This window comes from Paractinoplanes tereljensis, assembly GCF_016862435.1.
Classification (GTDB): Bacteria; Actinomycetota; Actinomycetes; order Mycobacteriales; family Micromonosporaceae; genus Actinoplanes; species Actinoplanes tereljensis.
In genome coordinates, this window is sequence record NZ_BOMY01000023.1 from 57,672 (window position 1) to 115,342 (window position 57,671).

Genomic DNA, 57,671 nt, shown 5'->3' on the forward strand with positions numbered 1-57,671 from the left:
AAACCGCACCGCCTCGAGGAAAACCTCGCCGCCACCGACATCACCCTCACCCCAGCCGAACTCACCCGGCTGGACGGCCTGTCGGCCCAATTCGAGATCAAAGGCGGCCGGTACCCGGACTTCCTAGAATCCCAAACCAACCTCTGAGTACGGCGGCCTCAGAGCTGGTTGATCGTCAACGCGAGCAGGCCCTGATCGAGGCCGACCACGAGATGGTCGTGGATCCAACGGCATGTCCGGGCGCGGTGGTGCACGTGGATGGTGCGCAACGGGCGGCCGGTGCGAGGGTCCCACAGCCGGACAGTCCGGTCGGCACTCGCCGACGCGAGCACCGGGCGGTCACCGACCCGGCCCGCGTCGACCGCGGTGACCTCGCCGGTGTGGCCGGAGAACACCCGGCCGGGCCGGCCGTCGTCCGGATCCCAGAGCCGGATCGTCCGGTCGGCTCCGGCGGAGACCAGCCGAAGCCGGCCCTCGACGGTGACCACCCCCAGTCCGTTCACCGCGCCCTGGTGGCCGACCCGCTCCCAGCGCAGCGCACCGCCGTCGGCGGACCACAGCCGGATCACCCCGTTCTTGTCGGCCGAGGCCAGTGCCTCGCCGACCACGGCCAGGGAGGTGACCCAGGCCCGGTGGCCGATGAGGCGGTCGCGTACCTCGGCGCTGTGCGGACGCCACAACCGTACGGTCTCGTCGTCACCGGCCGAGGCCACCACCGGGCCGCGTGCCGTGCGCAGGACGGCGACCGCGTTGACCGGTTCCTGGTGTTCGCGGAAGTCCTGGACCGGTACCTGATCGCCGATCTCCCAGACCTGCACGACCGAGTCCGCGCCGGCTGCGGCGAGCAGCACCGGTTCCTCGTCCTCGACGACGCAGATCGCGTTGACGGGGCTGGCATTGGCACGCAGTTCGGAGCGGGCCCGGCCGGTGGCCAGTTCCCACAGGCGTACCGCACCATCGCTGCCGCCGGTCGCGACCAGCGGCCCGGACTCCGACGGGACAGCGCAGACGGTGCCCACCGAGCCGGGCAAGACGCTCTCGGCGAACGCCTGCGGTCGCTCCCCCGCCGGATCCCAGAGGCGTACGGTGCCGTCGTCTCCGGCGGTGGCCAGCATGTGCCGGTCGGGCAGCGGCAGCTCGCACACGGCCCGGATCCAGCTGGCCTGGCCCCGCAGCACCTGCCGCTCGGCGCCGGTCGCGGTGTCCCACAGGTGAATCGTGCCGTCCTCGCCCGTCGATGCCAGCATCTCGCCGTCGGCCGTCCGGATCGTGCACAGGTCGGTAATTGGGCCGCCGCCGGTGTCCAGGCAGCTGACCGCCTCGCCGGTGGCCGGATCCCACAGCCGTACGGTGCCGTCGTAGCCGCCGGAGGCGAGCAGAACCCGGTCGCCGGAGCGCATCGCGTACAGGGTGGTGACCCACCCTGAGTGGCCACGCAGCACCCCCTGCCGAGTGCCGGCGACCGGATCCCACAGCCGTACGTATCCGTCGAAGCCGGTCGAAGCGACCAGCCCGTACGGCTCGATCGGGACGTGGGTGACCGCGGTGACCCAGCCGGAATGGCCGGCGAGTGTGTGCAGCAGCGTGCCACCGGCGACGTCCCAGATCCGTACGGTCCGATCGTCGCCGGCCGACGCGAGCAACTCGTCGCCGGGGCCGATCGGGACAGCGCAGATGTTGCGCACCCAGTCGCCATGGCCGGTGAAGCTGTGCAGCCGCAGGCCGGATCGCGGATCCCAGATGCCGATGGTGCCGTCGTGGCTGGCCGTGGCGAGCAATGAACGGCCACCGGCGAGCACCGCGCAGACGCTGCGGACGCAGTCGTCGTGGCAGCTGAACACCCGTACGGTCTGGTTCGTGAGTGGATCCCAGAGCCGCACCGTGCCGTCCTCGCCGGCTGAGGCGAGCAGGTTGCGCCCGTCGACGGCGATCGGACAGACGTCGAAGACCCCGAGCGCGTGGCCTTCGAGGACGGTGCGTTCAAGCCGTGGCGGAGTGTGTGCCCACCGCGCCCGGAACGGCGCCGACGCGGCGTCGACCCCGGCCCCCAGGTCGTCGATCAGGTCGACCACCGAGAAGAGGGCGGCCCGCTCGGCCGGGGCGGCGCCGACCGCGCGGGTGGTGCGCTGCAGCAGCAGTTTGCGGGCGCGGCCGGTCTTGGTCCGGGCCGCCTCGGCAACCGGCAGGAGCCGGTCGAGGTGGGCGTGCAACAGGTAGCCGTCGTCGTTGAGCAGGTCGTCGACCGCGCCGACCCGGGCAGCGTGCTGTGGCAACGAGCGCAGCAGGTAGTCGGGCGCCGCCGCCCAGCCGATGCTGCGGCCGTGGTGGCTCCAGACCGAGACGAGCACTCGCTCGTCCGCCTCGCGGCGGCCGATCTCCTGCCGGAATGCCAGCAGGGCGTCGTTGAGCGCCTGGTGGAAGAGGCGGTACGTCGGATTGGCCGGATCACCGGTCTCCACCAGGAAGTTCGCGGCTGAGGAACGAGCGAACTGGTCGAGCTGATCGCCGCTGACCGGAGACCCGAAGGCGAGCACCGCGGCCCGCCAGAGTGGGATGGACAGGCCGGGTGTTTCGGCGTAGGCGAGGGCGGTGAGCACCAGCCGTGCGGGCGCGTCCCCGGCGTGTGGCAGGTGTTCCAGATAGTCGCCGAGGGCGTCGCCGATGGTGGGCGTGAACGAGACAAGCCGGGGATCGATCGGATGCAGGTCGCGCAGGGCCCGGACCCGGGCGACCAGGCCCGCGATCAGGAAGTTCTGCCCGGCGAGGGCGGCGATGCTCGCGGCCACCGGCGCGGCCCGGGCCGGATCCGCGTACGCCTCGCCGAGTTGGAGTGTCGCCTGCGCGTAGTCGGCCAGGTCTTCCGGCGAGAAGAACTCCGGTGCGTCCAGGTCGATCGTGTCGGCGTCCGAGCCGAAGGTGCCGAGCAGATCGCCCAGGTCATCGGCGCGGCGGGTGCCGACGACGACCTGCACGCCGAGCGCGGCACAGGTGCGGGCGAGTGGGACGAGGACGTCGTCTATCAGGGCGCGGGTCTGCTCTGGTCCAGCGGCCTCATCCAGCGCATCGACCACCAGGTTGAACCGGGCCGGCCGGAGTTGCAGCCGGTCTCGCAGCGCGGGCATCAGGTCGACGGTGGCCTTGGGCAGGCCAACCCCGGCGCCGCGGGCGATCTCGGTGGCCACCTCGAGCGCGGTCTTTCCCTTGACGTGTACGGCACAGGCAACCGAGCCGACGGTGGCCCGCTCGGCGATGTCGTCCGAGTTCAGCGACGCGCTGATCTCCGGGTCGGCGGTGGTCACGATCCGGCCCAGCACCGCCGACTTGCCGACGCCCGGCGAGCCGGTGACGATCATCGGACGACCGGTCGGTTCGGCCTGGTCGAGGAATCGCCGGAGCCGGCGCAGCGCGGCCACCCGGCCCCGGAATCGGGAGCCGGTCTCGGTGCTGGAGGCGACCCCGCGGGCGCGGGGCAGCCAGTGCCGGCGAGCCTCACCGTCGGTGGTGAGGGTCCAGCCCCAGGCAGCCTGAGTCAGTTCGTCAGTGTCGCCCACCCGCCAGGTGTCGAGGGTGGAGAGCTTCATTTCGGGCAGGTGCTCGTCGGCGTACGCCAGGGTGAGGGCGTTTCCCGAACCGGTATCCGGTTCGGCCGAGATGATGATCCCGACCACCGCGTCATAGTCGGGTGACCAGAGCGCGGCCCCACTGAAGCCCTGGGTGACTCCGTCGCGGACCTCGGCGGCCAGCCGGACCCGGCCATAGCCGCCCTCGCCGCCGACGATCCCGGCGGCCGCGCGGCCGCCGTCGCTGCGCTGCGGGAACCCGTAAGCACGCCAGGGCAGGCCGTTCAGATCACCGCCGGCGGGGCGCCGGAGGCGGGCCGGCGTCACGCCACGTGGCACGGCCTCGGCCATTTCCAGCAGAACCAGGTCGAGTTTCCGTTCGGCACGGCCGTTCGAGCGGCAGACCCGCACCCGGCGGCGCTCGCCCGGTGGCACATCGAAGGCCCGAGGAAAGGCAACCCAGAGCTCCCGCAGGCGGCCGTTATGGAAGGCCACGTGCTCACAGGCCAGCACGAGGGTGTCGGCGACGATCACGCCCGCACCCAGGGGCTGCTCGTCGTCGGGGCCGGCGTGCAGGGCGACGGCCCAGGAATCCGGCGATGCGACGTTCACGCCGGCGGCGGTGCGATGTCCGGCTGCCAGGTCAAGGTGATCTCGAAGTTCGCCTCGGCGGCGGATTTGGCCACGATCCAGTTGGCACTGCCGGTGACCTTGAGCCCGAACTTTACCTGAACGCTATCGGGGGCCAGCCGCTTCACATCGTCGAGGACAGCGCGGGCGGCCTCGATCGATGGCGCGGCGGCGTCGCGCACCCAGCCGGCGACGTCATCACCGATGCCGGCCGGCCGGAAGCCGGGCGGCGGATCGAACTCGAACGTCGCCACGGTCTTCTCGTCCACCTGGTAGCGCACGACCTCGGACGGCACCGTCATCAACCCCCATCGAGCCCGGTCCCACCAGGGACGCACGCCGGACATGTTTCCGGGCAGTCGGGTGATTCGCAATGGCCCATCGGCTGATCAATTCGAGACAGCCGGCGCGTCCTCGATTGGATGCAATCCGACCTGCGTTTTCGAAGATCAGGACTACGCTTTGTCGGATTTTTGCGCGAACTCACCCACCCTTGCGCCCCTCCGGCAGCCTCGGCAGAATCGGGCCGGGTATCTGCAGTTCAATGATCAAATCTCGGAAAGAGGCACCGCCATGGCACTCACCGTCGCGCAGCGTGCGACACTGCTGGCCCTGATGATCAAGGCTGGCCCGGTGCCGCTGGCGTTCCTGACCAATACCGTGAAGATCAGTCTGGACAAGCCCAAGCGCGAAGATCTGGTCGGCCAGAAACTGATCACGGTGACCGGAAAGCCGATGGTTCTCGAACTCACCGATAAGGGCTGGGCCACCGCCATCCAGGAGTTCGAGGCCGAACTGCCGCCACGGGCCGGCGCCCTCGGCGGCACCCTTTATCTACTGCTCGGTTTCCTTAATGAATACCTCGAAAATAACCAGTTGTCGGCCGGTCAGTTCTTCGCTTCGATAGCCCCGAAATACCCCATTCCAGCCACCGACCTGGAAGATCAAATTCGGAAGGCGTACGACGAGTTGGTCGCCGTTCCCGGGGCCTACCTGATGCTGGAGGACCTGCGCGGCGCGCTTCCCGGCGCCGATCGCGCAAGTGTGGACGCCGCCCTGCTGCGGCTCGACCGCGCCAAGGCGATCATCCTGATCCCCGAGTCCAACCAGAAGGTCCTGACTGCCGGCCAGAGCGCCGCGGCGGTCCGGATCGGTAACCAGGCCATGCATCTGATCGCCGTCACGTCCGGATGAACGACGACGAACGGCGCGCCCTCGCCGCGCTGCGCTTCAACTGGGCACCCACGCCGGACGACGTCTGGCGGCCGGCCCCGTTCCACGTGCCCGGACTGCACCACACCGTGGTGCGGACCGTGCTCGACGGAGTCCGGGACGCGAAGGACAGCACCGACTCCAGCCCGATCGGGGTGGCCATCCTCGGCCAGCGTGGCACCGGCAAGACCCATCTGCTCGGTGCGGTCCGCGAGCAGGTGCAGGCCGAGGACGGTTACTTCTTCCTGGTCAGCCTGCTGGAGACAAGCGCCTTCTGGCGCAGCACGGCACTGTCCGTCCTGGATGGCCTGGCCCGGCCGTCCACCGGCGGCGGCACTCAGCTCACCACCTTCCTGCGCCGGCTCGGCGACCTGGTCAAGGCACCCCGGACAGTACGGCGGGCGATCGCCGGCGAGAGCGAGTTGACCCGCCCCGCGATCGACGCGTTCATCGACCTGATCCGCAAGCACGACCGGCAGGTCGGCACCGAGTCGCAGGACACCGCACGGGCCCTCGCCCTGTACGCCGCCGACCAGCCACGAATCCAGGACATCGGGTACCAGTTCCTCTGCTCCAACGATGAGGAGGAGCCCGGCGACCGGGCCGCCTGGGGCATGCGCCGCGGCAAGCGGTCCGCTCAGGAGGTGGTTCGGGACATCTCCCGGCTGCTCGCCCTGACCGGTCCCACGCTGATCGCCGTCGATCAGATCGACCTGCTGATCGCGCAGTCGGCCAAGGCCTCCGATCGCCGGGGCGCGGAGACCGACTGGCAGCAGGCGCTGTTGCTGGAGCAGATCGCCGGCGGGCTCATGGCGTTGCGGGAGACCACCCGCCGGGCGCTGTCGGTGGTGACCTGCCTGCCGAAGACGTGGACGGACATCTCCACCGAGGCGACCGACACGGTGCCCGACCGGTTCACCACCGCGGAGCATCTGCGCCGTTTACCCTCGGCCGCGATCGGCCGGGAACTGGTCGAGCGCCGGTTCGCATCGCTGTTCGCGGACGATTTCACACCGCCCTACCCGAGCTGGCCGGTCCGGCCGGCGGCGTTCGAGCAGGCGGTCAACTTCACCCCCCGCGAATTACTCCGGGTCATCGACAACCACGTGCGGGCCTGTCTGGCCGCCGACCGCGTCACCGAACTCTCGCATCTGGACCCGGAGTCGGTCCGGCCGGCCGGGCCGGCGGCGGGCCGCCCGGGCGCGGCCGACGAGAAACTCCGGGAGATCGACGACCGGCACGCCGCGCTGCTGCGCGACGCCAACCCGGCCACCGCGCTCGACAACGGGCGGGAGGACACCGAGGTGCCCGGGCTGCTCACCGCCGGGCTCACCGCATGGATCGCCGAGCAGGACGCCGCCGGCGAGGCATTTAGTATCGATCCGCAGGCGGGCGGGAAACCCGCGCTGCACGCCCGGCTGCGGCGCAGCCTGGGCTCCGAGGACGCCGATGACGTACGCGGTGAGGACGAGGAGCACTGGGCGTTCCGGGCGATCGGTGCCGCCCACCACATCGCCGTACTGAACCGCATCCGCAACGCGGTGACCACCGCCGGTCTGACCAAAGGCATCGCGAAGCGACGGCTGTTCCTGCTCCGCGACGTCAAGACCAATCCGTGGTCCAAGGGCACCCGCACCCAGGAGGTGATCCGCGACTTCACCGACGCGGGCGGCGAGACCCTGTCCTTCACCGACAACGACATCCGGCAGCTGACCGCTCTGGCCGGGCTCATTTCCGCGTACGGCACGGAACCGCTGCTCGAATGGTTCCGATCCCGGCGCCCGGCCGCCTCGATCGAACTCCTGCAGTACGCGCTGCGTGGCGCCGCAACGACTCAGCCGACGGCAACGACGCCGCCGCCGGCCGATGCCACGGTGCCGCTCGGGACCGCGTTCGACGGCAGCGGCACGGTGACCATCGAGCTGGAGGCGTTGCGGCGGCACACCGCGATCTTCGCCGGTTCGGGGTCCGGCAAGACCGTACTCATCCGGCGCCTGGTCGAGGAGTGCGCATTGCGTGGCGTCTCCGCCATCGTCCTCGACCCCAACAACGACCTGGCCCGGCTCGGCGACCCCTGGCCGGAAACACCGGAAGCCTGGGTCGGCGACGACGCGGCCCGGGCCGCCGAATACCTGCGCACGACCGAGGTCGTCGTCTGGACGCCCAACCGGGACAGCGGCCGGCCGCTGAGTTTCCAGCCGATCCCCGACTTCGCCGCGATCCTCGACGACCCGGACGCCTTCACTGCCGGCATCGACGCCGCGGTGGCGGCTCTGGCTCCCCACGCCAAGGCCGACGGCAAGACCGACAAGGCCGTACTCGGCCGCGCGGTCCTGCGGGAGGCGATGCTCAGCTTCGCCCGGGCCGGTGGCAACGATCTTCGCGGCTTCGTCAACCTGCTCAACGCACTGCCCGAGGGCGTCAGCCGGCTCGACGACGCCACCAAACTCGCGACCAGCATGGCTCAGCTGCTGAAGGCCGCCATGGTCAACGATCCGATGTTCGGGGGCAACGGCGCCCCGGTCGATCCGGGCGAGCTGCTCACCCCGGCACCCGGCTACCGGGCGCGGGTGTCGGTGATCAGTTTCGTCGGCCTGCCCGATGACCAGCAGCGGCAGAACTTCGTCAACCAGGTGCAGATCGCGCTGTTCGCCTGGATCAAACGAAACCCGGCCGGTGATAGGCCGCTCGGCGGACTGTTCGTGATGGACGAGGCACAGACGCTCGCCCCGTCCGGCGCGATGACCGCGTGCACGCACAGCACGCTCGCGCTCGCCTCACAGGCCCGGAAGTACGGTCTTGGCCTGGTCTTCGCCACCCAGGCGCCGAAAGGCTTGCACAACCGGATCCCGGGCAACGCCGCCACCCAGATGTTCGGCTTGCTGAACGTGCCGGTTCAGATCGCCGCGGCGCAGGAGATGGCGCGGGCCAAGGGCAGCGGGATCGAAGACGTGGGCCGGCTTCGCACCGGTCAGTTCTACGCGACAGTCGAGGGCGGACCATTCGTAAAGCTGCAAGCCCCGCTCTGCCTGACCCATCACCCACGAAGCCCGCTGTCCACCGAGGAAGTGCTGGAACGGGCCGCACGCCAGAGCGAACACCTCTGACGTGCGGCCACGGTGATCAGCTGTTCCAGACCTGAAAGGCGGAGACCTGGCCGGCCGGCCAGCCCCGCCGCACCAGGCAGTCGCTCGACCTCAGGAGTAGAAGCCCGTCCAGTACGACTCATGGCTGACGGTGAAATCGTCCGGCTGGTTCTCGCGTAGCCACCGGTAGCGCTCGGCAAACTCTTCGAGGGCCGGAGGGATGCCACATCCACGGGCGCTTCGGATGACCTGCAAACCAGGGATAATCCGATGTTGGACGATGTGCTCGTCGACCTCAGGCCAAGCCTCCACCCTGACAATCGTGCCAGAACACCCGGCACCAGTTCCGTGCGGCATACGCGAACCAGATGGTCAGAAGGCGTAGAAGCTGTAGTGATAGGGGCGGCCTCGGTCGTAGATGACACGCAATCGAGGCTGCCTGACCTCGGGTAACCGGGCCAGGACGCTCAGGAAGATCTGTCCGTCCGGCTCGAAGCGGTGGCCCGGCAGCAACGCCGGCAGGGCCTCCGCCGGGATCGGGACCGACCGGCCGACCGGCTTCGGGAGCCGATGGAACGCGAGGTGCCGCCACACGTCCCAGGCCAGCGGGACAGGTTGCAACGGCGAAGCCATCGGCCACGGCTCACCGGTCTGCGGATGTTCCGGGATGAGGGCGAAGTCGCCGGCGGCATCCGCGAGGCCGGGCCCCGCCAGGACCAGGGTGCGCTCCGCGACGGTGCCGACGAGGCGGTCGAGAACAGGCTGGAAGACTTCGGCGACCTGGCGATCCGGGATCATCACCGGCTCACCGCCCGAAGCGGCCAGCAGGTGCGCCAGCGCCGAGGCCACGGCGGCCGCCCACATCGGGTGCCAGCCGCCACCCGGTTCGGACGGCGGGACATCGGGCCGCTGGTCGATCAGATCTGTCCAGTCGAGCACCGGGTGCGGGCCCGGGCCGTCGTCGATCACGCGTGTGCTTCGCGGGTCAAGCCAGGTCGCCTGCCGCAGGCCACAGTCGTCGATCCGGGTGGCCACCGGCGTGCCGCAGGTAACGCAGACCATGTTGGGCTCACCACCGCCCAGGCCACAGCAGGCGGCTTCGCCGACCAGCGCCGGGTCGATGACAGCGCCGCGTACGTCCCCGGGGGTGAGTAGCACCCGGCCGACCGGCCCGACGGAAACGCTGAACCTGGGCGCATACCAGCCGAGCGCCTCGATCGCAGCGGCGTCGAGTTCCTCCCACCGGCGCCATGGCGAACCGGACGGCAGCGGATCCACTGCGAAGGTGCCAGGCTCCAAAGCCGGAGGCAGCGAACCCGGCCCGTTCCCGTACTTCTGGTCCGCATGGATAGGCAGCGCCACCCTGGAAACCGGAACCGTCAGAGTGGCTTCGCAGCCCCGGCAGCCGAAGACCGTCATGCATCCCCCGACCGTCGACTGAGGCAAATCCAGTTCATTACCGTAGGCCGAGCTGCGAGGCGCTCGCGCGGAATTTCTGTACTGGTAGCGCTGGACGCCCGCCTTTGCCGCAGCGAGCGCAAGGCCAGGGTGCGAAGCGCAATGCCCGCGCGGTGCGTGATGCCGCGGGCAGCGCTCGGGGTGCCGATCAATACTCGGTGCGTCCCGGCGATTAAGGCTGCCGGCGGTCTTGGTCGTTGCCGCGCTCGAGGTGGATGTAGCCCGGGGGAATCATTTTGAGAGCTGCGGCGCAGCCTGCGACGAACAGGACCGGGACCGCGGACCAGAGCAGGATGAAGTTTTCCCGCCCGTCGTTGGCCAGGGCCAGGCCTAGGGTGACGGCGGCGAGGATCAGGCCCGCGGACCAAGAGGCGTAGAAGCTCCGGGCGTACGGCCGAGGGGTTGGCTTGTCGGTGGTGGTGACGCCGGGGTTCAGGTTCATCCATTGCTGGGCGACCGTGATCGGCAGGTTGGGGATGCGCAGGTTGCCGTGCTGGTCCCGGCTCGGGGTCTGCGGAGGCAGTTGACCGCCGAGGGATGGCCGGGACAACACTCCGATGGGAACGAAGACGGCGACCATGGCCGCGTCACTGATGGTGTGTCCGGACCGGTCGTCGACGACCGCCAGGACGAGAAATATGACCAGGCTGATCGGTAGCCGCCAGGGCGCGAGTTGCACGTAGCGGCGAGCCCGGCGCGCGCTTCGCGGGTCCAGCGGAAGGCGCTGCGCGGGACGGCGCAGGAATGCCCACCCACTGATGGGCACGTCGACCCACGCGTTGTCTGGTTGCCCGGTCGTGATGGCCAGGGCCGGTATCCGCAGGCCGGCGACGAGATGCGCTGGAACGACGAGATCGATTCGTCCCATGATCGCGTGTCTCGCCTCTCCCGTCGAAGTTGATCAACAACGTATGCTGGCGCGCGTCGCGGACACATCGGCCATGCGCCCGACAACCAATGGCCGTTCGGATCCGCTCACAGCACCGCGTGGGGTCGCCACCTTCATGATCGACTTGTCGGCGCAGGAACTAAACTCCCTGCGTGGCAGGTGAACGGAAACCGCACGTCGCACCTTGGCGCCCGGTCGCCGGGCTGGCGGTGGGACTCGGGATGGTTGTCGGCTGGTGGTTCTTCGAGCCGGATGACGTCGGCTGGAAGTTCGTGGTCTCGATCCTCCTTCTGATGGCCGGGACAGGACTCGTCGTCGACAGCCTTCGTCATCTGCGACGACCACGAGAACACGTCGAACATTAGGGTGCGAGCGCCTCGTCCAAGGCTGTTGGTCAGGGATACCGACCTCCTCGCCTACATCGTCAAACAGCTAACCCAGGCGTTCCGGTGAGCAGGAGATTCTGGTGGACATTTGCGCAGGTCGTCGTGTTGTCTGCGGCCGCGTTGCTGCTCAGGAACTGGTGGAGCGTGATCTTCGCCGGCCTGGCCGGCGGCGCGATCGTCAGAGCCACCTGTCCCTCCCCGGTCTCGCAGGTGGTCAAGGATGCCGAACGGCTCGAACCCATCGGCTTCCAGCCCGGCGAGGGCCAATGGCAGGTCCGGCTGCACGAGCGCGGCCCGGCAGTCTTCATGCTGGTGCTCAGCCGTTCCTTCGGCATCGAAAAGCTGGAAGCCCTCCGCATGACCGGAGATCTGCCCGCCGTGCTGGTCAGCGACGCGACGCAGGAGCACGCTGAGGAACTCGTCGACCGTCTCCGGCAGATCGGGGCGATTGCTGAGCCGGTGCCACCGAGCGCTTGGACATAGGCGCGCAAGGTCGAGAGCGTGACAGTGTCCAGCTCACCGCGTAGCCCACGCATCTCCCATGGCAGCAGCATCCCGGACGTCACCGCCGCCAGAGAGCCGATAGCTGAATCGGGGCGGCGGGACCGCACTCATTCGCCGCCGATGAAGCGCGGAGAACCGCGCTCAGGATCGCGCTGTGGCCTGCGCGGTCAGCGTTCTTCCGGGCTTGGGTCCTGCTGTTGGTTCAGCAGCAGGAAGACGTCGTTCAAGAGCTGCGTCAGGTCAGGCCGGCGATTTCCTCTGCGGATGGCCATGGTTTCTGGCGACGGCATGGGCGGGTCGGGTAGCCGGGGCGCAATTGGCAGTTTGAGGTGTTCGCCAGCTAGGTCGATGAGGGCCTGGAGGTCGTCGCGAGCCTGCCGTCTTGGTGGCGTGTCGGTGTTGCTGGCGAAGCCGGGATGGTCGCGGGTTCCCGAGACGCGGAGCTTCCCGCGATGGCGGCGGAACCTGGTGGGTGCTTCGTGTTCAGGGTGGCCGAAGGTGAAGTGCATGCGGAACTCGAGGGCGTCGAGGCCGCTGCCGCGCCACCACGCCCGCCACTGCTCGGATCTGCCGGCCAGCTCGGCCAGGTCGACCTGAGTGATGTAGTACTCGTCGTCCGCGTCGGTCTGCGGCCGCAGACCCTCGATGTCGCTGAGCCCGACCTCCAGCCAGACCGGCTCCCGGTCGGCGTAGGTTCGCACGACAACGGCGGGTATGCGGTCCGTCGGGGCAACTTCTGCACGGTCGTTCTCGGCAACGGGTTCGCCACGAGTTGCCGGGTCGTCCAGATCGACGGCGAGCAGGCCCTGACTGTCACGCCAGATCTCGTGCTTGCCGACGCCTGCGGAGAGCCCCTCGTACGGCACCATCTCCACCCGGCGTTTGCCGCGCCAGCGCAGCGTACGTGCACTGCGGGCGAACCCGGCCGAAGTGCTGAAAGCCAGCGCCGGCACAGACACTACGACGAGATCGCCGTCGTCACGGCGCCGGACGTGGATGGTGGCCCGGCCGTAGCCGTCGTCGTGCAGCACGAAGACCGGGTGCGCGGTAAGCGTACGGTCCGGGCTGATCTTCGCCGGGCCTTCCCACCGGAACCGTAACCGGCGGTCGAGGACGTGCCGCCGGGCGCCGTCGAGCGCGCCCTGGTCCCAGCCGCGCTCGATGCCCAGCCGGCTTGCGGCGGCGTGCACGATTTCCAGGGCCAGTGCGGCCCGCGCGAGTTCCGGGAGGGCGGCTATTCCGGGCGGCAGGGTGATCGTCCCGGCCTCGAATCCCGCTGCGACGTCGGTGTCCATTTCCAGAAGTACGTCGTCACGGTCGTCCTCGTGCCAGCAGAACAGGCGTAGCTCCGAATGCCGCGCGGGAAGGCCGGCGTCCCGGACTGCCTCCGTGTACAGCTCGCACACGCTGCGGCTACTGCGAACGAACGCGTCTTCGTCGGGGTGGTCGAGCCACGGCTGATCCGGGTGGCCGGTCGAGGGCCAGACGTTGATCCAGCTCAGCCTCGACACCATCTCGTCCCCTCCGCGGCAGCTGGCTTGATCGCAAAGGCCACAGGTGTCGCCAATGAAGCGAGCCGAGCGGTTAGCCGAGCAACTCGTTGAAATTGATGACCGTTGAGGCCGGAGGGGCTTTCAGGTCGGCGAAGGCCGCCCCGAAGTCACTGAAGGTGAGACTGCCGGCGGCCTCGGTCGGGCCTTGGAGCCGAAGCGGGTACGCCGGGCCGTCCACGGCGACGTACAGCGTGCTGTGCCGGGAGTCGACCTGGCTGACCATCAGGGCCCGGTTGGCGCCGACCTTCGTGACGTATTGCTTGATCCAGCCTCCGCTACCGTCCAACAACTTGTTGACGTCGGCGACGCCGAGCATTCCGGCGAAGTTCTTGTCCGTTGGCGACACTTGAATCCAACGGCCTTTGACCTTCGCAACAGAGGCCTTCGCCAGGCTCGCATCGCCGAGGCTCGCCTTCCAGAATGCATAGTCGGGGCGGATGTAGGCGTTCTTGCCGACCGTCAGCATCTCGACTTTCGTCTTGTTCCTCGTCAGGATGCCTCGTACGTCGGAGCCTCGAACCTCGAGGTCCATACCGGTCACCGTGCCGTCCGCGGTGACGAAACCCTTGAGTCGAAACGTCTTGGCCTCCGTCAACGCCGCCTTCGCCCGGTCGAAGATCGCTGCGGGCTCAAGAGCGGCGACGCCGTTGTCCGCAGGCGTGGAGGGGGTAGCCGACGCAGGCACCACCGGCGCACTCGCGGCGCCGCTCGCGCACCCGCCCAGGAACAAGGCGGCAACAGCGACTACGCCGGCCACGCAACGCCAACCCGTTGTGTTCATCGACTTCCCGTTCCCCGTCGTCCGTCACCGCGAAGCTCGATCGTGCCGTGGTGATCGGCGGCATACGATATCTCCCTCGCGACCGCCGAGCTGCGGGCTCCTGCCGCTGGAAATCGGAGGCGACGCCGATCTTGGCTGGCCATACTGTTCCCATGAAACTTGCCGAGGCACTCGCGCTGCGCGCAGATGCGTCGCGCCGGGCCGAACAGCTCCGCTCTCGCATCACCAGCAGCGCGCGCTTCCAGGAAGGTGAGACCCCGGCCGAGGACGCAGCGTCCTTGCTCGCCGAGGCGAGCGAAGTGCTCACCGAGCTTGAGTCACTGATCAGGCGGATCAACCGCACCAATGCCGCCACGCAGGTCGAGGGCGACACACTGACTGACGCGCTCGCTCGGCGAGACGTCCTGCGCCTACGCCACAGCATGGTCACGTCCGCGGCTGACGCCGCAGCCGGTGAGGGCCAGCGCGGATACCGGCAGCTGCGGTCCGAGCTGAAGATGATCCCGGCGCTGCCGGTCGCTGACTTGCGCCGCCAGGCTGACGATCTTGCTCGGCAGGTTCGTGTGGTTGACACGCTGATTCAGCGGGTCAACTGGGAGGTCGATCTGCTCGACTGACGGGCGCGGAGCAGGTAGCCGACGTGGAGGCGTGCGCAAACCCGGGAGCCGGCGGGTAATTCGGCTCACTTCCTGGCGCGTCGGGGGCAGGCGCGGGGGTTCGATTCCCTGACACACATCGCATGCCCAGCACACGGCACAGGTGACGGCGCACAGGGCACAGCACACCACCGAGCGTGGATCCACGACGGCGAGGGCGGGATTGGGGAACTCCGCGCCGCTCATGAACGGAACCCTGGGCCTGCCCCGTATTGACGGAGCAGGCCCAGGTTGGGATTCAGCTGTTCCAGACCTGGAAGGCGGAGATCTGGCCGGCCGGCCAGCCCGTGTTCGCGGTGATGTTCAGGCGGAAGTAGCGCTGCGTCGTCGCGGTGAAGGTGATCGTCACCGCGTTGCTTGCGGACGGGGTGAAGTTGTAGTCGGCCGACGCCTTCACCGTCGTCCAGGTTGAGCCGTCGGTGCTGGCCAGCAGGGATAGCGTCTCGGTTCGGGCGCCCCACGCCGTGGGGATCTGCAGGACCGCTCGGCTTGCGCTCTGCGCCGAGCCCAAGTCGACCTGCACCCACTGCGGGAAGGCGTTGTTCGCGCTCTCCCAGTAGGTGTTCTGGTCGTTATCCGTGACGTTGCCCGAGCCGTAGACGTCGGCGTGGCTGGACTCGCTGGTCGGCTTGCCGGCGGCCAGGTTGGTGCTGGTGGTGCCGGCGCCGGTGCCGGTAAGCGCTACCGAAACGCCGCCGATGGTCAGGGTGCCGGTTCGGTTCCCGGAGGCGGTCGGGCGGAAGGTCACCGTGACCGTGCAGGACGCGCCGGCCGCCAGCGACGTGCCGCAGTTGTTCGACTGGGCGTAGTCACCGGTCACCGCGGCGGCCAGTGATGTCGCGGCGGCGGTGCCACTGTTGGTCACCGTTACCGCCTGGCCGGTGCTCGTCGTGTTCAGCGCCTGAGTGCCGAAGGTGAGCGTGGACGGCGTCGCCGACAAGGCCGGACCACTGCTGCCGCCACCCGGGTAGACCTCGAACTCCGCGATCTGGCCGGCCGGCCAGCCCGAGTTGGCGGTGATGTTGACCCGGACGTAGCGGGCGTTGGTGCCGGGGACGGTGATCGACGCCGCGTTGCCGGAGGCCGGGTTGAACGTGTAGCTCGCCGAGGCGACCGCGGTGCTGAAGGTGGAGCCGTCGGTGCTGGTCTGCACGGACAGGGTCTGGGTGCGGGTGGCCCAGGCGGTCGCCGGCGGCAGCTTCAGGGTCACCTTGCCGACGCTGTACGCGGCACCCAGGTCAACCTGCAACCACTGCGGGAAGGCGCTGTTGTTGCTCTCCCAGTAGGTGTTCGCGTCGCCGTCAGTGGAGACCGAAGCGGCCTGGGTGGCGTTTACCTGGCTGCTCGCGGTGGCCGGGCGGCCGGCCGCGATGTTGGTGGTCGAGCCGATGCCGCTGCCGGCGAGCGCGACCGCAAGGCTGCCGACGGTCAGGGTGCCGGTTCGCGACCCGGATGTGGTCGGGCGGAAGGTCACCGTGGCCGTGCAGGACACACCCACCGCGATCGAGGAGCCGCAGGTGTTGGTCTGCGCGAAGTCACCACTTGCGGTGACACCCGAGATGGTCGCGGCCGTGGTTCCGGAGTTCGTGACGGTGACGGTCTGCGCGGCCGAGGTGGCGCCGACGATGGTGCCGGCAAAGGAGAGCGACGACGGCGACGCGGTCAGGATCGGGCCGGGGGCCACGCCGGTGCCGGACAGCGGGATCGTGTTGGTGATGCCGGAGGCGGTGACCGTCAGGTTTCCGGTGCGGGAGCCGGCCACGGTGGGTGCGAAGCGGACGCTCACCGTGCACGAGCCGCCGGCCGCGATCGACGAACCGCACGTGTTGGTCTGCGTGAAGTCGCCCGTGACCGAAACTCCGGACACCGGGGCGGCGGCCGAGCCCGAGTTGGTCACGGTCACCGTCTGGGCCGCACTGGTGGAGCCGGTGGCAACCGTGCCGAAGCCCAGAGTGGACGGGCTGATCGAGATCAGCGAGCCGTTGTCCGGGAGATACGGCGGGAATGCCGGATTTGTCACCTGAGTACAAGCGGTAGACCCAAAAATCCCGGAATTGCCGCCACCATCGGTCAGCGTGAAGCCGACGCCACAGTTGTAGACCGCGGCCGGGCCCAACGTACCGGTAGCAGTGCTGTTGGAGATCGTGGCGGAACCGCCGACCTGCTCCTGCACCACATAGGACCCAGTGTTCTGGATCGTGGCGTTATTAATGCGCACGTTCGAAATCTGCGAACCCGACACGAACTGGATCGCCTCGAACGGGCTCTGCTGGATCAGGATGTTGTCGACGTTGGTGAGGCCGGTCATCGCGCCGTCGCGAGCGTCGAACCAGAGCGCCCCGACGCCGAACTGCCAGTTCGGGTCGAGCCCACCGGACCGGATGATCGTGTTCCGCAGAACGTCGGTGCGGCCAAGCGTGGTGGAGGCGAAGCGCTGCGCTACGTGGATGCCGCCACCCTGGGTGAGGCCGGAGTCGACCACCCGGTTGTCGGTGACGAAGTTGTCGTGACCGCCGTAGATGGCGATGCCGTTGGCCAGGATCGGATATTGCACGGTGTTGTGGTCGAACGAGTTGTTCGCGTCAGCCACCGACTCGGCCCAGGTCGCCAGGCCGTCGTCGCCGGTGTTGCGGATGTCCGAGTTGGTGACCTTGGAGTTGGTCACGCCCTTGTGGAAGTTCACGCCGTCGGCGGTGACGTTGCGGATCCGCAGGCCGGAGAAGACCAGGTTGTCCATCGGCCCGTCCATCCACGCGCCGACCTTGAGGTGCTCGATCCACAGCCGGTCGACGGTCGAGTTACTCATCGCCCCGCCGACCGCGTTGACCTGGGCGGAGTCGTCGCGACCCTGCACGTCACCGAAGATCGCGAAGTCGGCCAGGTGCACGTTGGTGCTCGGGTTGGGCGCGTCGTTGCCGTAGAAGCCGGGCGCCGCCCCGACCACCGTGGAGTACCAGGTGCCGGCCCCCTTGATGGTCACGTTGTTGACCGCGATGTGCCCCGGGATCTTGAAGGTCCCGGCCGGAATCCACACCGTGCCACCGGCGCCGGCCGCCTGAATGGCCGAGTTGAACGCCGCCGTCGAGTCGGCCGCGCCGGTCGCGTCGGCGCCGCGCGAGGTCACCGACACCGAACCGGCCGGCTGCGAAAGAGCGCCGGCGACAGATTCAAAATCCGCGAAATCGATGGTGTACGACGAGGCAGAGTTACCCGCGTCGACCTGCAGCCGGAACTTGGTGCCGGCCGGGTAGGTCGTCGGGAACTGCCGATGCACTTCATCGTAGAAGTGGTGGGCGTTGCCGCCGGGCGAGTTCGTGAACGGATAGCTGCCGTAGAACCAGCTGTACGCGTTGGTCAGGCTGAAGTCGGTGGACTTCGTGCCGTCGACGTAGAAGCTCAGCGGCGCCGTGTAGACCGAACCACCCCCGGTGTCCGGAATGCTGTAGCGGAACACGATCGAGTTGGTGGCGACCGGGGTGGTGAACTCGACGTACTTCCCGGCGCCCTGGAGAGTAACCGCTTTGCGGTAGGACGCCTCGGCCGCGAGCGTGTTGTAGGCCGCGGACGGACCGATCAGCGTGCCGTTAGTTGTAGAACTCTCGGCCTGCACTTCTACATAGGGCAGGGTGGCGCCGCTGCCACCGGTGGCGGCGGCCTGTGCGGGGGCGGCGTAGAAGAGCGTGGTGCCGACCAGGGCGGCGCCGATGAGTGCGGCGCCGAGCCTTCTTCTGGACATGTGCGTGCTCGCTTTCGACAAAACGCCGGGGGATAAAGCGATGAGGGGGAGCTACCGGCAACGTAACCTCTGCGACACGAGCACGCAATATTGAGACAGAACTTTGCAAGACTCGAATCAGGGACGGGAAGAGCCCGCGTCCCGGGTTCGGACGCTGTTGAGGACACTCTGGCCCTGTTGATCGACCAGGCGGGTGAACAGCTGCTGGGCGTACCCGAAAACCAGGGCCCAGGCCAGGATCTGCGCGCTGGTGTCGAGCGCGCTCAGGCCCGGCACGAACTGCCCGCGCATCAGCAGCAGCCCGAGGAACGCGGTGAGCGCCCCGGTCGGCAGCTTCAACGCGGCCAACGCGACCGGCAGGCCGTACCGTTCGGATGAGCCTTTGATTCTTCGGATCGCGGCCGCCGCGGCGATGGCCGCGGCCGTCAGTCCCACCAGCTCCACCACCAGCAGGTCCATCCGGGTGGCGGTCTCGGCGACGACCGCGTCGATGTCGCGAATCTCGGCGGCCGGCGGCGACGAGGCGGCGGCAACGCCGTCCTGCGACGGCGTGAACCGGTCGGACTGCGCGGCCGGGCACACCACCACGGCCGTGCCGGATTCGACCGGCGCGAAACAGAGCGGAATGAGCGTGCGGCCGAAGAAGCCGAGCAGTGCCACCCCGAGCGCGATAAACGTCATCACCACCGCGGTCGCCACCACCACGTTGCGGAAACTGCGCAGCTGAATGTGCTCCCGCAGCGCCGCCGAACTGGCCGCCCGCACAGTGGTAACGATCTTCCCGCGCTCCCGCGCAACAATGTCTTCGACGGAGACGGCATCCGACGAGGCCGGCCGATCACCTGGCTCCCCCACGCCGACGCTGCGGGCGATCCGCTCGAACTCCATCCGCCCGGGATCGGTCGCAACGAGATGGCAGCGCACGTGCCGCAACAAGCAGGGCAGCTGCCCCAGCACATACGACGGCGGCGCGATGTTGAGAATGTGCGCCTCGGCCGCGTCCAGGTTGCTGGATGCCCGTTCCATCAACGGCCCGTTCCGGAAGAACCGCCACCGCCGGTGCGGATTCAACTTCTTGACCGTCGCCGCGTCCCTGGCCGCCTCCAGATGCCGATGGATCGCACCGTCCAGGATGGAGTCCGCGCTGTCCGGCTGCTTGCGCCGCACCCACGCGGCCAGTGCCTCCAACTCGGTGGCGCGGGTCAGCGTCCCCTCCCGCCAGGCAACCCACACCGGACCACCGATCGGACCGATCTCACTGATGACGTCCATGGCAAACCTCCCCGAACAGAAGAGCCAGCTCGGGGAGGTCTGGATACAACTAGCTACTGGATACGACCAGCTATCGGAATCAGGCCAGCGGCAAACTCACCGTCGACTGCCCCGGGCGAACGCCGACAACCGTCCCGGCCGGATAACGCAGGGTGTGATCCCGGTCGGTCGAGATGATCACCAGCCCGATCCGGTGCCCGGCCGCGAACACGTGATCCTCCGGCTGCAGGCTCCACCGGAAGGTGTACGGCTGACCGGCTTTGATCGGCTTCGTAACCGCCGGCGAGAAGCGGTTGCGCACATCCAGCCACCCCCGCGTCACGATCTCAAACGGGGTCGACGCGATCACATGCTCCCGCCGGGCGAAACACCCCGGATCCCCGGTGATGCCGGGACCGACGCACTCCAGCTGGTCCGGGAAGCTGCGGGTGCCGGCCCATCGATCGGCGGTGCCGTAGTCGACAAGCATCGCGGTCAGATACGGCGAGCTACCGGCCAGGTCGGCCCGCAGGGAAACCTTCACGGTGCCGGAAAGACGCGTTTCACGCGTAAGGGCAGGTCCGAGATAGATCAGCCGATTGGGATCGGTCGCGGTCTCGTTGGCGGCCAGCGCTTCGGGCGTACGGGCGGGAGCGTCCACAAAACTCTGCCGAGCCCCGTTACCGAGCGTCGTGGTAACGGTGTGCGCGGCCCGAATCGGCCAGGCCGACGCCGTACGCCATTGGTTGGGTGCGGTTTCGACGTCGGCAACCGGATCACGCATGATGCCGTTGTCGATCCGGTAGAGCCAGAAATCGAACCACCGGTGCAACGTCTCCAGCCACACGTCCCGCCGAATGTTGAACGGGTCGGCGTGCGCGGCCTGGTGCAGCCAGATCTTCTTCGGCACCCGCAGCGCGTTCCACCACTGCCCGAACTGCTGAGTGCGCACGTTGTCGTCGTGCAGCCCGTGCACCACGAACACACTGGCCCGCACCTTCCCAGCGTCCGGCACGTAGTTCCGCTCGGCCCAGAAGGCGTTGTAGTCCCCGGTTTCCCGGTCCTGATCCTTCTCCAACTGAGCCATCACGTCAGCACAAACTGACGGATCAGCGCGGGTCAGCACCGCCTTGGCCAGCACATCGGTGTCCTCCCCCTGGAAGCCACCCGGCGCCACGACACCCCCGTTGGCCCGGTAGTAGTCGTACCAGCTGGAGATAGCCGCGATCGGCACGATCGTCTCCAGCCCACGCACGCCGGTGGCGGCAACCGCGTTAGGCAGCGTCCCGTTGTAGGAGACCCCGATCATCCCGGTACGCCCGGTCGACCACCCGGCACTGACCGCCGCACCCGATTCGTCGAACCCGGGCGCCCGCCCGTTGAGCCAGTCGACGACGGCCTTCATGCCAAGCGTCTCGTTCCGCCCACCCGAGGTAGGGCAGCCGTCCGACCCACCGGTGCCAAGACTGTCGGCGAAGACGACGGCGTAGCCACGCGGCACGAAGTAGTTGTCCAGATACCCGCTGAACGTGATGGTCTCGGCCGCCCGGGACAGCCCGGCGAGGTCCCGGTCGACGTCATCGTGGTTGGGCACGTCGTTGAGGCCGGCGTAATACGGGCTGGCCTGAAAGATCACCGGCACCCGTTTGGCGGTGGCCGGCCGGATGATGCGGACCGCGACCCGATCGGGTTTCCCGTCGGCGTCGCTGTCCACCGAGGTCTGCACCCAGACGCGTTCACGAACGGCCTGGGTGTAGTCGTACTCGGGTTGGGTCGGCCCCGGAGCGGCCGCGGTGGCGGGAGCGGCGGCCAACGCGGATGCGGTGAGGGCACACAGGGTGACGGCCATCAGCCGTTTCAGTCGCATCGCCCGACAATATCGGCGTACGTCGATGATCGTGATCCCGTCGACCGCCCCGCAACCCAGGTCAGGCAGAATCCCCGATCATGAATGCAGTCGGCCAGGTAGCCGCCGCCCTAGCGGCACTGATCCACGTGTACATCTTCGTCCTGGAAGCGGTGCTGTTCCCCCGCCCGGCCGGCTACAAGACCTTCGGCGTCCCCGAGTCGGACGTCCCCGCGGTCCGCCCATGGGCCTTCAACCAGGGCTTCTACAACCTGTTCCTGGCCATCATCACCGCCGTAGGCCTGATTCTGCTGCACACCGACACCACCCAGGGCGGCCGCGCCCTGATCGTCGCCGGTTGCGGCAGCATGATCGCCGCCGCCGCAGTCCTACTGGCCACCAACCGCCGCATGCTCCGCGCCGCCACAGTCCAGGGCCTGGCCCCCCTGCTAGCGATCATCCTGCTCATCGTCGCCTGACAAACACCAGCCAGGCGTTGCTTCGAGGCTCCGCGAGGTGATCTCCAGGTCGCGCGTCCCGCACGCTTTCTTTTAAATACGGCGTAGGAACAGCTCGCCTGATCCACAGTTTCGCTGAGCGAAGCTCACCCTCCGCGCGCCCGCGCCGGGCGGGCCCGACCCAATTCGCCGACCACCCGCCGCCCACCCCCGTGCCGCGACGCACGCTCAGCGACCCAGCCGAAAGGCGCCCGATTTCACCCGGGGTTACCGGTGGGCGGCGGCTACGTCCTCGGGGCGGTAGCCCAGGCGGAGCTTGTCGGCGATCTCGTCGCGGGTGCGCAGGGCGGCGCGCCAGCCGACCACCTCGGTCGTCACCAGGCCGCCCTGCGGGCCGGTCGCCTCCACGAGCCAGGGCCGGCGGAAGAGCACCCGGCCGACCACGCCGGCGATCACCAGCAGCACCACGATCATGACGTCCAGGATCAGCAGGAGCAGAGGCAGCAGGAGCCACCAGAAGAGGAGGCCGAAGACGATCATCCCGATGATGATGGCGATGCCGACCACCAGGTCGTCGGCGAGGTCGTCGAAGAACCCGCCGCCGGAGTGGTGTCCACCGCTCGGCAGATCCAGACCAGGGTCGGGGAAATCTGGTCCGCCGTCGCGATCCTTGCGCTTACGCCGCCAGCCACCGAAGCGACGCGCGAGCGCCCGCCACCGCGGTTCCCAGACGACCCGAACCCGCCAGGCGGCCCCATCCAAAGCCTGCACAGTCACGGTACGCACAGCCCGCAGTCTAGAAACATCGCGCCAGCCTGCGGCCGCCGCCGGATGCAGGACGAACGTCACCTCCGGTTCACGCTAGGCCCGCCGAACCGGGGTAAGGATCTTGGTCATGGTGGAATCGGAGAAGACCCCGGCCAACAGCGGCGCCCAGCGCAAAACCGTCGACGTGCCGCCGACCCGGACGGAACAGCCGTCGGGCCTGCTGCCGCGCGACAGCGCCGACCCAAACCTGACCGACGAGGAGCGGCACGCCCGGCTCGGCTCAGCCGGCGGCGGCCCATATAGCCCCGGCGCACCCGGCCACGACACGGAGTCGGACTGACCCGATCCAGCCTAGTTCTTCCAGACTTTGACGTGAGCCTTCAATGCGACCTTCTCGGGCTGCTGATCACTTGAGGTGATCATTTCCGGGAGGTCGTCAATGCGGAAGAACGCAGTCCATGGGCCGGTCTTGATGCAATAGGTGAACCCCTTGTGGATCTCCCTCGAAGCACCGTCACCGGCATGACAAGCCGCTGGGTCGTCGACGTGGTCACCGTCAACCACGGCTCCCGTCGCACCGTTTCCCTCGATGGGATCGATCCAGAAAGCAGGAGCTTGGCCCCGGGTGCAGCCGTCATTGCGGTGACCTTGCTGTCGACATTCGAAGGTTACCGCGTAGGGGTCCTTCTCCCGGGCGATGTCCCCGGTCAGTGGATCGAGGTTGCTTTGCGGAGGGTCAGCCTTCCGCATCGCGATCAGAACGTCGTACTCGCGCAATAGCTTGACGGGCCCGCTGCGCGGCACGGCCGATGCGCTCACGGTTGGTCCGGCCTTGACTGGGCCTGATGTCGGCCCGGTAGGGCCAGGCCCGACCGCCTCGGCCTGCTCATTCTTGTCGCAAGTCGAAAGGGAATAACCTGAGCGACAAAGAATATCGTCGCCGAAAAGGAAGACAATGACCGCAAGGAAGAGCCCCAGCACCCCGAGGAGGACTACGAACCGGGGCCGATCAAAGAATCGACGCCCCTGACCAGGCGGACCGGAACTCATGAGACACCCCAAGCGACAGATGGTCCATCGCCAGTTACCAACGACACCGACCCTCGTATCGCTCAATAAGGAACTGTCACCTTACTGACACACGACGCTATCTATATTCGGGTGGGGGCCGCCCGGCCGGGGGTCGGGACGGCCTTTATTGCTACGGCCTGGCCGCCTCGGCGGGCGGGGTGGATTTGGCGGGCGGTGGCGCCCGTATCTTTCTAGGGCTTTGGTTTTTGGGCTTCGGCCAGGAGTTGCACCAAGTGGACGCCGGGGGTGTCGGCCAGATCGGCCGCCTGGGTTCGGCAGGAGAAACCGTCGGCCAGGAGGATGTCGCCTGGTTCGGCCTTGTCCAAGGCCGGCAGCAACTGCTGTTCGGCTACCTTTACCGACACCTCGTAGTGGCCCTGCTCCACGCCGAAGTTGCCGGCCAGGCCGCAGCAACCGCCCAGGCGTTTCACCGTGGCGCCGGCCGTTTTCAGCAGCTTGGCGTCCGCCTCCCAGCCCATCACGGCGTGGTGGTGGCAGTGCGGCTGGGCGATCACCCGGACGCCCTCCAGGGACGGCGGGGCGTAATCCGGGGTTCGGGCCAGCAACTCGGCGACCGTTACCGTTGCGGCGCTCACCTTGCGGGCTGTGTCGTTGTCCAGCAGCTCGTTGATGTCGCTGCGGAGGACTCCGGTGCAGGATGGCTCCAGGCCTACCACCGGCATGCCCTGGTCTACCGCGGCGGCCAGCTGGTCGGCGGTTTTGCCGAGGATGCGGCGGGCGGCGTCGAGCTGGCCGGTGGAGATCCAGGTCAGGCCGCAGCACGCCTCCTTCGTCGTGATCGATGGGGCATAACCGGCGGCGGTCAGCACCTCGACCGCGGCCTTGCCGACCTCGGGTGAGAAGTGGTCGGTGAAGCTGTCGATGAACAGCAGGACCGGTTTTCCATCCGGGCGCTTTTGTGAAGCGAACCACTGGCGGAACGTCTGCGGGGCGAAAGCGGGGATGGAACGGCGGGAATCGACGCCGGCCAGGCGCAGGGCCAGGCCGCGGATGCCCGGGAGCGTGGTCATCCGGTTGGCCAGGCGCGGCATGTGGGCAGCCAGCCGGGACCAGCGAGGCAGCCAGCCGAGCGAATAGTGCGAGCGCGGGCGCAGGCGGCGCTTATAACTCTGGTGCAGGACTTCTGACTTGTAGGCGGCCATGTCGATGCCGGTCGGGCAGTCCGATGCACAACCCTTGCAGGAGAGACATAGATCTAGGGCCTCGTGAACTGTAGAACTGCGCCAGGAAGGTGCTAGATCTCCGTCGAGCATTTCCTGCAACACTCGGGCGCGACCTCTAGTTGAGTCCTTCTCGTCGCGGGTCGCCAGGTAGGACGGGCACATCACGCCGCCGAGGACCGTGGTGTCGGCGCGGCACTTGCCGACGCCGGTGCAGCGGTGCACGGCCTGGTTGAAGTCGCCGTGATCGGAGTGGTAGGCCAGCGCGAGTTTGGTACGGACCGGACGGGCCTGGGCCACCCGGATGTTGGCGTCGACCGGATCGGGGTCGACCAGGTTGCCGGGGTTCAGCAGGTTGTTCGGGTCGAAGATCTGCTTGATCTGGCCGAACAGGGTCATCGCGGCCGGCGAGTACATCCGGGCCAGCAATTCGCTGCGTGCTCGGCCATCGCCGTGCTCCCCGGAGAGCGAACCGCCGTAGCTGACGACCAGGTCGGCGGCGTCCTCCAGGAACGCCCGGAACTTGGCTGGGCCGCCGGAAGAGGCCAACGGGAAATCCAGGCGTACGTGGACGCAGCCGTCGCCGAGATGCCCGTACGGCATGTTGCTGAGGCCGTGCTGGTCGCAGAGCGCGTCGAAGTCCCGCAGGTAGGCGCCGATCTTCGCCGGTGGCACCGCCGAGTCCTCCCAGCCGGCGTGGGCCGGCTTGCCGGAGGGCGCGCGGCCGGCCAGGCCCGCGCCGTCCTCCCGGATGCGCCATAGCGGGGCGGCCGCGACCGGGTCCTCGACCACCAGCGAGTCGACCGCCTCAGACGCCTTGACCAGCCCGGCGACCCGGTCGCGCACCTCGCCGAGGTCGTCGCCGGCGATCTCCACCATGAGCCACGCGGTGCCGCCCGGCAGGGGTGGCACGGCATCCGGGCCACGCCGCGAGCGGACCACGTCGCAGATGCGCGAGTCGATGCCCTCGCAGGCGGTCGGCTTGAACTCAAGGATCGCCGGGATGATGTCGCCGGCGGTGCCGAAGTCGGGGTAGCCGAGCACTACCAGCACCCGATAGGTCGGATCCGCCACCAGCTTGACGGTGGCTTCGGTGACCACCGCGAGGGTGCCTTCGCTGCCGACCAGGAACTCGGTGAGGTTGAAGCCGTGCTCGGGGAGCAGGTGCTCGACGGCGTAACCGGAGACCTGCCGGCCGAAGGTGCCGAACTCGGTGCGGGCCACGGCCAGATTGGCGCCGATCAGCGTCTGCAGCGCGGCGGGCTGGGGCGCGTCGTCGAACAGCGACCGGCCGTCGATCGTCAGCGCGCGCAGGCCGACCACGTTGTCCGAGGTGCGGCCGTAGCCGAGGGTGCGGGCACCGCAGGAGTTGTTGCCGATCATGCCGCCGATGGTGCAGCGGGTGTGCGTGGACGGGTCGGGGCCGAACCGCAGGCCGTGCGGTTTCGCGGCGGCCTGCAGCACCGACTGCACGGTGCCGGCCTGGACCGTGGCGGTGCGGGCGGCGGCGTCCACGTCGAGGATCTTGTTCATGTGCCGGCTGAAGTCGAGGATCACGCCGGGACCGATGGCGTTGCCGGCCACCGAGGTGCCGGCGCCCCGCGCGGTGAGCGGAACGCCCAGGTCACGGCACACGCTCAAAACCGTGAGGACCTCGTCCTCGGCGCGCGGGCGGACCACGGCTTGCGGGACCACGCGATAGAGAGAAGCGTCAGACGCGTACATTGCCCGGTTTGTCGCGTCATCGAACACTTCAGCCACCCCGACCCGGCGCAGCCGATCTCCCACTTCGCTCATACGCCGGATTTTTCCAGGCAGCGGCGCCGGGGAACGCGGCGGGCCGGGCCTGTCCCGCTAGGCGGCCCTGAGGTGGGCGAGCTCGATCCGGGTCCGGCGGGCAAGATCCTCCAGGATCGCCTCGGTCGCGGACGAGCCGAACCGGGTGACGCCGACCGCCGCCATCGCCACCAGCTGGTCCAGCGAGCGCACCCCGCCGGACGCCTTGACCCGCACCTTGGCCGACACCGCCGACCGCATCAGCGCGAGGTCGTCGATGGTCGCGCCGGTCGGCGCGAAGCCGGTCGACGACTTCACGAACGCCGCGCCGGCCCGCTCGGCGGCCCAGCAGGCGGCCAGCTTCTGCTCGTTGGTCAGGTAGGCGTTCTCCAGGATCACCTTGACCGGCGCGCCCTTCGCCGCCTCGATCACCGCGACGATCTCCCGCTCCACCGCGTCGATGTGCCCGGAGCGCAGCCAGCCGACGTTGAGCACCATGTCGATCTCGGTGGCGCCCTGGTAGATGGCCAGCTCGGTCTCGGCCACCTTGATCGCGGTGTGGGTGTCACCGTGCGGGAAGCCGATCACCGTGCCGACCTCGACGCTGCTGGCGCGCAGCAACTGCACCGCGAGCGGCACGTCGCACGGCCGCACGCAGACCGACGCGACCTCGTACTTCGCGGCGATCGCGCAGCCCTTGCGGACGTCTTCGGCGGTGAACTCCGGCCGGAGGATGGAGTGATCGATCATCTTTGCGATCTGCGCCACGGTGAAGTCCATGGGACCGCACGGTAGCTGTCTATACAGGCAACTGTCTAGACAGGTTAGGGTGTGATCCATGCCCGAGCCGCACTACTTCCGCATCGAGCAGGCGCTGCGAGCCCGGATCGCCCGGTCCCGTCCGCACGACCCGCTGCCCTCCGAGCCCGAACTGGCCCGCGAGCACGGCGTCAGCCGGATGACCGCCCGCGCCGCGGTCACCCAGCTGGTCAACGACGGCCTGGTCTACCGGGCGCCCGGCCGGGGCACGTTCGTGGCGATGCCGACCGGCCCGCGCCGGGCCGACAACCTGGTCCGGCTCAGCGAGGAGATCCGCAAGCAGGGCCGCCGGCCGTCGTCCCGGGTGGTTCTCGCGCATCTGCGCCCGCCGACGAAACAGGAGGCGACTCGCCTGCGCCTGCGGCGCGGCGACGTGGTGGCCATCCATCGGGTGCGTCTGGCCGATTCCGAGCCGATCGCGTACGAACGAGCGCTGTACCCAGGAACGATGTCCGCCCTGCTGAAGGCGGATCTAGCCGGTTCCGTGCACGAGGCGCTGGCCGAGCTCGGGCGGGTGCCCACACGCGGGACCGCCACCCTGACCGCACAGCAGGCCACCGCCGAGGACGCCCGCGAACTGCTCGTGCCGGAGGGCTCGGCCCTTCTGGTCGAGGAACGGCTGATCCTCGACGACCGGGATGTGCCCTTGGAGCTGAGCGAGTCCCGCTACCCCGGCAACCGGTACCGGCTCGACGTGGCGTTCGGTGTAGAGCCGCTCTGAGAATATGTAAACAAGACTGTTACATCGACAACTGTCTCCACATAGAAGGATCTACATCAATTGATGTGTTTCCTGATTCGTGGGAGGAAGCTGTTGAGAACCGCAATCGCGCTGGCCGCCACCATCGCGCTGGCTGCTGGAGGGGTGACGACGACCGCGGACCGCGCGTCGGCCGCCCCGGTCACGCCCAGTCCGATCGCCGAGGCCGGTACCGCGGCCGTCAAGGGATCGGCCAAGGACGCCTACCAGGTGTACAGCCGCAACGGTGAAGCCGTCCGTTATACCCGCACGTACGACGGGCTCCGCGTTTACGGCGGCGACCTGATCGTCCGCCTCAAGAACGGCAAGGTGACCGGAACGTCGGTCGGCCTCAAGGCGCCGCTGGCCCTCACCACCAAGCCGTCGGTGACCGCCACGGCCGCCCGCTCGGCCGCCGGAAAAGCCTTCATCGGCACGGCCCTGGAAACCGGAAAGCCCGAACTGTTCGTCGACGCGAGCAGCGGCACCGGCAAACTGGCCTGGGAAACCGTGGTGAAGGGCTGGCTGCCGGACGGACAGACCCCGTCCCGCCTGCACGTCATCGTCGACGCGGTTTCCGGCGCTACGGTCGGCTCGTTCGACGAGATCGAAAGCGTGACCGGCACCGGCAACAGCATCTACTCCGGACCGGTCGCCGTCGACACGACGGCCGGCGCCACCAACTTCAGCCTCACCGACCCGGTGCGCGGCGGCGGCTACACCTGCGACATGGGCAACCGCACCAGCGGAACCTGCGCGGTCTTCACCGACGACGACAACACCTGGGGCACCGGCACCAACGCCGACCGGGCCTCCGCCGCCATTGACGCCCACTTCGGCGCGGCCACCACGTTCGACTACTTCACGAACGTGCACGGCCGCAACGGCATCTTCGGCAACGGCACCGGCGTACCGTCGCGGGTCCACTACGGCAGCGCCTACGTCAACGCGTTCTGGGACGGCGCGCAGATGACCTACGGCGACGGCTCCGGCAACGCGAAGCCCCTGGTCGCGCTGGACGTGGCCGGCCACGAGATGTCGCACGGCGTCACCGAGAACGTGGTGCCGGGCGGCCTGACCTACGCCGGCGAGCCGGGCGGCCTGAACGAGGCCACGAGCGACATCTTCGGCAGCATGGTCGAGTTCTACGCGAACAGCACCACCGACCCGGGTGACTACGACATCGGCGAGAAGATCGACATCCGGGGTACCGGCGCCCCGCTGCGCTACATGTACAACCCGACCCTCGACGGCTCCTCGCACGGTTGCTGGTCGACCACCACCAAGAACGTCGACGTGCACTATTCGTCCGGCGTGGCCAACCACTTCTTCTTCGACCTGGCCGAGGGTTCCGGCGCCACCGCGTACGGCACCTCGCCGCTGTGCGGCTCGGCCGCTCCGGTGACCGGCATCGGCCGCGACAAGGCCGCGGCGATCTGGTTCCGGGCCTTGGACAACTACTTCATTTCCAGTACGACCTACGCACAGGCCCGTGCCTACACCCTGTCGGCAGCCACCGATCTGTACGGCTTCTGCGGCACCGAGTACAAGGCAGTGCAGGCGTCGTGGACCGCGGTGAACGTGGCCGGCGACGACTTCTGCTCGGCCGGCAACGACTTCACGCTCGCCCTGAGCTCGGCGTCGCTGGCCCTGGACCCGGGCACGTCCGGCACGATCGCGGTGACCACCACGGCGATCAACGGCGACCCCGAGGCGATCACCTTCTCGACCGGCGCAACCCCGGCCGGCGTGACGCTGTCGTTCGACCCGCCGGTGGTGACGGCCGGCGAGCCGACCACGATTACGGTGACGGCGGCCGAGGGTACGTCCCGCTCCAGCGCCCCGATCACCATCGTCGCCACCGCCGAGTCGGTAACCCGAGCGGCGGCCCTGACGGTAAGCGTGAACAGCGCGGCGGGTTGCACCGCCACGAACGACACGGACGTGGCCATCCCCGACAACACCACGGTGACCAGCACCCTGACCCTGTCCGACTGCCCGACGGTGACCCCGTCGACAACCAGCGCGGTTGAGGTGCACATCGTCCACACCTACATCGGCGACCTGGTGGTTACCCTCCTGGCCCCGGACGGCACGGCCTACGTGCTGCACAACCGGGCAGGCGGAAGCACCGACAACATCAACCAGACCTACGCGGTCAACCTCTCCACCGAGCCCCCGAACGGCACCTGGACCCTGCGAGTCCAGGACGCCGCCAGCGCCGACATCGGCAAGATCGACAGCTGGTCCCTCTCCCTCTAACACCGCATGAGGCGGCCGCCCCTTCCACCCAAGGGGCGGCCGCACCCCACCCTCCCCAAGCCTCAGCCGCCGCAGGCGACAGGCCCACCCGGCCCCCGTTGCCCGGAGCCCTACCTACGCGGAGTTCCCACCCGCCCCGCCCAGCTCCAGCCCGCGTTCCAGCTCCGGCCCGGATTTCGACAGTCCGGCGCCACTCCCCGCCCGCGCCCGTCCGCGCCGCGGCATCAGCGGGCGCAGCCCGACTTATCCGAAAATCACCTGCCAGCCATGCCTCGTTGGGCATGCCCGTGCCGCCGCGGCCGATCTTGCGGATCTGCTGTTAGCTCCTGACAGCAGATCCGCACTCTTGCGGCAGACCGCGCGGACACGACGGGCCTGGCGGGCGCGGGCGCCCAGCGGCAACATCACTCTGCGCCAGGCCACAACCGGCGGCCGCGCGCGGCCGACCGACGCGAGCAGCACTCAGCGCCAGGCCACAGGGAGCCCGAACGCCCGGCCGTGCAAGGACGAGTGGGGGTGGTCAGAGGGGGGCGGGGGCTGGGGTTGGGGGTGTGGTCAGGCGGCGCAGGGAGCGCACCACCGGGATCGTCGCCAGTAGGCCTAGGACCGGGATCAGGAAGGCTATGCGCAGGCCGATCGGCTCGGACAAGGCGCCCAGCAGGACCGCTCCTACCAACGCGCCGCCGTAGTTGAACAGGTTCACCCGGGCGATTACCTCGTCGCTGTGGCCGGGGGCGGCCTCGCCGGCCGCGCTGAAGGCCAGCGGGACCAGGACGCCTACGCCGATGCCGGTCAGGGCGAAACCGGCGATGGCCGCGGGGATCGACGGCAGGGCCACCACCGCGGCGCAGCCGACCGCGCAGATCAGCAGGCAACCCGTGGCCGCGGGGATGCGGCCGATGCGGGGCACCACGTGGTCGCCGGCCAGCCGGGCCAGCAGGACCGCGGCCTGGTAGGCGGCGTAACCCAGCGGGACCACGGCGGCCGTTGCCTTCAGGGAGTCGTCCAGGTAGACCGAGCTCCACGTGCTCACCGCCGAGTCGGCCAGGAACGCCGTGAAGATGAACGCGCCGCACACCCAGACCACGTGCCGCGTACCGTCATGGCGTTTGTCGCCGACCAACTCTGGCATCGCCGTACGCCCGGGTTCGAAGGAATTGAATCCTCCGGCCACCACCAGCGCGGCGACCAACGCGGCGGCACCGACCGCCAGGGCGGCGCCTCCGCCGGAGGCGGCGAAGCCGGACATCAGCAGGGCCGCGAGAATCGCGGCCGCCGTATAGGCGGCGAACAGCCGGCTCATCACGCTGCGGCCGATCCGGGCCTGGACCAGAACACCCTGCATGCTCAGGCTGGCGTCGACGGCGCCGAGTCCGATGCCGTACGCGATGAGGATCGCGGTGAACAGCGCGGTCGGGGTGTGGAACGTGGTCAGTCCCAGGCCCAGTGCTACCGCCAGCAGGCCGCCGCTCAGCGCGAAGCGGCTCCCCCAGCGGGCCGCCACCTTGTCGGCGATGACCGAGCCGCCGGCCGCGGCCACGCAGACCAGCAGCAGGATGATCGATACGAACCCGTCGTCGATACCCTGGCGGTCCTTGAAGGTCGGTAGCGCCGTAACCACCGCTGCGTAACCAAATCCCTGCGCGGCGTAACCGGCGCCGATCCACGTGACGCGCCGAGCGGCGGACGTATGCGAGGAATCCTCATGCGGCATCAGCGCATCATCGTCGGCGCCGTCCGTTTGGGAAAGACCTCGCGGGCATAAGTTACCGGTACGTACCGATCGGGATTCAAGTTCGGCGGCGGTGGGCGGTTAGGCTCCTGGCAAAGATTCTTGCGAGGCAGGGGCTCGAACCGGTGTTCAGACGTATCGCCATCGTCAATCGTGGTGAGGCCGCCATGCGGCTCATCCACGCCGTCCGTGAGCTGGCCGCGGAGACCGGGACACCGATCGAGACCGTCGCCTTCTTCACCGATGTCGACCGCACCGCCACCTTCGTGCGCGAGGCCGACCTCACCTACGACCTGGGCGCCGCCGCGTCCCGGCCCTACCTCGACCTCAAGACGCTCGAGCGCGCCCTCATCGACTCCGGGGCCGACGCGGCCTGGGTCGGCTGGGGCTTCGTGGCCGAGGACCCGGCCTTCGCCGAGCTGTGCGAGCGGGTCGGCGTCACGTTCATCGGCCCCAGCGCGGAAGCCATGCGCAAGCTCGGCGACAAGATCGGCTCGAAGCTGATCGCCGAGGAGGTCGGCGTGCCGATCGCGCCGTGGAGCCGCGGCCCGGTGGAGACCCTCGAGGCCGCCCTCACCGCCGCCTCGAACATCGGCTATCCGCTGATGCTCAAGGCCACCGCCGGTGGCGGCGGGCGCGGCATCCGGGTGGTGCGCGACCCGTCGGCCCTGGAAGACGCCTACGAGCGCACCAGCCAGGAAGCCGCCCGCGCGTTCGGCAGCGGCATCGTGTTCCTGGAGCGCCTGGTCACCGGCGCCCGGCACGTCGAGGTGCAGGTCATCGCGGACGGCCAGGGCACCGCGTGGGCGCTCGGCGTGCGCGACTGCTCGGTGCAGCGGCGCAACCAGAAGGTCATCGAGGAGTCGGCGTCGCCGGTGCTGCCGCCGGCCCGGGTCACCGAGCTCAAGGAATCGGCCGAGCGGCTCGCCGTCGCGGTCGGCTACCGCGGTGCCGCCACCGTCGAGTTCCTTTACCACCCCGGCGACGACTTGCTGGCGTTCCTCGAGGTCAACACCCGGCTGCAGGTCGAGCACCCGATCACCGAGTCGACCACCGGCTTCGACCTGGTCAAGGCCCAGCTGCACGTCGCCTCGGGCGGCCGGCTGGAGGGCACCCCGCCGGTCGAGCGCGGCCACGCCATCGAGGCCCGGCTCAACGCGGAAGACCCGGACCGCGACTTCGCCCCCTCCCCCGGCCGCATCGCCTACCTCGACCTGCCGGCCGGCCCGGGCATCCGGGTCGACACCGGGGTCAGCGAGGGCGACTCGATCCCCGGTGACTTCGACTCGATGATCGCCAAGATCATCGCGTACGGCAAAGACCGCGACGAGGCGCTGGGCCGGCTGCGCCGGGCCATGGCCGACACCATCGTGATCATCGAGGGCGGCGTCACCAACAAGAGCTTCGTGCTCGACCTGCTCGACCAGCCCGAGGTGATCGACGGCAGCGCCGACACCGGCTGGATCGACCGGGTCCGCGAGCAAGGGCGCCTGGTCTCGCACCGGCACAGCGCGGTCGCGCTGGCCGCCGCCGCCATCGAGGCTTACGAGGAGGAGGAGATCGCCGAGCGTCAGCGGTTGCTCTCCACCGCGTTCGGCGGCCGCCCCCAGGTGCAGCACCACAGCGGCACCCCGCTCGACCTGAAGCTGCGCGGCGCCACCTACAAGGTGCGGGTCGCCCGGGTCGGCGCCCACCGGTTCCGGGTCGGCGTGGAGGCCGGCGACGACGTGCGCACCGCCGACGTCGAGCTGGAGCGCTACGACAAGCACGCCGGCCGGATCACCGTCAACGGCGAGCGGCACCGGCTGCTCACCGGCAGCCACGGCGTGATCCACCTGGTCGAGGTCGACGGCGTCACCCACCGGATCAGCCGGGACGAGGGTGGCGTGCTGCGCTCCCCGATGCCGGCCCTGGTCGTGGCCACCCCGCTGCAGGCCGGCGCCGAGGTCGAGGCGGGCGCGCCGGTGCTGGTGCTGGAAGCCATGAAGATGGAGGCCGTGCTCCGGTCGCCGTTCAAGGCACGCGTCAAGGAAGTGCTGGTCACCGTCGGCAGCAAGGTGGAATCCGGGGCGGCTCTGCTGCGCCTGGAACCCATCGGCGACGGGTCGGCGGCGGCCGAAGCCACCGTCAGCGCGGTTGAGATCGACCTGCCCACCGAAAGCACCGAGGTGTCCGTCCGGGTGCGCCAGGAAGACCTGCGCAGCCTGCTGCTCGGCTTCGACGCCGACCCGCACGACAACCGCCGGGTCCTGGCCGACTACCTGACCGCCCGCCGCGCCGCCGCCGAGGAGGGCCGCCGGCCGCTCGCCGGCGAGGTCGATCTGATCGAGGTCTTCGCCGACCTGGCCGAGCTCAGCCGCAACCGGCCGGCCGGCGAGGAGGGCGGCAAGGACACCCACGTGCACAGCGCGCGGGAGTACTTCCACACCTACCTGCAGAGCCTCGACGTCGAACGAGCCGGGCTGCCCGAGTCGTTCCAGGCCAAGCTGAAGAAGTCGCTCGGCCACTACGGCGTCACCGACGTCGAGCGCACGCCCGCGCTCGAGGCCGCCGTCTTCCGCATCTTCCTGGCCCAGCAGCGGGCGGCCGCCGACGCCACCCTGATCGCGACCCTGCTGCGGTCCTGGCTGGGCGAGCCGCCGCCGGACGAGACGCTCCGCGAGCCCACCGGTCTCGCCCTGGAACGCCTGGTCGCGGCGACCCAGGTCCGCTTTCCGGCGGTCGCCGACCTGGCCCGCGGCGTGGTGTTCGCCTGGTTCGGGCAGCCGCTGCTGCGCCGCAACCGGGCGCTCGTCTATGCCGGCGTCCGCCAGCACCTGCGCTACCTCGACGCCAACCCGCAGTCGCCGGACCGCGCCGAGCGCATCGCCGAGATGGTGCGCAGCACCGAACCCCTCGTGCGGCTCCTCGGGCAGCGCCTGATGCGCGACAACCTCGACAACTCGGTGATGCTGGAGGTGCTGACCCGCCGCTACTACGGCAACAAGGGCCTCACCGGCGTAAGCACCGTGGACGCCGACGGCTGCTCGTTCCTGGTCGCCGAGAAGGCCGGGGCGAAGCTGGTCTCGGCCGCCGAGAAGTTCGACAAGCTCGGCAGCGTGCTCGACGGGCTGGCCACCCTGGCCGGCGGCGACCTGGCCATCGACGCCGACATCTACCTGTCCTGGGAGGGGCAGCCGACCTCCTCCGACGCGATGGCCGGCGAGCTGCACGAGATCATCTGCCGGCACCCGCTGCCCGACCGGATCCGCCGGGTCACCGTCGCGGTCGCCGGCCGGGGCGGCGCCGTCGTGCACAACCACTTCACGTTCCGCCCGGCCACCACCGGGATGATGGAGGAACGGCTGATCCGGGGCCTGCACCCGTACATCGCGCAGCGCATGCAGATGGAACGCCTGCGCAAGTTCGACCTCACCCGGGTGCCCTCCTCGGACGAGGAGATCTACCTGTTCCGGGCGGTAGCCCGGGAAAACCCGGCCGATGACCGCCTGGTGGCGTTCGCCCAGGTGCGCGACCTGACCGAGCTGCGCGAGCACGACGGCCGGCTGGTCGCCCTGCCGACCGCCGAGGACACCATCGCCACCTGCCTCGACTCGCTGCGCCGGGCGCAGCAGCAGCGGCCCAGCGACAAGCGGTTCAACACCAACCGGATCGTCGTCTACGTGTGGCCACCGTTCGCGGTCACCCGCGACGAGATCGAGACGATCGCCCGCCGGGTCACTCCGACCGCGGTCGGGGCCGGCCTCGAGGAGATCCTGTTCATCGCCCGGCAGAACCGGGACGGCCGCTTGCAGAAGGTCGCGGTACGCATCGCGCTGGACGCGACCGGCGAGACCGCGCTGACCATCGGCGAGCCGTCCACCGACCCGGTCGAGCCGCTCGACGGCTACCGGCAGAAGGTCCTAAGAGCCGCAACCCGCAACACCGTTTACCCGTACGAATTGACGGGTCTGCTTGGCGATTTTGTCGAGTACGACCTGGTCGGCACCGCGCTGACGCCGGTCGAGAGGCCGAAGGGCAAGAACACCGCGGCGCTGGTCGCCGGCGTGGTCACCACGACCACCCCGCTCTATCCCGAGGGCGTCACCCGGGTGGTGCTGCTCGGCGACCCGACCAAGTCGCTGGGCGCGCTGTCCGAGCCCGAATGCCGCCGGGTCATCGCCGCCCTCGACCTGGCCACCGAGCTGCGGGTGCCGCTGGAGTGGTACGCGTTGTCCTCCGGCGCCCGGATCTCGATGGAGTCCGGCACCGAGAACATGGACTGGGTCGCCGAGGCGCTCAAGCGGATCGTCGAGTTCACCCAGGCCGGCGGCGAGATCAACATCGTCGTCGCGGGCATCAACGTCGGCGCCCAGCCGTACTGGAACGCCGAAGCCACCATGCTCATGCACACCAAGGGCATCCTGGTCATGACGCCCGACTCGGCCATGGTGCTGACCGGCAAGCAGGCCCTGGACTTCTCCGGCGGCGTGTCGGCCGAGGACAACTTCGGCATCGGCGGTTACGACCGGGTGATGGGCCCCAACGGCCAGGCCCAATATTGGGCACCGAACCTGACCGCGGCCCGCGACGTGCTGATGTCGCACTACGACCACACGTACATCGCCCCCGGCGAGAGCGGCCCGCGCCGCGCGGTCACCACCGACCCGGTCGACCGCGACGTCTCCAGCTTCCCGCACCAGATCGACGGCAGCGACTTCACCACGGTCGGCGAGATCTTCTCCTCGGCCGCCAACCCCGACCGCAAGAAGCCGTTCGACATCCGTACGGTCATGCGCGCGGTGTCCGACCAGGATCACCCGGTCCTGGAGCGCTGGGCCGGCATGGCCGACGCCGAGACCGCGGTGGTCCAGGACGTCCACCTCGGTGGCGTGCCGGTCTGCCTGCTCGGCATCGAGTCGCGTTCGGTGCCCAGGCGCGGTTTCCCACCCACCGACGGCCCCGACACCTACACGGCCGGCACGCTGTTCCCCCGCTCGTCGAAGAAGGCGGCCCGCGCGATCAACGCGGCCAGCGACAACCGCCCCCTGGTGGTCCTGGCCAACCTGTCCGGTTTCGACGGCTCCCCCGAGTCGATGCGAAAGATCCAGCTGGAGTACGGCGCGGAAATCGGCCGAGCCATCGTCAACTTCAACGGCCCGATCGTCTTCTGCGTGATCTCCCGCTACCACGGCGGCGCGTTCGTGGTCTTCTCCAAGCGCCTCAACCCGAACATGACGGTCCTGGCCATCGAGGGCTCGTTCGCCTCGGTGCTGGGCGGCGCCCCCGCGGCCGCCGCGGTCTTCGCCGGCGACATCAACGCCCGCACGGCCGCCGACCCCCGGGTCCGCGCGGCCGAGGCCCGGGTGGGCGCGGCCTCCGGCCGCGAGAAGGGCGCGTTGTCCGCCGAGCTGGACGAGCTGCGAGGTTCGGTACGGGCGGAGAAGCTGAACGAGGTGGCCGCGGAGTTCGACCGCATCCACTCGATCCAGCGCGCCGTGCAGGTCGGCTCGGTGGACGCCGTGATCAAGGCGTCCGAACTGCGCCCCCGCATCATCGAGGCCATCGACACCCACCTACGCAAGCGCTGAGCAATCCGCTCCGATCATCCCGCCGCCCGGCCGGGTGATCCGAGCGAATCACGCGCGGCTGCGGCTGCGGCTGCGGCTGCGGCTGCGGCTGCGGCTGCGGCTGCGGCTGAAACTCTCAGATCTTGTGGATCTGCTGTCGTATGGATGCGGGAACTCCACAACGTCGCCGTGTGTCGCGCTGTCGGCGGGAGATATATGCGGCATGTCGCATTTCCGGGTCAGGATATGGGAGCACCGGCCATTGGGTGGGACGAGGGCCGCGCTGAACGCGAGCCGCTAGGCGTTGGCGCGGCGGGCGGCCAGGAGCTCCGGCATGTGGCGGTCGCTCCAGGAACGGGCCGCGTCGATCAGTTCCATCAGGCTGGCGCCCAGGGCGGTGAGCTCGTATTCGACGTGCGGTGGGTTCGCCGGGAACTCGCGGCGGAGCACCAGGCCGTCGCGCTGCATGGCGCGCAGCGTCTCGGTCAGCACCTTCGGGGTGACGCCGGCGAGGGTGTCGCGCAGGTCGGTGAAGCGGCGCGGGCCGTCGACCAGCAGCACCACGATCATGCCGGTCCACTTGCCGCCGACCTGGAACGGGAACACCGCCGACGGGCAGGCGGGATCGATGCGGTCCACCACGTAGGCTCCCGGTTTCGTTGAAGTGACCGGCACCCCCGACGTTACCGTCCCGGCCATGACCACCTCCATCGCCGTCTTCGGCGCCGGCGGCCGCGCCGGCCGGCACATCGTCGCCGAGGCCACCGCCCGCGGCCACCGAGTAGTCGCCGTAGTGCGCGACCCGACCCGCCACCCTGGCTTGACCGCACGGAACGTCGCGGTCGTCCCCGGCGACACCCACGACGCGGCCCACCACCCCGGACTGACCGCACCGGATCCCTCGGGCGTCCCTGGCGACAGCCACGACCCGGCCCACCACCCTAGACCGACTGCACCGGGTCCCTCGGGCGTCCCTGGCGACAGCCACGACCCGGCCCACCACCCTAGACCGACTGCACCGGGTCCCTCGGGCGTCCGAGGCGACACCCGCGACCCGGCCCGCCAATCCGGCCTGGGCGCATCGAACGTCTCGGTCGTCGCCGGTGACGCGCGCGACCCGGCGTCCGTGGCCGACGCTGCGGCGGGTTGTGCGGCCGTGGTCAGCGCGGTCACGCCGTTCAGCGCGCCGCCGGCGTCCTTCGACGGGTTCGACACCGGCTGGTATGCCCAGGTGGCCGACGCCCTGCTGGCCGCGAAGCCGGCGCGGCTGATCGTGGTCGGCCTGTTCGCGACACTGCGCACGCGCCCGGACGGACCGCGCGTGCTGGACGATCCGGCGCTGTTTCCGGTGGCGCTGCGTCCCTTCGCCCTGGCCCACGCGGCCGGGCTGCAGCGGTTGGCGGAGAGCGACGCCGACTGGCTGCTGCTGGCCCCGCCGCCGGGCCTCTCCACCGAGGCGTCGCCCACCGGCACCTACCGCCTGGGCGACGACACGGCCGAAGAGCAGAGCTCGCCTCTGGCCTATGCCGATCTGGCTCGCGCCGTCATCGACCAGATCGAACGCCCAACGAGGCGCCGCCAGCAGGTCGCAATCCACGCCGCATGACAGCCGGACGGCCGCGGCGGCGGGCTACAGGCGCGCCGGCAGGCCCGGCGCCGCAGCAGCAGGCCCAGGCCGCGGCGGCGGGCTCCACCGGCACGGTGGGCGCCGCGCCGCCCTGCGGACCGTAGCGTCATCAATTATCGCTCTGGTGGCACCACCCACGGGTCTCGGAACTCGTCGCGGGCGGCCAACTGCTCCATCACCTCGGCGTACTGCTCGTGGGTGATGTCGCCGGCCGCCAGCTGTGCGGCCAGCACGCCTTCCGTGCTGGCCGTTGGCGAGTCTGGTGGTGGTTTTACCTCAGCGCGCCATGGGCGTGCCGCCGCGGGCTCCGCGCCGATGTGCGGCCACACCGACACCGCGCAGAAGGACAAAACAAGCACTGCGAAACCAAGGAGAAAGACCATCCCCCGTCACCTCCTGGCCCCCATCTTGCCAGGTTAGAACATATGATCGAAACCCTTGGGGCAGTCGGATTTGTGTCAATAAAGGTCAGTCCAATAGACGATCAGAAGCCTAGGTTGAACCCGCCGGAGACCTCGATGTCCTGGGCGGTGATCCAGCGGCCGTCGGTGCCGACCAGGGCTGCGATCGCCACGCCGACGTCCTCCGGCTCGCCCAGGCGGCCCAGCGCGGTTTTGGCTACCAGGCCGGGGATCACCTCGGGGTAGCGGGCGAAGGCGTCGCCGGCGATCCGGGTGCGGGTGGAGCCGGGCGAGATCGAGTTGACCCGGATGCCGCGCGGGCTGAGCTCCTTGGCCAGGTAGCGGCTGAGGGTGACCAGGCCGGCCTTCATCGTGCCGTAGGCGGAGTAGCCGGGGGTCAGGCCGGACCAGGACGCCGAGCCGCTGGCCACGTTGACGATGGCACCGCCGTCGGCGAGCAGCGGCAACAGCGTCTGGGTCAGGAAGTACGGACCCTTGAGCAGCACCCGGGAGAGCCGGTCGAAGTCGTCCTCGGTGGTGTCGGCGAACATCGCCATGTGCCCGAACCCGGCGTTGTTGACCAGGTGATCGAAGGTGGTCCGCTGCCAGGTCTCGCGCAACGCCAGCGCCACTGCGTCGCGGAAGGCCGGGAAGGTCGACGTAAGCCCCACATCCAGCGGCAACGCGACCGCCGTCCCGCCGGAACCAGCGATGGTCGCGACGGTGTCCCGCGCGCCGGCCTCGTTGCCGGAATAGGTGAGGATCACCCCGGCTCCACGGGAGGCGATCTCGATGGCGGCACTTTGCCCGATACCGGAGCTGGCCCCGGTCACGATAGCGATTGTCATGACTCAACAAAAGCATCGTGACCAGGGCCAACGTTAGATCGATACGCGCAGACTCTTGCCTGATCCTCTCAGAGCGCGAGGCGGGCTAGTTCGTCGCGGGCGAAGCGCACGCGGTCGGTCTCGGAGCCGGCTGAGGCGGCGATCTGGTCGGCCAGGTCGTGGGCCGCTTCGAGGCGGTGGTGCCGGGCCCGGCGTTGGGCCCGCCCGCGTGCGGACTTGCGGTACGCCCGGCGCTGCTTCCAGCCGCCGGACAGCGCGTCCAGCTCCTCGGCGGTGATGACACCGCTGTCGGCCTCGGGGGCCATCACGGCCCGCATGGCCGCGCGTTCCGGCTGGACGGTGTGGTGGAACAGCCAGATCACCACGGCCAGGCCGAGCACGATCTCGCCGATGATGAGCAGCAGGATCACCGGGCCGTGGCCGCCGCTGAGGCCGACGTTGGCGTGCCACGCCCCGTGCAGCACCATCGCGGTCAGCACCAGCGCGACACCGAAGCCGGTACGGCGGCGCTGGGCCACCGTGCCGACGAGGTAGACGATGCCGGCGCCGGCGATCGCCGAGTACAGGATGTGCGAGGAGAAGCCGGTCAGCAGCCGCAGGCCGACGGTGCTCAGGCTGGTTCCGAGCTGGTCGCTGCCGAACTGCTCGGACGCCGAGTTCAGCCCGTACGAGATGTCCTCGATGATTTCGAAGCCGAGGCCGGCGAACGCGCCGAGGATGAAGCCGTCGTAGGCGGTCCGGACCACCCGCGGGGCCAGGAACAGCAGCAGGAGTACGCCGGAGCCCTTGCCCAGCTCCTCGAAGAACGGCGCCGCCAGGCCCGCACCCCAGGTCATCTGGAAGGACTGGCCGAACAGCTTCTCGTACAGGGTGAGCAGCGCGGTGTTGCCGGCCAGGGCGATCGCCCAGGCGGCCGCGATGCCGCCCCACGCGAACGCCGCGATCACCAGCTGGAGGGGCTGACGGGCGTAGCGGTCGATGCGGACGGTGAACCACCAGAACAGCATGCCGTAGAGGGCGAAGATGATGGCGCTGGCGGCGAGGGCTGGGGCTTACAGCCGGATCCCCTGGTTGATCTGGCCGAACAGCACCCAGAGGCCGTAACCGATCCCGAGCAGGTAGACCCAGAAGCAGGCGTTGCGCGGCTGCCACAGGTGAACGGGGTTACCCCAGCCGGTTCGCTGGATGGCCGCGTCCCGAGCAGAAAGGGCGGAAGGGTCAGCGGTCACGATCCGCTCACCTCGATCGGGCGTACCGATTTGATCATGGCGGCGACGTCGGCGGGCAGGCTGGCCGACACCGCCTGCGGGCCGACGACCTCGATCTCCACCCCGGTCTCGCCGAAGACGAAGGCGGCCAGCAGCCCACTGGCGTTGGTGCCGTCGAAGTGCGCGGCGACGCCCCGCTGGCCGGTCTCGTTGGTGATGGTGACCGGGTCGCTGGTGACGTGGAAGCCGCCGTCGTCCCGAATGCGCAGGCCCTCGTTGTTCTTCTGGAGCTGGGCCAGCAGCTCGGCCGCCGTGCCGTGGTAGGTGTCGGCGGTGACCTGCAGGGCGATGCCCTGGTAACTCATCGCCGGCCGGATTCGCCGCATACAGCCCCGACACCACTATCTCCGCCCCCCGAGCACAAAGTTGATCTTGAGGCTGGCAGCCCGGCCTCACCGTGACGGTAGGCCCAGGCGCGACAACGTCTCCCGCAGTACGTGCCGGCCGGCCATCGACGACGGCCCGCGCAGCCGCCCGAGCACCCGGCCCGACCAGTCCCCCGCCAGCCCGAAGCGGCGGTTGTAGGACGCGAGCCGCTCGTCGTACGCCGGAATGTGTTCGTCGGCCGCCGCCGCGTCGTACGTCTCATGATGGAGCACCGCCCCCTGCGGCAGCCTGGGTTTGATCCCGGCGTTCTCGCCGGGATCGGGCGTGCCGACCGCGAGCCCGAAGGTGGCCACGGTGTGCGGCGGCAGCCCCAGCTCGGCGGCCACCGCAGCAGGCTGGTTGCGGATCGCGCCGACGAAGACCGAGCCGAGCCCGAGCGAATGCGCCGCGATCACCGCGTTCTGGGCGGCGAGCGCGGTGTCGACGAACCCGATGATGGTCGTCTCCAGGTAGTCGACCGCGTCCACCGCCACCTCGGCCCGCTCGGCCAGCCGGGCAGCCCGGGAGAGGTCGGCGACCCAGACGAGGAACAGCGGCGCCTGCGAGATGAAGGCCTGCGCTCCGGCCAGCTCGGCGAGCCGGGCCTTGCGCGAAGGATCGCGGACCGCGATCACGCTCCACGGCTGCAGGTTAGACGAGGTGGGTGCGGACTGAGCGGCCGCGATCAGCGCGGTCAGCTCCTCGTCGGTGACCGATTGCGGACCGAACTTGCGCACCGACCGATGCGCCAACTGCAACCGCAGCACATCGTTGAGGACCGATGTAACAGCGGAGGGATCCCCGTACCGAGCCGCAAAGGTAGCCATGAAACATACCTTACCTATATGCTCGGTGGGATTTAAAGGAGGAGTCCATGGAACTGCTGTGGTACATCCCCAACCAGGTGCTGCCCGGCCATCGCGGCGACGAGGTCACCGCCGATCACAACAGCCTGGACACGCTCACCGCGCAGGCCAAGGCCCTCGAGACGTACGGCTGGGGCGGCGCGCTCCTGGGTACCGGCTGGGGCCGCCCCGACACGTTCACCGTGGCCACCGCCCTGGTCGCCCGCACCACCACGTTCCAGCCGCTGATCGCCACCCGGCCGGGTTACTGGCGACCGGCCAACTTCGCCTCGGCGGCGGCCACCCTCGACCACATCAGCGGCGGCCGGGTGCTTGTCAACATCGTGTCGGGCAAGGACAACCTCGGGGCGTACGGCGATCACGAGGGCGACCAGGCGCACCGCTATGGCCGTACCCGCGAATTCATGTATTTGATCCGTCGCCTTTGGACCGAGGAGAACGTGACCTTCCACGGCGAGCACTTCCGGGTCGACAACTCGACCGTGGTGCCGCGGCCGCTGGTCCGGCAGCCCCGTCTCTATTTCGGCGGTGCCTCCGAGGCGGCCGAGCGGGTGGCCGCGACCGAGGCCGACGTGCAGCTGTTCTGGGGTGAGCCGCTCGACGGCGTGCACGAACGCATCGAGCGGCTCAAGAAGCTGAGCGCCTCGCTGGGCCGCGAGCACGCCCCGCTGGAGTTCGGCCTGCGGATCACCACCGTCGTGCGGGACACCACCGAGCAGGCGTGGGCCGACGCCCGCGCCCGGGTCGCGGTGATGCAGGCCGACCACAACCCGCACCCGTCGGTAGGTCAGCAGCGTTTGCTGGATCTGAGCGAGCGCGGCGAGATACTCGACGAGAACCTCTACACCGCACCCGGAAAGTACGGCGGCGGCGGAGCCGGCACCACCTGGCTGGTCGGCTCGGCCGAGGACGTGGCCCGTTCGCTGCGCCGCTACGCCGATCTCGGCATCACCCACTTCGTTCTGTCCGACACCCCATACCTCACCGAGATCGAGCGCCAGGGCGAAACGCTGCTGCCGCTGCTGAGGAATTGAAAGGAAAACCATGCCCCAGGCGTACGCATTCACCGCGCTCGGCGGACCCGAGGTGGAGTCGTTCCTCGACGTCCCGAAGCCCTCGCCCGGCCCCGGCCAGGTCCTGATCAAGGTGCGGGCGGCCGGCGTGAACCCGGTCGACTGGAAGAAGCGCACCGGCTACCGCCCGCAGGGAGCGCCGGAACCGAGCGTGCCGGCCGTCTTCGGCGGCGAGGCCGCCGGCGTGGTGGAGCAGGTCGGCCCGGGCGTCACCGACTTCCGCCCGGGTGACGAGGTGTTCGGCCAGACCGTGGCCGGCGGCTACGCGGAATACGCTCTGCTGCCGGCCCAGCTGACCGCCCGCCGCCCGTCCGTGGTGTCCTTCGAGGACGCGGCCACGCTGCCGATCGCCGCCGCCACCGCGCACGACGCGCTGGTCCAGCTCGATCTGCCGCCCGGCTCGACGCTGCTGATCATCGGGGTGGGCGGCGGGGTAGGGGTGGGCGCCGCCCAGATCGCCCGGCTGCACGAGATCAACGTGATCGGCACGGCCAGCGCGGCCAAGAAGGACTTCGTCGAGCTGCTCGAGGCGGTGCCGGTCGAGTACGGCGAGGGCGTCGCCGACCGGGTCCGGGCCGCCGCCCCGGAGGGCATCGACGCGATCCTGGACCTGATCGGCGGCCCCGAGCTGGAGGAGTTGGCCGAGCTGCTCGACGACCGCACCAAGCTGGTCTCGGCGGCCGACCGGGCGACGGTGGCCCGGCTGGGCGGCGCCCCGGTCGAGCGGGCCCGCACCCGCGCGGTCCTGGAGCAGGTGGCGACCTGGGTGGCCGACGGCGTGCTCAACCCGCGGGTGGTCGAGGTCTTCACCCTGGCCGAGGCCCGCCAGGCCCTGCGCCGGGTGGAGGACGGCCACGCCCGCGGCAAGGTAGTAATCACCAACCCAGCCTGAGCTGCGCCCGGCCGCCGTTTTTAAGAGGCGGCCGGGCACTCCATCTCAGCCGTACCAGTGCTTGGCGAGCAGCTCGAAGGAGCGCACCCGGTCGGCGTGGTCGTAGGTCATCGTGGTGACCAGCAGCTCGTCCGCCCCGGTGACCCGGCGCAGCGTCTCCAGCCGCTCGGCGACGTGCTCCGCCGTCCCGACGAACTGGGTCTCGACCCGGTCGGAGACCAGCTGTCGATCTTCCTCGGTCCACGCAAAGCTCGAGGCTTCCGCCGGACTTGGGTAGGGAATGGCCCCGGCCCCGGTGCGCACGCTGCGCACCCACAGCGGGTACGGAACGGCAAGTTGCCGGGCGGTCTCCTCATCTTCGGCCACGATCACGTCGGCCGAGACCATCACGCGCGGTTCGCTCAACACCGAAGACGGTTGGAACGCCTCCCGATAAGCCGACACCGCTTCCAGCACCCGGGCCGGCGCCACGTGATAGTTGGCCGCGAACGGCAACCCCTTCGAGCCGGCCACCCGGGCGCTCTCCCCGCCGCTGGAGCCGAGGATCCAGATCTCGAGGTCGGCCCCCTCCCCCGGCACGGCCCGCGCTTCGTTACCTTCGTCGTCGGTATACGGCCCGGCGAGCAGGGTCTGGATGTCACTCAGGGCGCTGGCCAGGTCGGCCGGCTCGGCGTTGGGCTGAGTCAGCAGCTTGGCGAACAGCGCCGACCGGGACGACCGCAGGATCGGCTGGAACGAGAACGACTTGGGAATGACCAGCCCGTCCACCACCCGCGCCTCGGGGACCTCGACCTCGGCCGGCTCGGCCAGGATCGACTTGCGGCGCTGCGCCGACCGGCCCAGTCCCAGGTCGAACCGCCCCGGATAGAGCGCGTCCAGCAACCCGAACTGCTCGACCGCACCGAGCGGGGTGAGGAAGCCGGTCTGCACCGCGCCGGACCCGAGCCGGATGTGGTCGGTGACCGCGGCGATCTGCCCGAGCAGCAGCGCCGGCTGCGAGCTGGCCACCCCCGGGGTGAGGTGGTGCTCGGCCACCCAGTAGCGGTGGTAGCCGAACTGTTCGGCCTGCCGGGCGAGGTCGAGGGTGCGGCGCAGGGCGTCGCCGGCGGTGCCGCCGGAAACGAGCCCCGACAGATCCAGGATCGACAGCGGTACGGTCATCGGTCTCTCCCCTACAGAGCTTCGAGCGTGGGCACTGCGCCGAGCAGCGCCCGGGTGTAGTCGTGCTGCGGCCGGTGGAAGACGTCGTCGATCGGCCCGGACTCGACGACGGCGCCGTCGTGCATGACCAGGACCCGGTCGGCGAGGTGGTGCACGACGCCGAGGTCGTGCGAGATGAACAGCAGGGCGGTGCCGTCGGTGGCCCGGATGTCGGCGAGCAGGTCGAGCACCTGCGCCTGCACCGAGACGTCCAGCGCGGAGACCGGCTCGTCACAGATGATCAGGCTGGGCCGGGGCGCCAGGGCACGGGCGATGGCGACCCGCTGCCGCTGCCCGCCGGACAGCCGCCGGGGATGCCGGTCGAGCAGGTCGGCACCGAGCCCGACCCGCTCCAGCAGCGGTTCGACGACGGCGCCGCGCGGCAGCGCCTCGGCCACGATCCGCCGGACGGTCCAGCGCGGATCGAACGACGACAGCGGATCCTGCGAGATGAACTGCATGCGGCGGCGCAGGGCCCGGCGGCGCCGTTCCGGCACCCCGGTCCAGTCCGCGCCCTCGAACCGCACGCTCCCGGCAGTCGGCGCGACCAGCCCGAACAGCAGCTGCGCCACGGTCGTCTTACCCGACCCGGATTCCCCGACCAGCCCGACGATCTCCCCCCGCCGGACGGTCAGATCGACATCCTGTACGACGGTGTGTTTGCCGTACCGCTTGGTCAGCCCGCTCGCCTCGATGACCGCTTCCGCCGACGGCTCGATCGAAGCTGTCGAGCCGGTGCCGGAGAGCTGCCGGCCGCGAGTGGCAGCCGAGGGCACAGCCTTCAAGAGCTTTTTTGTGTACGGGTGGTCCGGCGCCGAAAGCAAGGTCCCCGTCTCGCCGGCCTCGACGATCAGCCCGTCCCGCATGACCAGAACGCGATCGGCAAGCCGAGCCACCACGGCCAGGTCATGACTGATCAGCAGGAGCGTCTCCCCGGCGGCCCGGCGCTCGGCGAGCAGGTCGAGGATCTGCGCCTGCACGGTCACGTCGAGCGCGGTGGTGGGTTCGTCGGCGATCAGCAGCGGCGGCCCACCAGCGATGGCCGAGGCAATCAGCGCACGTTGCCGCAGCCCACCGGAAAGCTGGTGCGAGTACTGCCCGGCCCGCCGTTCGGGTTCCGGCACGTGCACGGTGCGGAGCAGTTCCCGTACTCGTTCCTTCCGGTCTCCGCGGTGACCGTGCACCCGCAGCACCTCGCCGATCTCGGCGCCCACCGTGCGCAGCGGATCGAGCGAGACGAGGGCGTCCTGCAGCACGAGACCGGCGAAGCCGCCGCGCAGCCGCCGCCACTGTTCCTCGCCGAATTGCCGTGCGTCCCGGCCGTTCACGTCGAAGCGCTCGCTGCGCACGACCGCGCCGGGGCCGGCCAGGCCGACCAGGGTGCGGGCGGTGACGCTCTTGCCGGAGCCGGACTCCCCCACGATGGCCACGCACTCGCCGGGGTGGATGTCGAGGTCGATGCCGCGCACCGCGGTCACCACCGTGCGCCGGTGCGGGAACTCGACGTGCAGATCGCGGATCGAGATCAGCGGTGTGCTCACGGGAGCCTCCCCTCGACGCGGCGTTGCAGGTGGCGGCCGACGACGGTCAGTGCGATCACGGTGAGCGTGACGATCACGCCCGGGATGACCGACACCCACGGTGCCACACTCAGGTAGTTGCGTCCCTCGGAGAGCATCGCACCCCATTCCGGCGACGGCGGCTGGGTTCCCATCCCGAGGAAGCTCAGCCCGGCCGCGAACAGGATGGCTTCGCCGAGGCCCATGATGGCGAGCACCGGCACCGGCCCGAGCACGTTGGGCAGCACGTGCCGGAACACCAGCCGGGTCCGGGAGTGGCCGAACGCGACCGCCTGGGTGACATATCCGGCCTGCCGCACCACGAAGGTCTGGGCCCGGACCACCCGGGCGTAGTGCGGCAGGGTGGCCAGGCCGATCGCGACGACCAGGCTGACCGTGCCGGGCCCGGCGATCGCGATGAACAGCAGCGCCAGCAGAATCAACGGAAACGCCGACAGAGCGTCGAAAGACCGGGCCAAGGCCTCGTCGGCGTACCGGTGGGAGAGCCCGGCCAGCATGCCGAGCAAGACCCCGGAGAGTACGGCGAGAAGAGTTGCCGCCACCGCGATGGTCAGCGAGTGCCGGGCACCGTGCACGACCCGGTCGAAGACGTCCCGGCCGAGCTGGTCGGTGCCGAACCAGTGCGCGGCATTGGGTGCCTCGAGGACGTGGAACGGGTCGGCGGCGAGCGGGTCCCCGGCGAACAGGCCGGGCAGCGCCACCACGACCAGCATGAGCCCGAGGAACCCGCCGGCCACCGGAACAGCACCGCCGACGCGGAGCGGCCGCCAGGAAAGCGCGACGGTCATGACGTGCTCGCCCGCAGCCGGGGGTCGACGACCAGCAGCGCCAGGTCGGCGGCGGTGTTGAGCAGCACGTAAGCGGCGGCCGAGAACACCACCACGGCCAGGACCACCGGCATGTCCTCGCTGCCGACCGCCTGCAGGGTGACCTGGCCGAGACCGGGCCGCCCGAACACGGTCTCGATGATCACGACGCCGCCGAGCAGGGTGCCGCAGAGCCAGCCGAGCAGCGAGACGGCCGGCAGGAGGGCGTGCCGCAGCGCGTGCCGGGCGAGCACCGCCCGTTCCCGCAGGCCGCGGGCTCGGGCGGTGACCACGAACGGTTCTTCCAGAGCCCGGTCGATGCCGTCCCGCAGCACCTGGGTGAGCACCCCGGCGACCGGCAGGGCCAGCGTGATCGCCGGCAGCACCAGGGCGGCCAGACCACGGTCGCCGGAGACCGGGAACAGGCCGAACTGGAACGAGAAGACGCTCAGCAGGACCAGCCCGATCAGGAACGGCGGGGTGGAGACCAGGACCAGCTCGGCGGTCGAGCTGACCCGCCGCGACCAGGGCCGCCGGGTGGTCAGCGCGAGCAACACCGCCAGCACGATGCCCAAGCCGGCCGCGGCCAGGGCGAGTTTCACGGTCGGGAAGATCTGGTCGCCGATGACGTCGCGGACCGGTCGTTGCAGCAGGTAGGAGCGGCCGAGGTCGCCGTGCCCGAAGCGCCACAGGTAGTCGAGGTACTGCACCACCGCGGGCCGGTCGAGGTTCCACTCCTGGATGATCTGCGAGCGGATCAGCGGAGTGTCGGCGCCGTCGCCGATGATGCTGTCCACCGTGCTGCCGGGGGCCGCGAGCAGCGCCAGATAGGCGGCGGTCGCGGCGACCCAGAGCACCACCAGGCCCGCGCCGAGCCGGCGGAGCACGATCACTTGCCGAGCCAGACGTTGTAGGCGCTGCCCGGGACACCGGCGGTGGGTTCGAAGTGCAGGCCACCCACGGTCTTGGCGGCGGCGATCTGGTCGGCCGGGGCGTACAGCGGCTGGATCAGCGCGTCGGTGGTGATCACCTTCTGCTGCAGCTCTTTGTATGACGCAGAGCGTGCCGAGTTGTCGCCGGTGGAAACGGCCTTGTCGAGCAGGCCGTCCAGGGCCGGGTCCTTGACGCCGGTGCGGTTGATCGCGCCGTTCGAGGTGAGCAGCAGGTTGAGCGCGGCCCCGACGTCGGTGTCGGCCCGGGAGTTGTCGAAGATCTCGTACTGGCCGTCGGCGAGGGCCTTGGTGGCGGTGCCCTGGTCGACGACGGCGACCTGCAGGTCGATGCCGGCGCTCTGCTTGACCGCGGCCTGCACGGTCTGGGCGAGGATGTCACGGCGGTCCCGGACGAACGGCGCGGACTGCACGAGGCGGGCGGTCAACCGCTTGCCGTTCTTGGTGCGGAACCCGTCGCTGTCCCGGGTGGCCCAACCGGCCGCGTCCAGGGTGGCATTGGCGCGGGCGGGGTCGTTCCCGTACGTACTCTCCAGGGTTTTGTCGTAGAACGGGCTGGTCGGCCCGACCACGCTCCAGGCCCGGGTGGCGGTGCCGCGGTAGACCGCCTGCAGCACCGTGCCGACGTCGAGGGCGTCCCGGAAGGCCTGCCGCACCTTGATGTCGTCGAACGGCGCGTGCGCGGTGTTGAAGTAGTACGAGTACGCCGACCCGGAGTTGAGCCCCTTGCTCAGCGTCAGCGTCGGGTTGCCGGTGATCTGCGGTTCGTCGGTGGCCGGCACCCCCTCGATGACCTGCACCTGCCCGGAGGTGAGCGCTCCGACCCGCACCGACGACTCCTTGAGGAACCGGTAGGTGACCTCGTCGAGGTAGGCCGGCCCGGAGTGCCCGGCGTTGGCCGGCGCCCAGTTGTAGGCCGGGTTCTTCTTGAAGTGCAGCTCCTGGCCGGGCGAGTAGCGGTCCAGGATGAACGGGCCGGTGCCGGCCAGTTCAACCCCGCCGGCCTTGAGGTTCTTGGCCGCCGTCAGCGAGGCGGGCGAGACGATCGCGCCTTGCGGCGAGGACAGAAAATCAAGGATGAGTACGTCGGGACGGGTCAGCGTGTACTTCACGGTGGCCGGGTCGACGATCTCGACGCTCTTGAGGTTCTTGAGCTGCACGGCCTTGACCGTCGGTGCGTACCCCTCGGAGAGCAGCAGGTCGGTGTTGGCCTTGACCGCCGCCGCGTCGAACGCGGTGCCGTCGCTGAACTTCACGTCGGTGCGCAGCTTCAGCGTGTAGGCCAGGCCGTCCGGCGACGCCTCGTAACCGGTGGCCAGCCAGGGCAGATAGCCGCCCTTGTCGTCGTGGGTGAGCAGGGCCTCGAAGCTGTTCCAGACCAGCAGCCGGGCCTTGGCCTGAGCGTACTGATGCGGGTTGAGGGTGATCGGTTCGGTTTCCACGGCCCAGGTCAGCGAACCCCCGGAGGCCGGGGCGCCGGCCTCGTCGGTGGCGCCGCTGCCCCCGCCGGAACATCCCGCGAGCAGAGCGAGAGTCACGACCGTGGCAAGACGGAAGCGATGGCGCATCTCCAACCTCCAGGTGAGCGGACTCCCTTTTTCCTATAGCTTAAATAGGATATAAGCAAGGGGTGCGCACCAGATCAATGCCGTTAACTGTCTGTCTCGCCGCCGCGTTCACCACGCTGCTCGATCAGGCCAGCCTCAACACCGCCGTCCCGGCCCTGCGTAACTCGCTCGGGGCCGGGCCAGGGACGATCGGCTGGATCATCGCCGGTTACTCGCTGGCTTTCGGCCTCGCGCTGGTGCCCGGCGGCCGGCTCGGCGACGCGCACGGCCGCAAGTGGTTGTTCGTGGGCGGGATCACGGTGTTCAGCTCGGCCGCGATCGTGGCCGGCACCGCCCAGGCGGCCTGGCTGGTGGCGGTCGCCCGGCTGGTCCAGGGTCTCGGCGCCGGCACGGTCAACCCGCAGGTCATCGGCATCATCCAGGAGCTGTTCACCGGCCGGGAGCGCACCCGCGCCCTGGGCGCCTACTCGATCGTCGGCGGCGTCTCGGCGGTGATCGGCCCGTTCGTCGGCGGCCTGCTGATCGGCACGCTGGGAGACGAGTGGGGCTGGCGTTGCGTACTGCTGCTGAACGTGCCGTTCGGCCTGCTCACCGTGCCGCTGGCGCTCAAATGGTTCCCGTCCGGCCGGCTCAGTACCCGGCGCTCCACGCTGGACCTGCCCGGCCTGGCCGCGCTCGGCGCCGCGACGCTGTGCCTGCTGCTGCCGTTCACGCTGCCGGCCGGCCAGGGCCCGCCCCGCCCGGTGTGGTTCGCCACCGCGGTCGTGCTGGTGGCGGTGCTGATCGCCTGGGAACGCCGGTACGCCCGGTCCGGCGGCACCCCGATCCTGATGCCTGCCCTGCTGCGCCGGCCCGGCTACCGCAACGGCGTGGTCATCGCGATGTTCCAGTTCGGCGCGAACCTGTCCGCCACCCTGGCGCTGACCCTCTACCTGCAGGAGGGCCTCGGCTGGTCGGCACTGCAGGCCGCGCTGACCATCCTGCCGAGCGCGATCACCTTCTCGGTGGCGTCGGCGCTGGGCTGGCGGGTGGTCGGCCGCTACGGCCGGATCAGCGTGTGCTGGGCTCTGATCGCCTCGCTGCTGGCGGTGATAGCGGCCGGCCTGGTCGTCGCCCTTGCCCCGGTCGCCCACCTGGCCGTCGGGCTGATCGCCACCCAGCTGGTGCTGGGCGCGGCGAGCGGCCTGATCGTCTCGCCCAACCAGGCGCTGACCCTGGGCCACGCCCCGCCCGGGGTGGCCGGCCTGGCCGCCGCGTTCCTGCAGCTGGCCCAGCGGATCTCGGCCTCGATCGGGATGGCCGCGGTGACCGGCGTGGTGCTGGCCACCATGGGCACGGCCGACAGCACCCCGGTGGTGCACGGCCTGGCCATCTGCGCGGTGATGCTGGCGGCCGGCGCGTTCGTGGCCTGGCGCGACTCAGCGGGTGGACCGGGTCGCGACGACGTCGTGCCCGGTGTCCCAGAGCAGGGTCAGCAGCGCCCGCTCCGCCGCCGCGTCAAGTCCGCCGACAATTACCGTCGTGCCGAGTTCGTCGAGCCGGGTGGCCGGTTCCCCGAACCGGTCCCGGATCAGCTCGACAAGCGAGTCGGCGAGCCGGCCCGCGACACAGAGTTCGAAGCGTGACACCCACCCACCCTCACCGACCCCGGGCCCCGCCGCACCACCCACCACCCGAAACCACCCGGGGTACCAAGCTCAGGACCGCCCGGCCAGGGAGCGCTTTCAGAGGTTGCGCGGCTTTGCGCGCCGCCTTCCGTGCCAGAAAGTCCCGATCTTGGAACGGTAGAGCGCTCAGCGGGGGGTCAAATGCACAACTTCGCCGCAGGCTGGCCCGTCCCTGCCGGATATAAGCGGTATGTCGGGGTGCCGTGATCAAGATGTGGAAGCGTCGCCCGCAAAGTGGGAGCGCGGGTCCGCGATGCGGGAGGCCCGCTCGGCCGCCAACCTCGGCACCTCCGATCCGCGGTCTGCCAAACGGTAAATAGCTACTCAAATAACTACGAAACGCCGACGCGTAGAGCAGGTTGGGGTGGGTGTCCCGTTGCGCGAGAGTCGCGGCACGTGCCGGAGTTGCACGTCGGCCGCGGGGTACGGGCGGTCGGGTGCGTTTTGCGGTTGTGGGCGTCGCAGCCCGTACCGGAAGAGGCTTTGACCCTAGATCAAACCGAGGCGGCGGGCGGCGCGGACGGCGTCCTGGCGGCCGCCTACGCCGAGCTTGCGGTAAAGGCTTTTGTTGTACGCCTTGACGGTGTTGATGGAGAGGAAGAGGGCCGCGCCGATCTCGCGTTGGGTGGCGGTGCCGGGCAGCATGCGCAGGATGGACAGCTCGCGGTCGGTCAGTTCCTCGGCCAGGCCGCCGGTGTCCGCGGCCGTTCGCGCGGCGGAGCGGCCCAGCCGGGTCTCCGCCTCCTCGAGCCAGCCGCGCAGGAACGGCGCTATCGGGTCGTTGTCGGCCACCTCCCGGGCCCGGACCAGCGCGGCCCGGGCGGCGGGGCGGTCGCCGGTCGCGAGTTCGGTGTCGGCCGTGAACAGGTGGCCCAGCACCTGGTAGAACGGGTGGCCGGCCAGTTCGGCGAAGTGCAGGCCGCGTGCCAGCTGGGCGGTGGCCCGGGGCAGGTCGCCCCGCTGGTAGGCGCGGCGGCCTTCCACCAGGCGGATCGCCATGACCAGGTGGGCGGCCGGGGCCTCGCCCCACTCGCGTTCGGCCGCGTCGGCTCCGGCAGTCGCGTCGGCCAGCAGCCGATCGAGCTCGTCGGGCGCGTCCATCGCGAGCAGGTAGAGGCACAGCTGGCCGGCTACCTGCAGGTCGACGCCGGCCGACCAGTGGCCCTGGCCGCGCAGCCGCCAGGTTCCGGTCAGGATGCGTACGCCGTCGGCGAAGCGGCCGGCCAGGCCGTAGGCCATGCCCAGCGACATCACCGCGACCGGATGCTGGTCAGTGCCGGCCTCGGTCTCCAGCGCGACCGAGCGTTCGGCCAGGGCGATCGCCTCGGCCGGGTCGGCCGGGTCGGTGGCCAGCAGGGCGCGCAGGCTGAGCTCCGCGGCCCGGGGGCTGCGCCAGCTCTCGACGACGGTGTCCTGGTCGATCTGGCGGCCGCACACGTCGAGCCAGTGCGCGACCCGGTCGCGGTTTCCGCTGACTTCCGCCGCGTACGCCAGGAACAGCGCGAGCGGCGCCCCGATCGCCGCCTCCGGCAACCGCTCGCCCAGCGCCTGGTAGGTCGCCGCCCAGCCGCGCGCCAGGAACCACTGCTGCCGGTCGGCGAGCAGGCCGGCCGCGGCCTCGTCGTCGCCGGCGTCGAGCAGGCAGCGAACCGCGTCGTCGGCCCGCTCGTGATGCTCGAACCAGGTCGCCGCGCGACGCAGCACGAGCCGGGTGGCGTCGTCCGGTTTCGCCTCGGGGGACCAGCCGAGGGCGTTGCGCAGCAGGCGGTGGCAGCGGTACCACTCGTGGCCGGCGTCCAGCGCGACGACGAACAGGTCGGCCCGTTCCAGCTCGGCCAGCACCGCCGCCGAGCCGTGCACGTCGAGGGCGGCGTCGCACAGCGAGCCGGACAGCAGCTCCAGCGGGGCGGCCCGCACCAGCAGGTCGCGCTGGGCGGGGGTGAGGGCCGGTAGCACCTCGGCGGTGAAGTAGTCGAACACGTGCCGGTCGTTGCCGCGCAGCAGCGGCGGCCGGCTCTGCCGCAGGGCCAGGCCGGCCAGTTGCAGCCCGGCCGCCCACCCCTCGGTCAGAACCGGACCGGTTCGTCGTCGCTCTCGTCCAGCGACACCCAGGCCACCGGCGTGCCGGCGGTCGCGGCCCACCGGCTCACCAGGCTGGTCTTGCCCCAGCCGGCCGGGGCGGCCACCACGGTGAGCTTCGCCGCGGTGTCGAGGCGGCTCTCCAGCCGGTCGCGCGGCACGACGGCCGCCCGCACCGGCGGGATGGCGTGTTTGACCGCCAGCAGCGGGACGGGCGGCCGATCCGTGGACACGCCGAGATTCTGACACCCGGGGTGCTTGTGGCCAACGGGTGCTGCCCGGCTACCCGGGTGGCCGCGAGTCTGGCGCTCGGATCAACGTCCCTTCCGACGGAGGCACACCATGCAAACCTTGCCGGCGCCACCGTGGACCCGACGGCGGCTCCTGCGTTCGCTCGGCGCCACTGTGGTCGTCGCGGGGACCGGGGCCCTGGGCTACCGGGTCTACGACACCGCGGCGCTGCGACCGGGCAGTGGCGACGCGTACGACCCGTGGCAGCACTGGCGCGACGAACCCGGGCTGCTCGGCGCGGTCGGCGCGGCCGTCCTGGCGGCCAGCCCGCACAACACCCAGCCGTGGATGTTCGGCGTGCGCGCCGACGGGGTCGACGTTTTCGTCGATGCCGAGCGGGGAACCGGCACTGTCGACCCCTATCGGCGGGAGCAGCACATCGGCATCGGCTGCGCGATCGAAAACCTCGTGCTGGCCTGCCGGGCCCGCGGCCTGGAGCCCACGGTGACGCTGCTGCCGGACAGCTCTCGTCTCGCTCGGGTCGATGTGCGGTCCGGCCGGCCGACATCCGATGTCCTCCATGACGCGATCGGCGACCACATCCAGCGGCACCGGGACGGGCTCACCCTCGGCGGGCAGGGGTTCGGCGCGACCAAGCTCGCGCTGGCCAAGCTGCTGCCGGCGTCCTCGCGGGCCGACGGCGACCAGTTCTGGCTGAAGCAGACCAGAACCGTCCACACCGCGACCGCCACGGCCTACGGTGTGATCACCACCGGGACGCCCGACGACCGGGCCACCCAACTTGACGCCGGGCGGCTGCTCGAACGCATCCACCTCACCGCGACCAGCCGGGGCATCGCCCTGCACCACATGAACCAGATCACCGAGCGGATCGACCGCGAACGCAGCACCGGCGCCACCGCGACCTTCGCACCGCGGTTCGCCGCGCTCCTCCCGCCCGGACAACAGCCACTGCTGACCTTCCGGGTCGGCTATCCCGTACGCCATGCGGCCCCGAGCCCGCGCCGAGCCACCACGGAGGTCCTCCGATGATCACCCGAACCACTGTCGCCGTTGTCGGAGCCGGGCCCACCGGCCTGCTGCTGGCCGGGGACCTGGCCCGCGCCGGTGTGGACGTGACCGTTTTTGAACGGCGCGGCTCCGAGTCCAACCTGACCCGGGCGTTCGGCGTACACGCCCGCACCCTCGAACACCTCGACGCCCGCGGGCTGGCCGACGAGATCGTGGCCGGCGGCGCGCCGATCGACCGGCTCCGGCTGTTCGACGCCCTGCGGATCAACCTGTCCACGCTGCCGACCCGGTTCCCGTACCTGCTGATCACCCCGCAGTACAACGTGGAGCGGGCCCTGGAGAAGCGCGCCGAAGCGCGGATCGTCCGCACCGCCGAGGTGACCGCGCTGCGGCAGGACGCGGACGGCGTGGACCTCACGGTCGGCGGCTCGACGGTCCGGGCCGACTACGCGGTCGGGGCGGACGGGGTGCACAGCGCCGTACGGCATGCCCTGGGTCTGCCTTTTCCGGGCAAGGCCGTTCTCACCTCGATCATGCTGGCCGATGTGCGGCTCGCGCAAGCGCCGGCCGACGTGCTCACGGTCAACGCGGTCGGCGACGCGTTCGCGTTCGTGGCGCCGTTCGGCGACGGCTGGTACCGGATCTTCGCCTGGGATCGGCTCAATCCGCAGCCGGACACCGCGCCGGTGACCCTGGACGACATCCGCAACGTCACCCGGCGGGCGCTGGGCACCGACTTCGGGCTGGCCGAGGCGCGCTGGATGTCGCGCTTCCACAGCGACGAGCGGCAGGCGCCGCACTACCGCCAGGGCCGGGTGTTCCTGGCAGGCGACGCCGCGCACGTGCACTCCCCGGCCGGCGGGCAGGGCATGAACACCGGCCTGCAGGACGCGGCCAACCTGGGCTGGAAGCTCGCGGCGGCGGTGCAGGGCTGGGCGCCGGACGGGCTGCTGGACACGTACGAGAGCGAGCGGCACCCGGTCGGCCGCCTGGTCCTGCGCAGCAGCGGCGCCATCATCCGGATGGCGATGGTCCGGTCCAAGGCCGGGCGGCTGACCCGCAACCTCGTCGGCGGCGCGGCGCTGCGGCTGCCGCCGGTGGCGCACAAGGCCGCCGGCACCATCTCCGGCATCGGCATCGACTACCCGCACGCACCCCGGGCCGCCGACGTCACACTGCGGGGCGGCCGCCGGCTGTACGAGGAACTGCGGGCCGGCAAGTACGTGCTCCTGGCCCCGACCGCGGGCGAGAACGAGCACCTCGTGCGGGCTACGCCGGCCGCGGCGTCACCCTGGACGCTGGTTCGCCCCGATG

At 69.9% G+C, this 57,671-nt stretch carries 44 protein-coding genes (2 of these 44 cut by a window edge); 17 read left to right on the top strand and 27 right to left on the bottom strand.

What is annotated here, in order from left to right; all coding sequences use genetic code 11:
* On the top strand, window positions 1–147 hold the 3' end of the coding sequence (locus Ate02nite_RS18115; RefSeq protein WP_203806981.1) for an aldo/keto reductase. Its footprint begins 846 nt before the window's first position; only the last 147 of its 993 coding nucleotides appear in the window; its start codon lies off the left edge, out of view; the stop codon is at window positions 145–147.
* 11 nt (window positions 148–158) lie between these two features.
* On the opposite strand, the gene Ate02nite_RS18120 is transcribed toward Ate02nite_RS18115, so the two are convergent.
* Both Ate02nite_RS18120 and Ate02nite_RS18125 read right to left on the bottom strand, forming a co-directional pair.
* Complete coding sequence (locus Ate02nite_RS18120) at window positions 159–4,172, bottom strand: WD40 repeat domain-containing protein (protein ID WP_203806983.1); 4,014 nt, start codon at window positions 4,170–4,172, stop codon at window positions 159–161.
* Entirely contained in the window at window positions 4,169–4,459 is a 291-nt protein-coding gene (locus Ate02nite_RS18125; RefSeq protein ID WP_239147499.1) for a CU044_2847 family protein, read from the bottom strand. The genes Ate02nite_RS18120 and Ate02nite_RS18125 overlap by 4 nt, the downstream gene beginning before the upstream one ends.
* A gap of 76 nt (window positions 4,460–4,535) precedes the next feature.
* Between Ate02nite_RS18125 and Ate02nite_RS18130 the strand changes: the two genes are divergently transcribed.
* Together Ate02nite_RS18130 and Ate02nite_RS18135 are read left to right on the top strand one after the other, a co-directional pair.
* Complete coding sequence (locus Ate02nite_RS18130) at window positions 4,536–5,384, top strand: hypothetical protein (RefSeq protein WP_203806985.1); 849 nt, start codon at window positions 4,536–4,538, stop codon at window positions 5,382–5,384.
* The gene (locus Ate02nite_RS18135) at window positions 5,381–8,509 is read left to right on the top strand and encodes an ATP-binding protein (RefSeq protein WP_203806987.1); all 3,129 of its coding nucleotides are present in this window, start codon (window positions 5,381–5,383) and stop codon (window positions 8,507–8,509) included. The genes Ate02nite_RS18130 and Ate02nite_RS18135 overlap by 4 nt, the downstream gene beginning before the upstream one ends.
* Before the next feature lie 351 nt (window positions 8,510–8,860).
* Here the strand turns inward: Ate02nite_RS18135 and Ate02nite_RS18140 are convergent, their stop codons facing one another.
* On the bottom strand, window positions 8,861–9,907 hold the full coding sequence (locus tag Ate02nite_RS18140) for a hypothetical protein (protein WP_203806989.1): 1,047 nt from the start codon (window positions 9,905–9,907) through the stop codon (window positions 8,861–8,863).
* A 211-nt stretch (window positions 9,908–10,118) separates the two neighbouring features.
* Entirely contained in the window at window positions 10,119–10,814 is a 696-nt protein-coding gene (locus Ate02nite_RS18145) for a hypothetical protein (RefSeq protein WP_203806991.1), read from the bottom strand.
* A gap of 173 nt (window positions 10,815–10,987) precedes the next feature.
* Here Ate02nite_RS18145 and Ate02nite_RS18150 point away from each other — a divergent pair, with 173 nt between their 5' ends.
* Together Ate02nite_RS18150 and Ate02nite_RS18155 are read left to right on the top strand one after the other, a co-directional pair.
* A complete protein-coding gene (locus tag Ate02nite_RS18150) occupies window positions 10,988–11,200 on the top strand; it encodes a hypothetical protein (RefSeq protein WP_203806993.1) in 213 nt (70 codons plus the stop codon).
* An 84-nt stretch (window positions 11,201–11,284) separates the two neighbouring features.
* The gene (locus tag Ate02nite_RS18155) at window positions 11,285–11,704 is read left to right on the top strand and encodes a hypothetical protein (protein ID WP_203806995.1); all 420 of its coding nucleotides are present in this window, start codon (window positions 11,285–11,287) and stop codon (window positions 11,702–11,704) included.
* A gap of 188 nt (window positions 11,705–11,892) precedes the next feature.
* Here Ate02nite_RS18155 and Ate02nite_RS18160 read toward each other — a convergent pair whose 3' ends face one another.
* Window positions 11,893–13,020 (bottom strand): hypothetical protein, encoded by a 1,128-nt coding sequence (locus Ate02nite_RS18160; protein ID WP_203806997.1) that lies wholly within the window; start codon window positions 13,018–13,020, stop codon window positions 11,893–11,895.
* 289 nt (window positions 13,021–13,309) lie between these two features.
* Window positions 13,310–14,035, bottom strand: a complete 726-nt coding sequence (locus tag Ate02nite_RS18165) for a hypothetical protein (RefSeq protein WP_203806999.1) — start codon at window positions 14,033–14,035, stop codon at window positions 13,310–13,312.
* Between the two features lie 176 nt (window positions 14,036–14,211).
* Between Ate02nite_RS18165 and Ate02nite_RS18170 the strand changes: the two genes are divergently transcribed.
* Window positions 14,212–14,676, top strand: a complete 465-nt coding sequence (locus Ate02nite_RS18170) for a DIP1984 family protein (protein ID WP_203807001.1) — start codon at window positions 14,212–14,214, stop codon at window positions 14,674–14,676.
* A 277-nt stretch (window positions 14,677–14,953) separates the two neighbouring features.
* Here the strand turns inward: Ate02nite_RS18170 and Ate02nite_RS18175 are convergent, their stop codons facing one another.
* From Ate02nite_RS18175 to Ate02nite_RS18185, 3 genes are all read right to left on the bottom strand, one after another.
* The gene (locus tag Ate02nite_RS18175; protein WP_203807003.1) at window positions 14,954–18,451 is read right to left on the bottom strand and encodes a choice-of-anchor D domain-containing protein; all 3,498 of its coding nucleotides are present in this window, start codon (window positions 18,449–18,451) and stop codon (window positions 14,954–14,956) included.
* A gap of 117 nt (window positions 18,452–18,568) precedes the next feature.
* Window positions 18,569–19,723 (bottom strand): hypothetical protein, encoded by a 1,155-nt coding sequence (locus tag Ate02nite_RS18180; protein ID WP_203807005.1) that lies wholly within the window; start codon window positions 19,721–19,723, stop codon window positions 18,569–18,571.
* 79 nt (window positions 19,724–19,802) lie between these two features.
* Complete coding sequence (locus Ate02nite_RS18185; protein ID WP_203807007.1) at window positions 19,803–21,569, bottom strand: Xaa-Pro dipeptidyl-peptidase; 1,767 nt, start codon at window positions 21,567–21,569, stop codon at window positions 19,803–19,805.
* 80 nt (window positions 21,570–21,649) lie between these two features.
* Here Ate02nite_RS18185 and Ate02nite_RS18190 point away from each other — a divergent pair, with 80 nt between their 5' ends.
* Complete coding sequence (locus Ate02nite_RS18190; RefSeq protein WP_203807009.1) at window positions 21,650–22,027, top strand: DUF1304 domain-containing protein; 378 nt, start codon at window positions 21,650–21,652, stop codon at window positions 22,025–22,027.
* A 246-nt stretch (window positions 22,028–22,273) separates the two neighbouring features.
* Here the strand turns inward: Ate02nite_RS18190 and Ate02nite_RS18195 are convergent, their stop codons facing one another.
* On the bottom strand, window positions 22,274–22,792 hold the full coding sequence (locus Ate02nite_RS18195) for a hypothetical protein (protein ID WP_203807011.1): 519 nt from the start codon (window positions 22,790–22,792) through the stop codon (window positions 22,274–22,276).
* 109 nt (window positions 22,793–22,901) lie between these two features.
* Here Ate02nite_RS18195 and Ate02nite_RS18200 point away from each other — a divergent pair, with 109 nt between their 5' ends.
* On the top strand, window positions 22,902–23,114 hold the full coding sequence (locus Ate02nite_RS18200; RefSeq protein WP_203807013.1) for a hypothetical protein: 213 nt from the start codon (window positions 22,902–22,904) through the stop codon (window positions 23,112–23,114).
* 11 nt (window positions 23,115–23,125) lie between these two features.
* Here the strand turns inward: Ate02nite_RS18200 and Ate02nite_RS18205 are convergent, their stop codons facing one another.
* The 3 genes from Ate02nite_RS18205 to deoC all read right to left on the bottom strand — a co-directional run bounded on the left by Ate02nite_RS18205 (window position 23,126) and on the right by deoC (window position 27,582).
* Window positions 23,126–23,755: a hypothetical protein gene (locus tag Ate02nite_RS18205; protein ID WP_203807015.1), complete on the bottom strand. Its 630-nt coding sequence runs from the start codon at window positions 23,753–23,755 to the stop codon at window positions 23,126–23,128.
* Between the two features lie 281 nt (window positions 23,756–24,036).
* Window positions 24,037–26,823, bottom strand: coding sequence for an FAD-binding and (Fe-S)-binding domain-containing protein (locus Ate02nite_RS18210; protein ID WP_203807017.1), 2,787 nt, complete (start codon window positions 26,821–26,823; stop codon window positions 24,037–24,039).
* Between the two features lie 57 nt (window positions 26,824–26,880).
* Complete coding sequence (gene deoC / locus Ate02nite_RS18215) at window positions 26,881–27,582, bottom strand: deoxyribose-phosphate aldolase (protein ID WP_203807019.1); 702 nt, start codon at window positions 27,580–27,582, stop codon at window positions 26,881–26,883.
* A gap of 58 nt (window positions 27,583–27,640) precedes the next feature.
* Here deoC and Ate02nite_RS18220 point away from each other — a divergent pair, with 58 nt between their 5' ends.
* The gene (locus Ate02nite_RS18220) at window positions 27,641–28,342 is read left to right on the top strand and encodes a GntR family transcriptional regulator (RefSeq protein WP_203807021.1); all 702 of its coding nucleotides are present in this window, start codon (window positions 27,641–27,643) and stop codon (window positions 28,340–28,342) included.
* A gap of 93 nt (window positions 28,343–28,435) precedes the next feature.
* Window positions 28,436–30,622, top strand: coding sequence for a M4 family metallopeptidase (locus Ate02nite_RS18225; protein ID WP_239147501.1), 2,187 nt, complete (start codon window positions 28,436–28,438; stop codon window positions 30,620–30,622).
* Window positions 30,623–31,142: 520 nt separating this feature from the next.
* Here Ate02nite_RS18225 and Ate02nite_RS18230 read toward each other — a convergent pair.
* Window positions 31,143–32,336 (bottom strand): MFS transporter, encoded by a 1,194-nt coding sequence (locus tag Ate02nite_RS18230; RefSeq protein ID WP_203807026.1) that lies wholly within the window; start codon window positions 32,334–32,336, stop codon window positions 31,143–31,145.
* A 185-nt stretch (window positions 32,337–32,521) separates the two neighbouring features.
* Between Ate02nite_RS18230 and Ate02nite_RS18235 the strand changes: the two genes are divergently transcribed.
* Complete coding sequence (locus Ate02nite_RS18235; protein WP_438871220.1) at window positions 32,522–37,924, top strand: ATP-binding protein; 5,403 nt, start codon at window positions 32,522–32,524, stop codon at window positions 37,922–37,924.
* A 276-nt stretch (window positions 37,925–38,200) separates the two neighbouring features.
* Here Ate02nite_RS18235 and Ate02nite_RS18240 read toward each other — a convergent pair whose 3' ends face one another.
* Window positions 38,201–38,545, bottom strand: coding sequence for a winged helix-turn-helix transcriptional regulator (locus tag Ate02nite_RS18240; protein WP_239147502.1), 345 nt, complete (start codon window positions 38,543–38,545; stop codon window positions 38,201–38,203).
* A gap of 55 nt (window positions 38,546–38,600) precedes the next feature.
* On the opposite strand from Ate02nite_RS18240, the gene Ate02nite_RS18245 reads away from it, so the two are divergent.
* On the top strand, window positions 38,601–39,509 hold the full coding sequence (locus tag Ate02nite_RS18245; protein ID WP_203807032.1) for an NAD(P)-dependent oxidoreductase: 909 nt from the start codon (window positions 38,601–38,603) through the stop codon (window positions 39,507–39,509).
* A gap of 505 nt (window positions 39,510–40,014) precedes the next feature.
* Here Ate02nite_RS18245 and Ate02nite_RS18250 read toward each other — a convergent pair.
* The 5 genes from Ate02nite_RS18250 to Ate02nite_RS18265 form a co-directional block, all read right to left on the bottom strand.
* Window positions 40,015–40,779, bottom strand: coding sequence for an SDR family NAD(P)-dependent oxidoreductase (locus tag Ate02nite_RS18250; protein ID WP_203807034.1), 765 nt, complete (start codon window positions 40,777–40,779; stop codon window positions 40,015–40,017).
* Between the two features lie 68 nt (window positions 40,780–40,847).
* On the bottom strand, window positions 40,848–41,786 hold the full coding sequence (locus Ate02nite_RS18255; protein WP_239147503.1) for a PrsW family intramembrane metalloprotease: 939 nt from the start codon (window positions 41,784–41,786) through the stop codon (window positions 40,848–40,850).
* A gap of 45 nt (window positions 41,787–41,831) precedes the next feature.
* On the bottom strand, window positions 41,832–42,008 hold the full coding sequence (locus Ate02nite_RS48815) for a hypothetical protein (RefSeq protein WP_239147504.1): 177 nt from the start codon (window positions 42,006–42,008) through the stop codon (window positions 41,832–41,834).
* Complete coding sequence (locus tag Ate02nite_RS18260) at window positions 42,005–42,373, bottom strand: hypothetical protein (RefSeq protein WP_203807094.1); 369 nt, start codon at window positions 42,371–42,373, stop codon at window positions 42,005–42,007. Before Ate02nite_RS18260 ends, Ate02nite_RS48815 begins: the two co-directional genes overlap by 4 nt.
* Window positions 42,374–42,439: 66 nt before the next feature.
* The gene (locus Ate02nite_RS18265; protein ID WP_203807036.1) at window positions 42,440–43,240 is read right to left on the bottom strand and encodes an NADPH-dependent oxidoreductase; all 801 of its coding nucleotides are present in this window, start codon (window positions 43,238–43,240) and stop codon (window positions 42,440–42,442) included.
* A gap of 47 nt (window positions 43,241–43,287) precedes the next feature.
* Here Ate02nite_RS18265 and Ate02nite_RS18270 point away from each other — a divergent pair, with 47 nt between their 5' ends.
* Window positions 43,288–44,313 carry an LLM class flavin-dependent oxidoreductase gene (locus Ate02nite_RS18270; protein WP_203807038.1) on the top strand — a complete coding sequence of 342 codons (1,026 nt, stop codon included), beginning with the start codon at window positions 43,288–43,290 and terminating at the stop codon, window positions 44,311–44,313.
* A gap of 10 nt (window positions 44,314–44,323) precedes the next feature.
* Complete coding sequence (locus Ate02nite_RS18275; protein WP_203807040.1) at window positions 44,324–45,244, top strand: NADP-dependent oxidoreductase; 921 nt, start codon at window positions 44,324–44,326, stop codon at window positions 45,242–45,244.
* Window positions 45,245–45,289: 45 nt separating this feature from the next.
* Here Ate02nite_RS18275 and Ate02nite_RS18280 read toward each other — a convergent pair whose 3' ends face one another.
* From Ate02nite_RS18280 to Ate02nite_RS18300, 5 genes are read right to left on the bottom strand one after another with little or no spacing between them, the layout of a single operon-like run.
* The gene (locus Ate02nite_RS18280; RefSeq protein ID WP_203807042.1) at window positions 45,290–46,405 is read right to left on the bottom strand and encodes an LLM class flavin-dependent oxidoreductase; all 1,116 of its coding nucleotides are present in this window, start codon (window positions 46,403–46,405) and stop codon (window positions 45,290–45,292) included.
* An 11-nt stretch (window positions 46,406–46,416) separates the two neighbouring features.
* Window positions 46,417–47,985 carry a nickel ABC transporter ATP-binding protein NikE gene (gene nikE, locus Ate02nite_RS18285; protein ID WP_203807044.1) on the bottom strand — a complete coding sequence of 523 codons (1,569 nt, stop codon included), beginning with the start codon at window positions 47,983–47,985 and terminating at the stop codon, window positions 46,417–46,419.
* A complete protein-coding gene (locus Ate02nite_RS18290; protein WP_203807046.1) occupies window positions 47,982–48,812 on the bottom strand; it encodes an ABC transporter permease in 831 nt (276 codons plus the stop codon). Before Ate02nite_RS18290 ends, nikE begins: the two co-directional genes overlap by 4 nt.
* Window positions 48,809–49,723, bottom strand: a complete 915-nt coding sequence (locus Ate02nite_RS18295) for an ABC transporter permease (protein WP_239147505.1) — start codon at window positions 49,721–49,723, stop codon at window positions 48,809–48,811. The genes Ate02nite_RS18290 and Ate02nite_RS18295 overlap by 4 nt, the downstream gene beginning before the upstream one ends.
* On the bottom strand, window positions 49,720–51,348 hold the full coding sequence (locus Ate02nite_RS18300; RefSeq protein ID WP_203807048.1) for an ABC transporter substrate-binding protein: 1,629 nt from the start codon (window positions 51,346–51,348) through the stop codon (window positions 49,720–49,722). The genes Ate02nite_RS18295 and Ate02nite_RS18300 overlap by 4 nt, the downstream gene beginning before the upstream one ends.
* 77 nt (window positions 51,349–51,425) lie before the next feature.
* Here Ate02nite_RS18300 and Ate02nite_RS18305 point away from each other — a divergent pair, with 77 nt between their 5' ends.
* Window positions 51,426–52,973 (top strand): MFS transporter, encoded by a 1,548-nt coding sequence (locus Ate02nite_RS18305; protein ID WP_203807050.1) that lies wholly within the window; start codon window positions 51,426–51,428, stop codon window positions 52,971–52,973.
* A 531-nt stretch (window positions 52,974–53,504) separates the two neighbouring features.
* Here the strand turns inward: Ate02nite_RS18305 and Ate02nite_RS18310 are convergent.
* Window positions 53,505–55,157 carry a winged helix-turn-helix domain-containing protein gene (locus Ate02nite_RS18310; RefSeq protein WP_203807051.1) on the bottom strand — a complete coding sequence of 551 codons (1,653 nt, stop codon included), beginning with the start codon at window positions 55,155–55,157 and terminating at the stop codon, window positions 53,505–53,507.
* The gene (locus tag Ate02nite_RS18315; protein ID WP_203807053.1) at window positions 55,082–55,327 is read right to left on the bottom strand and encodes a hypothetical protein; all 246 of its coding nucleotides are present in this window, start codon (window positions 55,325–55,327) and stop codon (window positions 55,082–55,084) included. The genes Ate02nite_RS18310 and Ate02nite_RS18315 overlap by 76 nt, the downstream gene beginning before the upstream one ends.
* A 109-nt stretch (window positions 55,328–55,436) precedes the next feature.
* Between Ate02nite_RS18315 and Ate02nite_RS18320 the strand changes: the two genes are divergently transcribed.
* Window positions 55,437–56,378 (top strand): hypothetical protein, encoded by a 942-nt coding sequence (locus tag Ate02nite_RS18320; RefSeq protein WP_203807055.1) that lies wholly within the window; start codon window positions 55,437–55,439, stop codon window positions 56,376–56,378.
* Window positions 56,375–57,671: the 5' portion of an FAD-dependent monooxygenase gene (locus Ate02nite_RS18325; RefSeq protein ID WP_203807057.1), read on the top strand. The gene runs 107 nt beyond the window's last position; the window shows 1,297 of its 1,404 coding nt (coding positions 1–1,297); its start codon is at window positions 56,375–56,377; its stop codon lies beyond the right edge, outside the window. Before Ate02nite_RS18320 ends, Ate02nite_RS18325 begins: the two co-directional genes overlap by 4 nt.

Bases quoted from the DNA above. Each gene is read 5' to 3' on its own strand.
- Ate02nite_RS18130 (WP_203806985.1), top strand. From the start codon at position 4,536: ATGTTTCCGGGCAGTCGGGTGATTCGCAATGGCCCATCGGCTGATCAA.
- Ate02nite_RS18135 (WP_203806987.1), top strand. From the start codon at position 5,381: ATGAACGACGACGAACGGCGCGCCCTCGCCGCGCTGCGCTTCAACTGG.
- Ate02nite_RS18140 (WP_203806989.1), bottom strand. From the start codon at position 9,907: ATGACGGTCTTCGGCTGCCGGGGCTGCGAAGCCACTCTGACGGTTCCG.
- Ate02nite_RS18145 (WP_203806991.1), bottom strand. From the start codon at position 10,814: ATGGGACGAATCGATCTCGTCGTTCCAGCGCATCTCGTCGCCGGCCTG.
- Ate02nite_RS18160 (WP_203806997.1), bottom strand. From the start codon at position 13,020: ATGGACACCGACGTCGCAGCGGGATTCGAGGCCGGGACGATCACCCTG.
- Ate02nite_RS18170 (WP_203807001.1), top strand. From the start codon at position 14,212: ATGAAACTTGCCGAGGCACTCGCGCTGCGCGCAGATGCGTCGCGCCGG.
- Ate02nite_RS18175 (WP_203807003.1), bottom strand. From the start codon at position 18,451: ATGTCCAGAAGAAGGCTCGGCGCCGCACTCATCGGCGCCGCCCTGGTC.
- Ate02nite_RS18180 (WP_203807005.1), bottom strand. From the start codon at position 19,723: ATGGACGTCATCAGTGAGATCGGTCCGATCGGTGGTCCGGTGTGGGTT.
- Ate02nite_RS18185 (WP_203807007.1), bottom strand. From the start codon at position 21,569: ATGCGACTGAAACGGCTGATGGCCGTCACCCTGTGTGCCCTCACCGCA.
- Ate02nite_RS18190 (WP_203807009.1), top strand. From the start codon at position 21,650: ATGAATGCAGTCGGCCAGGTAGCCGCCGCCCTAGCGGCACTGATCCAC.
- Ate02nite_RS18200 (WP_203807013.1), top strand. From the start codon at position 22,902: ATGGTGGAATCGGAGAAGACCCCGGCCAACAGCGGCGCCCAGCGCAAA.
- Ate02nite_RS18210 (WP_203807017.1), bottom strand. From the start codon at position 26,823: ATGAGCGAAGTGGGAGATCGGCTGCGCCGGGTCGGGGTGGCTGAAGTG.
- deoC (WP_203807019.1), bottom strand. From the start codon at position 27,582: ATGGACTTCACCGTGGCGCAGATCGCAAAGATGATCGATCACTCCATC.
- Ate02nite_RS18220 (WP_203807021.1), top strand. From the start codon at position 27,641: ATGCCCGAGCCGCACTACTTCCGCATCGAGCAGGCGCTGCGAGCCCGG.
- Ate02nite_RS18230 (WP_203807026.1), bottom strand. From the start codon at position 32,336: ATGCCGCATGAGGATTCCTCGCATACGTCCGCCGCTCGGCGCGTCACG.
- Ate02nite_RS18235 (WP_438871220.1), top strand. From the start codon at position 32,522: ATGCGGCTCATCCACGCCGTCCGTGAGCTGGCCGCGGAGACCGGGACA.
- Ate02nite_RS18245 (WP_203807032.1), top strand. From the start codon at position 38,601: ATGACCACCTCCATCGCCGTCTTCGGCGCCGGCGGCCGCGCCGGCCGG.
- Ate02nite_RS18250 (WP_203807034.1), bottom strand. From the start codon at position 40,779: ATGACAATCGCTATCGTGACCGGGGCCAGCTCCGGTATCGGGCAAAGT.
- Ate02nite_RS18255 (WP_239147503.1), bottom strand. From the start codon at position 41,786: ATGCTGTTCTGGTGGTTCACCGTCCGCATCGACCGCTACGCCCGTCAG.
- Ate02nite_RS18260 (WP_203807094.1), bottom strand. From the start codon at position 42,373: ATGCGGCGAATCCGGCCGGCGATGAGTTACCAGGGCATCGCCCTGCAG.
- Ate02nite_RS18265 (WP_203807036.1), bottom strand. From the start codon at position 43,240: ATGGCTACCTTTGCGGCTCGGTACGGGGATCCCTCCGCTGTTACATCG.
- Ate02nite_RS18270 (WP_203807038.1), top strand. From the start codon at position 43,288: ATGGAACTGCTGTGGTACATCCCCAACCAGGTGCTGCCCGGCCATCGC.
- Ate02nite_RS18275 (WP_203807040.1), top strand. From the start codon at position 44,324: ATGCCCCAGGCGTACGCATTCACCGCGCTCGGCGGACCCGAGGTGGAG.
- Ate02nite_RS18280 (WP_203807042.1), bottom strand. From the start codon at position 46,405: ATGACCGTACCGCTGTCGATCCTGGATCTGTCGGGGCTCGTTTCCGGC.
- Ate02nite_RS18290 (WP_203807046.1), bottom strand. From the start codon at position 48,812: ATGACCGTCGCGCTTTCCTGGCGGCCGCTCCGCGTCGGCGGTGCTGTT.
- Ate02nite_RS18300 (WP_203807048.1), bottom strand. From the start codon at position 51,348: ATGCGCCATCGCTTCCGTCTTGCCACGGTCGTGACTCTCGCTCTGCTC.
- Ate02nite_RS18305 (WP_203807050.1), top strand. From the start codon at position 51,426: ATGCCGTTAACTGTCTGTCTCGCCGCCGCGTTCACCACGCTGCTCGAT.
- Ate02nite_RS18320 (WP_203807055.1), top strand. From the start codon at position 55,437: ATGCAAACCTTGCCGGCGCCACCGTGGACCCGACGGCGGCTCCTGCGT.